The sequence below is a fragment of the Pseudomonas sp. SDO52101_S400 genome (genome assembly GCF_054071635.1).
This window is the reverse complement of sequence record NZ_JBSVWF010000013.1, coordinates 1-57,671: the sequence shown is the minus strand read 5'-3', so window position 1 is coordinate 57,671 and position 57,671 is coordinate 1. Positions and strand designations below refer to the sequence as shown.

General features: G+C 60.7%; 47 protein-coding genes and 1 pseudogene (1 of these 48 running past the window's edge). 12 read left to right on the top strand and 36 right to left on the bottom strand.

What is annotated here, in order from left to right:
* The 4 genes in view from ACW9HX_RS09030 to ACW9HX_RS09015 are tightly spaced (at most 38 nt apart) and all read right to left on the bottom strand, a layout consistent with a single transcriptional unit that may run on beyond the window.
* On the bottom strand, positions 1-576 hold the start of the coding sequence (locus ACW9HX_RS09030) for a Y-family DNA polymerase (protein WP_457380312.1). Its footprint begins 840 nt before the window's first position; 576 of the gene's 1,416 nt are visible here — the first part of the coding sequence; it begins with the start codon at positions 574-576; its stop codon lies off the left edge, out of view.
* Between the two features lie 7 nt (positions 577-583).
* The gene (gene imuA, locus ACW9HX_RS09025; RefSeq protein WP_007959433.1) at positions 584-1,201 is read right to left on the bottom strand and encodes a translesion DNA synthesis-associated protein ImuA; all 618 of its coding nucleotides are present in this window, start codon (positions 1,199-1,201) and stop codon (positions 584-586) included.
* Positions 1,201-1,818: a transcriptional repressor LexA gene (lexA, locus tag ACW9HX_RS09020; RefSeq protein ID WP_457380311.1), complete on the bottom strand. Its 618-nt coding sequence runs from the start codon at positions 1,816-1,818 to the stop codon at positions 1,201-1,203. The genes imuA and lexA overlap by 1 nt, the downstream gene beginning before the upstream one ends.
* Before the next feature lie 38 nt (positions 1,819-1,856).
* Complete coding sequence (locus ACW9HX_RS09015) at positions 1,857-2,774, bottom strand: LysR substrate-binding domain-containing protein (RefSeq protein ID WP_457380310.1); 918 nt, start codon at positions 2,772-2,774, stop codon at positions 1,857-1,859.
* 103 nt (positions 2,775-2,877) lie between these two features.
* Here ACW9HX_RS09015 and ACW9HX_RS09010 point away from each other — a divergent pair, with 103 nt between their 5' ends.
* Complete coding sequence (locus ACW9HX_RS09010) at positions 2,878-4,632, top strand: amidohydrolase (protein ID WP_457380309.1); 1,755 nt, start codon at positions 2,878-2,880, stop codon at positions 4,630-4,632.
* 54 nt (positions 4,633-4,686) lie between these two features.
* Here ACW9HX_RS09010 and ACW9HX_RS09005 read toward each other — a convergent pair whose 3' ends face one another.
* From ACW9HX_RS09005 to ACW9HX_RS08955, 11 genes are all read right to left on the bottom strand, one after another.
* Entirely contained in the window at positions 4,687-4,965 is a 279-nt protein-coding gene (locus ACW9HX_RS09005; protein ID WP_457380308.1) for a DUF971 domain-containing protein, read from the bottom strand.
* Positions 4,962-5,924, bottom strand: a complete 963-nt coding sequence (locus tag ACW9HX_RS09000) for a HEAT repeat domain-containing protein (protein WP_457380307.1) — start codon at positions 5,922-5,924, stop codon at positions 4,962-4,964. The genes ACW9HX_RS09005 and ACW9HX_RS09000 overlap by 4 nt, the downstream gene beginning before the upstream one ends.
* On the bottom strand, positions 5,921-6,769 hold the full coding sequence (locus tag ACW9HX_RS08995; RefSeq protein ID WP_457380306.1) for an ABC transporter ATP-binding protein: 849 nt from the start codon (positions 6,767-6,769) through the stop codon (positions 5,921-5,923). Before ACW9HX_RS08995 ends, ACW9HX_RS09000 begins: the two co-directional genes overlap by 4 nt.
* Complete coding sequence (locus tag ACW9HX_RS08990; RefSeq protein ID WP_457380305.1) at positions 6,769-7,551, bottom strand: ABC transporter permease; 783 nt, start codon at positions 7,549-7,551, stop codon at positions 6,769-6,771. Before ACW9HX_RS08990 ends, ACW9HX_RS08995 begins: the two co-directional genes overlap by 1 nt.
* Positions 7,552-7,775: 224 nt before the next feature.
* On the bottom strand, positions 7,776-9,179 hold the full coding sequence (locus tag ACW9HX_RS08985) for an ABC transporter substrate-binding protein (protein ID WP_457380304.1): 1,404 nt from the start codon (positions 9,177-9,179) through the stop codon (positions 7,776-7,778).
* Between the two features lie 233 nt (positions 9,180-9,412).
* Complete coding sequence (locus ACW9HX_RS08980; protein WP_003225615.1) at positions 9,413-9,658, bottom strand: 4Fe-4S dicluster domain-containing protein; 246 nt, start codon at positions 9,656-9,658, stop codon at positions 9,413-9,415.
* A gap of 25 nt (positions 9,659-9,683) precedes the next feature.
* Positions 9,684-11,414: a fumarate reductase/succinate dehydrogenase flavoprotein subunit gene (locus ACW9HX_RS08975; RefSeq protein WP_457380303.1), complete on the bottom strand. Its 1,731-nt coding sequence runs from the start codon at positions 11,412-11,414 to the stop codon at positions 9,684-9,686.
* Positions 11,411-12,163, bottom strand: coding sequence for a GntR family transcriptional regulator (locus tag ACW9HX_RS08970; RefSeq protein ID WP_248740667.1), 753 nt, complete (start codon positions 12,161-12,163; stop codon positions 11,411-11,413). The genes ACW9HX_RS08975 and ACW9HX_RS08970 overlap by 4 nt, the downstream gene beginning before the upstream one ends.
* Positions 12,164-12,384: 221 nt before the next feature.
* Positions 12,385-13,353: a Gfo/Idh/MocA family protein gene (locus ACW9HX_RS08965; RefSeq protein ID WP_457380302.1), complete on the bottom strand. Its 969-nt coding sequence runs from the start codon at positions 13,351-13,353 to the stop codon at positions 12,385-12,387.
* Between the two features lie 16 nt (positions 13,354-13,369).
* On the bottom strand, positions 13,370-14,257 hold the full coding sequence (locus tag ACW9HX_RS08960; protein WP_457380301.1) for a Dyp-type peroxidase: 888 nt from the start codon (positions 14,255-14,257) through the stop codon (positions 13,370-13,372).
* 292 nt (positions 14,258-14,549) lie between these two features.
* Positions 14,550-15,581, bottom strand: a complete 1,032-nt coding sequence (locus tag ACW9HX_RS08955) for an AraC family transcriptional regulator (protein WP_457380300.1) — start codon at positions 15,579-15,581, stop codon at positions 14,550-14,552.
* A gap of 211 nt (positions 15,582-15,792) precedes the next feature.
* On the opposite strand from ACW9HX_RS08955, the gene ACW9HX_RS08950 reads away from it, so the two are divergent.
* Complete coding sequence (locus ACW9HX_RS08950; protein ID WP_457380299.1) at positions 15,793-16,740, top strand: SphA family protein; 948 nt, start codon at positions 15,793-15,795, stop codon at positions 16,738-16,740.
* 253 nt (positions 16,741-16,993) lie between these two features.
* A complete protein-coding gene (relB, locus tag ACW9HX_RS08945; protein ID WP_457380298.1) occupies positions 16,994-17,188 on the top strand; it encodes a type II toxin-antitoxin system RelB family antitoxin in 195 nt (64 codons plus the stop codon).
* Positions 17,189-17,267: 79 nt separating this feature from the next.
* Here the strand turns inward: relB and ACW9HX_RS08940 are convergent, their stop codons facing one another.
* The 9 genes from ACW9HX_RS08940 to gspG form a co-directional block, all read right to left on the bottom strand.
* Positions 17,268-29,792 (bottom strand): filamentous haemagglutinin family protein, encoded by a 12,525-nt coding sequence (locus ACW9HX_RS08940; RefSeq protein ID WP_457380297.1) that lies wholly within the window; start codon positions 29,790-29,792, stop codon positions 17,268-17,270.
* Positions 29,793-29,991: 199 nt separating this feature from the next.
* Positions 29,992-31,095 (bottom strand): substrate-binding domain-containing protein, encoded by a 1,104-nt coding sequence (locus ACW9HX_RS08935; protein ID WP_457380296.1) that lies wholly within the window; start codon positions 31,093-31,095, stop codon positions 29,992-29,994.
* Between the two features lie 514 nt (positions 31,096-31,609).
* Complete coding sequence (gene gspF / locus ACW9HX_RS08930; RefSeq protein WP_114883555.1) at positions 31,610-32,821, bottom strand: type II secretion system inner membrane protein GspF; 1,212 nt, start codon at positions 32,819-32,821, stop codon at positions 31,610-31,612.
* On the bottom strand, positions 32,821-34,227 hold the full coding sequence (gspE, locus tag ACW9HX_RS08925) for a type II secretion system ATPase GspE (RefSeq protein ID WP_457380295.1): 1,407 nt from the start codon (positions 34,225-34,227) through the stop codon (positions 32,821-32,823). The genes gspF and gspE overlap by 1 nt, the downstream gene beginning before the upstream one ends.
* Positions 34,224-36,581 carry a type II secretion system secretin GspD gene (gene gspD / locus ACW9HX_RS08920; protein WP_457380294.1) on the bottom strand — a complete coding sequence of 786 codons (2,358 nt, stop codon included), beginning with the start codon at positions 36,579-36,581 and terminating at the stop codon, positions 34,224-34,226. The genes gspE and gspD overlap by 4 nt, the downstream gene beginning before the upstream one ends.
* Positions 36,578-37,123, bottom strand: coding sequence for a type II secretion system protein GspM (gene gspM, locus ACW9HX_RS08915; RefSeq protein ID WP_457380293.1), 546 nt, complete (start codon positions 37,121-37,123; stop codon positions 36,578-36,580). Before gspM ends, gspD begins: the two co-directional genes overlap by 4 nt.
* Complete coding sequence (gspL, locus tag ACW9HX_RS08910) at positions 37,116-38,261, bottom strand: type II secretion system protein GspL (protein WP_457380292.1); 1,146 nt, start codon at positions 38,259-38,261, stop codon at positions 37,116-37,118. The genes gspM and gspL overlap by 8 nt, the downstream gene beginning before the upstream one ends.
* On the bottom strand, positions 38,258-39,211 hold the full coding sequence (gene gspK / locus ACW9HX_RS08905; protein ID WP_457380291.1) for a type II secretion system minor pseudopilin GspK: 954 nt from the start codon (positions 39,209-39,211) through the stop codon (positions 38,258-38,260). Before gspK ends, gspL begins: the two co-directional genes overlap by 4 nt.
* 8 nt (positions 39,212-39,219) lie before the next feature.
* A complete protein-coding gene (gene gspG, locus ACW9HX_RS08900) occupies positions 39,220-39,678 on the bottom strand; it encodes a type II secretion system major pseudopilin GspG (protein WP_007959380.1) in 459 nt (152 codons plus the stop codon).
* Positions 39,679-39,824: 146 nt separating this feature from the next.
* Between gspG and gspI the strand changes: the two genes are divergently transcribed.
* A complete protein-coding gene (gene gspI / locus ACW9HX_RS08895) occupies positions 39,825-40,205 on the top strand; it encodes a type II secretion system minor pseudopilin GspI (RefSeq protein ID WP_457380290.1) in 381 nt (126 codons plus the stop codon).
* Positions 40,206-40,242: 37 nt separating this feature from the next.
* Here the strand turns inward: gspI and ACW9HX_RS08890 are convergent, their stop codons facing one another.
* The 3 genes from ACW9HX_RS08890 to ACW9HX_RS08880 all read right to left on the bottom strand — a co-directional run bounded on the left by ACW9HX_RS08890 (position 40,243) and on the right by ACW9HX_RS08880 (position 42,474).
* Positions 40,243-40,623 (bottom strand): hypothetical protein, encoded by a 381-nt coding sequence (locus tag ACW9HX_RS08890; protein WP_457380289.1) that lies wholly within the window; start codon positions 40,621-40,623, stop codon positions 40,243-40,245.
* A 125-nt stretch (positions 40,624-40,748) separates the two neighbouring features.
* The gene (locus ACW9HX_RS08885) at positions 40,749-41,138 is read right to left on the bottom strand and encodes a hypothetical protein (RefSeq protein WP_457380288.1); all 390 of its coding nucleotides are present in this window, start codon (positions 41,136-41,138) and stop codon (positions 40,749-40,751) included.
* Positions 41,131-42,474: a hypothetical protein gene (locus ACW9HX_RS08880; protein ID WP_457380287.1), complete on the bottom strand. Its 1,344-nt coding sequence runs from the start codon at positions 42,472-42,474 to the stop codon at positions 41,131-41,133. The genes ACW9HX_RS08885 and ACW9HX_RS08880 overlap by 8 nt, the downstream gene beginning before the upstream one ends.
* 262 nt (positions 42,475-42,736) lie before the next feature.
* On the opposite strand from ACW9HX_RS08880, the gene ACW9HX_RS08875 reads away from it, so the two are divergent.
* Both ACW9HX_RS08875 and ACW9HX_RS08870 read left to right on the top strand, forming a co-directional pair.
* The gene (locus ACW9HX_RS08875; protein WP_457380286.1) at positions 42,737-43,210 is read left to right on the top strand and encodes a hypothetical protein; all 474 of its coding nucleotides are present in this window, start codon (positions 42,737-42,739) and stop codon (positions 43,208-43,210) included.
* Entirely contained in the window at positions 43,207-43,617 is a 411-nt protein-coding gene (locus ACW9HX_RS08870; RefSeq protein ID WP_457380285.1) for a hypothetical protein, read from the top strand. Before ACW9HX_RS08875 ends, ACW9HX_RS08870 begins: the two co-directional genes overlap by 4 nt.
* 85 nt (positions 43,618-43,702) lie before the next feature.
* Here the strand turns inward: ACW9HX_RS08870 and ACW9HX_RS08865 are convergent, their stop codons facing one another.
* The 3 genes from ACW9HX_RS08865 to dgt all read right to left on the bottom strand — a co-directional run bounded on the left by ACW9HX_RS08865 (position 43,703) and on the right by dgt (position 46,617).
* Complete coding sequence (locus ACW9HX_RS08865) at positions 43,703-44,089, bottom strand: DUF6124 family protein (protein ID WP_166223025.1); 387 nt, start codon at positions 44,087-44,089, stop codon at positions 43,703-43,705.
* 483 nt (positions 44,090-44,572) lie between these two features.
* Entirely contained in the window at positions 44,573-45,001 is a 429-nt protein-coding gene (locus ACW9HX_RS08860; RefSeq protein ID WP_457380344.1) for a primase 1D-like protein, read from the bottom strand.
* 140 nt (positions 45,002-45,141) lie between these two features.
* The gene (gene dgt, locus ACW9HX_RS08855) at positions 45,142-46,617 is read right to left on the bottom strand and encodes a dGTPase (protein ID WP_457380284.1); all 1,476 of its coding nucleotides are present in this window, start codon (positions 46,615-46,617) and stop codon (positions 45,142-45,144) included.
* Positions 46,618-47,093: 476 nt separating this feature from the next.
* Here dgt and ACW9HX_RS08850 point away from each other — a divergent pair, with 476 nt between their 5' ends.
* Positions 47,094-48,899, top strand: coding sequence for a DEAD/DEAH box helicase (locus ACW9HX_RS08850; protein ID WP_457380283.1), 1,806 nt, complete (start codon positions 47,094-47,096; stop codon positions 48,897-48,899).
* A 572-nt stretch (positions 48,900-49,471) separates the two neighbouring features.
* Here the strand turns inward: ACW9HX_RS08850 and ACW9HX_RS08845 are convergent.
* On the bottom strand, positions 49,472-49,903 hold the full coding sequence (locus tag ACW9HX_RS08845; RefSeq protein WP_457380282.1) for a type II secretion system protein N: 432 nt from the start codon (positions 49,901-49,903) through the stop codon (positions 49,472-49,474).
* A gap of 132 nt (positions 49,904-50,035) precedes the next feature.
* On the opposite strand from ACW9HX_RS08845, the pseudogene ACW9HX_RS08840 reads away from it, so the two are divergent.
* Positions 50,036-50,212, top strand: a pseudogene (locus tag ACW9HX_RS08840) (prepilin-type N-terminal cleavage/methylation domain-containing protein); the annotation flags it as partial.
* A 128-nt stretch (positions 50,213-50,340) separates the two neighbouring features.
* Here the strand turns inward: ACW9HX_RS08840 and ACW9HX_RS08835 are convergent.
* Complete coding sequence (locus ACW9HX_RS08835; RefSeq protein ID WP_457380281.1) at positions 50,341-51,591, bottom strand: hypothetical protein; 1,251 nt, start codon at positions 51,589-51,591, stop codon at positions 50,341-50,343.
* 191 nt (positions 51,592-51,782) lie between these two features.
* On the opposite strand from ACW9HX_RS08835, the gene ACW9HX_RS08830 reads away from it, so the two are divergent.
* From ACW9HX_RS08830 to ACW9HX_RS08820, 3 genes are all read left to right on the top strand, one after another.
* Positions 51,783-52,838: a hypothetical protein gene (locus ACW9HX_RS08830; protein WP_457380280.1), complete on the top strand. Its 1,056-nt coding sequence runs from the start codon at positions 51,783-51,785 to the stop codon at positions 52,836-52,838.
* A gap of 173 nt (positions 52,839-53,011) precedes the next feature.
* Positions 53,012-53,464 (top strand): type II secretion system minor pseudopilin GspH, encoded by a 453-nt coding sequence (gene gspH, locus ACW9HX_RS08825; RefSeq protein ID WP_457380279.1) that lies wholly within the window; start codon positions 53,012-53,014, stop codon positions 53,462-53,464.
* On the top strand, positions 53,461-54,069 hold the full coding sequence (locus ACW9HX_RS08820; protein WP_025109826.1) for a prepilin-type N-terminal cleavage/methylation domain-containing protein: 609 nt from the start codon (positions 53,461-53,463) through the stop codon (positions 54,067-54,069). The genes gspH and ACW9HX_RS08820 overlap by 4 nt, the downstream gene beginning before the upstream one ends.
* Positions 54,070-54,228: 159 nt before the next feature.
* On the opposite strand, the gene ACW9HX_RS08815 is transcribed toward ACW9HX_RS08820, so the two are convergent.
* From ACW9HX_RS08815 to ACW9HX_RS08805, 3 genes are read right to left on the bottom strand one after another with little or no spacing between them, the layout of a single operon-like run.
* Positions 54,229-55,167, bottom strand: a complete 939-nt coding sequence (locus ACW9HX_RS08815) for a FecR family protein (RefSeq protein WP_457380343.1) — start codon at positions 55,165-55,167, stop codon at positions 54,229-54,231.
* A 33-nt stretch (positions 55,168-55,200) separates the two neighbouring features.
* Positions 55,201-55,752 carry an RNA polymerase sigma factor gene (locus ACW9HX_RS08810; RefSeq protein WP_011334580.1) on the bottom strand — a complete coding sequence of 184 codons (552 nt, stop codon included), beginning with the start codon at positions 55,750-55,752 and terminating at the stop codon, positions 55,201-55,203.
* Positions 55,749-56,495, bottom strand: coding sequence for an STN domain-containing protein (locus tag ACW9HX_RS08805; RefSeq protein ID WP_457380278.1), 747 nt, complete (start codon positions 56,493-56,495; stop codon positions 55,749-55,751). The genes ACW9HX_RS08810 and ACW9HX_RS08805 overlap by 4 nt, the downstream gene beginning before the upstream one ends.
* 123 nt (positions 56,496-56,618) lie before the next feature.
* On the opposite strand from ACW9HX_RS08805, the gene ACW9HX_RS08800 reads away from it, so the two are divergent.
* On the top strand, positions 56,619-56,933 hold the full coding sequence (locus ACW9HX_RS08800; RefSeq protein WP_457380277.1) for a hypothetical protein: 315 nt from the start codon (positions 56,619-56,621) through the stop codon (positions 56,931-56,933).
* Positions 56,934-57,066: 133 nt separating this feature from the next.
* On the opposite strand, the gene ACW9HX_RS08795 is transcribed toward ACW9HX_RS08800, so the two are convergent.
* Entirely contained in the window at positions 57,067-57,510 is a 444-nt protein-coding gene (locus ACW9HX_RS08795; RefSeq protein ID WP_457380276.1) for a carboxymuconolactone decarboxylase family protein, read from the bottom strand.
* Between the last annotated feature and the right edge of the window lie 161 nt (positions 57,511-57,671).

Sequence of the window (57,671 nt, the reverse complement as noted above, 5' to 3'; positions counted from 1 at the left end):
GCGCAGCCCCATGCGTGACAGCGCCGTGGCCACACCCGGATCAAGCCCCACACGGTCAACCGGCAGTTGCCCGAGGTGATGGCGCAGGGCTTCACCGTCGGGCACCACCAAGCCGTCATAAGCGTTGGCCAACACCCGCGCCGCCACCGGGTTGGGCGCGGCAACGATGCGGTGACGAAAGCCCAGCTCCGTCAGCTCGGTGCGCAATCGTGCCTCGAACTGCGCCCAGGAACCGAACAGCCCAAGGCTCGATTCGATCTCGAACACCACGGTACGTGGGTAATGCACGCTGACCTGCGCACTGAAGCGATAGGCCCAGGCGGCGAGAAACTGCTGCCAGTGCTCAACCTCGGCGGCGTCGTAATCGACGGTGACAAACCCTTTGCTCATGGCTTGCGCGGCGGTCATCGACTGCCCCGGCCGCAAGCCCAGTGCCCGCGCCGCCGGGTTGACCGCTTGCAGCACCCGGCGCTGGGCCGGGCCACTGAGCAGCGCCAAGGGTTGCTCGGGATCGGGGCGCTGACGCAGCACGGCGTCGAGGGCCAATTGCGGGAACAGAATGCAAACCCAGCGCATGGCGACCTCAATGCCCCACGGCGAAGGCAATCGGTGCGCTGCGCGCCAGTCCGCCCCGGCACTTGAGCACGCGCAACTGCGCCGGGCGGGCATCGATGGCAATGCGCAATGCAGCCGGCGACGGGTTGACCGCTTCGCTCAATGGCCGCCACGCGAACGCCAGGGTCTGGCCGGTTTCCGCCGCCACCTGCAAACGGCGCAAGGCACGGTCATCGGCCTTGTGCGGCCAGCACAGCACCGCGCCGCAACTGCCCGAACGCAGGCATTGTTCCGCCGCCCACAACGCATCGCGCTCACTGGCCTGGATCACCGACAACTGGCGCAGATCGACCCCGGCATTGGCCCACGCCTGCGGGTACGGCACGAACGGCGGCGCCACCAGCACAATGCGCTCGCCCGCCGCCGACAGCCGCGCCAGGGTCGGCCACACCAGTTGCAGTTCGCCGACACCGGGGCCGGCCAGGAGGATTTCGCTCAGCGCCGCTTCCGGCCAGCCGCCACTGGGCAAGGCTGCGTCCAGCGCCGCGTGCCCGGTGGGTTGCGGGCTGGCGGCCGGTGGCGCAGGCCGGCCCTTCCAGACCTGGCCGCCATTGAACAGCGTATCCAGCGCAACGACGGCACCCATCAGCCTTGCCTCACCAGACCGCAGAACACCCCTTCGATGGCCAGGTCCTGATCGGCCCGCACCACAATCGGCTGATACGCCGGGTTGCGCGGCAACAGGCGAACCTCATCGCCGATCCGCTCGAAGCGTTTGATGGTGACCTCACCGTCGAGCCGCGCCACCACGATCTGGCCGTTGAGCGCTTCAGGGTTGCGCCGCACGCCGACCAGATCTCCGTCGAGAATGCCGTCCTCGATCATCGAATCGCCTTGCACCCGCAACATGTAGTCGGGCGTGCGGGAGAACAGCGCGGGATCGAGCATCAGCCGATTGTGGATGTCGGCATCGGCGCCGATAGGCGCACCGGCGGCCACCCGGCCGAGTACCGGCACGTCGAGCAGTTCCGGTCGCGCCGGCTGCCCGAGCAAACGAATGCCCCGGGCCTGATGCGGATTGACCTCGATGAACCCGGCTTCGGTGAGCGCCAGCACATGCTTGCGCGCCACGCTGCGGGAGGCAAAACCAAAAGCCTCGCTGATTTCAGCGAGGCTTGGGGGCTGACCGTGTTCGGCGATGCGTTCGCGGATAAAGGTCAGGATGGCGGTACGGCGGGGAGTCAGAGTCGTCATGGAGTACATTTGTACTCTTGTGGGAATTTCCTGACAAGCACCGCCAGTCAGCTCAAACCACGCTCCGCCAGAAACCCTGCGATGTAGTCGATAAACGCCACAACCTTGGCCGTCGCCCGCCGATGGCTCGGGTACACCGCCAGAATGTGCGGGCCAAAACTGTCCGGATCGATCTCGTAGTCAGACATGACCCGCACCAGTCGTCCTTCGGCGATGTACGGCGCGGCGCTCCACAGCGGCGTGTGCAACAAGCCGCGCCCGGCCAAAGCGCTGGCCAGCAGCAGGTCGTAATTATCGCTGCGCAACAGCGGCGCCGTCGGTTGCGCCAGGCTCAGGCGCTGGCCGTCGCGTTCGGCCCACCAGAATTCGCGGCTGAGCAACGGATGCCGATACAACAGCCACTCATGCTGATCGAGGGTTTGCGGCGTGACCGGCAAGCCCTTGCGTGCCAGGTATTCAGGGCTGCCGCACAGCGCCAGACGATTGCTGCCGACCACCCGGGCAATCAGCCCCGGCAAATCGTCATGCCCCTCGCGCAACGCCAGGTCGTAGCCGCTTTCCAGCAGATTGACGAACTCGTCGCACAAATCCACTTGCAGGCTGATCTGCGGGTATTGCTGCAAAAAGCCGTCACACACCTGATCGAGAAACGCCCGCCCATAAGCCAGCGGCGCGGTGATTTTCAGGCTGCCGCGCAGGCCATGCTGCAACTGCTCGATTTCCTCGCTGGCCTCGTCCAGCCGCTGCAAAACCTGGCGTGCGGTTTCCAGATAGAGCCGGCCGATTTCGGTCAGCAGGATCCGCCGCGTGCTGCGCTCGAACAGCCGCGCGCCGAGTTCGGACTCCAGATGATTGACCGCTTTGGTCAGGGCCGACGGGGTCTTGCCCAGTTGCTCGGCGGCGCGGCTGAAACTGCCGAGCTGCGCGGTGACAACGAACATTTTCAGTGCACCCAGCTTGTCCATGCTTTTTCCATTCAGGCAAAAACGTTTTTCGTGAGGGAGGCGTTCTGTCGGGCCTTGGCAGCCACTAATCTGGCCATCAGACGCAATAACAAGGAAATGTTCAATGAAAAGATTCATCCCGCTGTTCACCAAAAATATCTTGATCGCCGCTGTGAGTTTTGCCTCGATGGAAGCCATGGCCGCCACCGATCTGGTGCTGATCAACGGCAAGATTTTCACCGCCGACCGCGCTCAACCGAAGGTTCAGGCGCTGGCCGTGGAGAACGGCAAGGTGCTGAAAGTCGGCACGGATGCGCAGATCAAAGCCTTGATCGAGCCCGGCACCCAAGTCATCGATCTCAAAGGCCAGACGCTGATGCCCGGCCTGATCGACAGCCATTCCCACGCGATTTTCGGCGGGCTGGAAATGGTCTCGGCGAACATGGAAGACGACGTGGTCAGTCTTGATGAACTGGAAAAACGCCTGCGCGACTGGCGCGACGACGGCAAGGCCCGGCATGGCGACGTACTGAGCGTGGCCGGCATGAGTTCGGCGTACTGGGCCAAAGCCGAGGCCTTGGGCAAAATCTTCAACCATGGCGAATGGGCCAACGTACCGGTGGTGTTCACCGGCAGCGATCACCACACTGCTTGGGCCAACAATGTGATGCTCAAGCGTGCGGGCATCGACGCCGCGCTGCTGAAAACCCTGCCGGACGCGGAAAAAGACACCATCGGCAAACTGGCCAGCGGTGAGCCGAACGGCTTTGTGGTCGACGCCGGCTGGGATCGGGTCGCCTCGAAAATGCCAGTGCCGAGCCCTGCCGACATGCTCAAGGCTGCGCAATCGGCGGTGCGTTTCAACAACAGCCTCGGCATCACCGCGTGGATGGACCCCGCCGCCAACGCCGCCCCGGGCGAGCCGGTGTTCGCGCTCAAACCCACCGAGAAAACCGTCGGCGTGCTGCCGGCCTACAAAGCCCTGTCGGAAAGCGGCGGCATGACCGCCCACGTTGCTGCGCTGCTGGTGGCCAACCCGAAAAGCGTCCCAGCCGATCTCGACACCCTCGACAAGGTGCGCCAACAGTTCCAGGGCATCCCCAACCTGACTTTGCCGGGTATCAAGATCTTCGCCGACGGCGTGATCGAATACCCGGCCCAGAGCGCGGCGATGATTGATCCGTACAGCAACTCTCGCAAACAGGGCGAACTGCTGATCAATCCGCAGCACTTCGGCGAACTGGTCAGCGCCATCGATCAGCGCGGCTGGCTGGTGCACATCCACGCCATCGGCGACCGCGCGGTGCGCGAATCACTGAACGGCATCGCCCAGGCGCGCAAGGATCGGCAGAGCGGCGTGACTCACTCGATCACCCACCTGCAAATGGTCAACCCGAAGGAGTTCGCCCGCTTCAAGCCGTTGAACGTGATTGCCTCGATGCAACTGCTGTGGGCCAGCGCCGACGATTACACCACCGACATGATCAAGCCTTACGTCAGCGCCCTCGCCTTTCGTTATCAATACCCGGCGCATTCACTGCTCAAGCAAGGCGCGACGATTGCCGGCGCCAGCGACTGGCCGGTGTCCTCGCCGAATCCGTTCAACGCCATGGCCCAGGCCATCACTCGGGTCGGACCGCTGGGCGTGCTCAACGCCGACGAACGCCTGGACCGCGAAACCATGTTCTACGCCTACACCGTCAACGCGGCGCGGACCATCGGTCTGGAGCAACAGATCGGCTCACTGAGCCCCGGCAAACAGGCCGATTTCATCGTGCTTGATCGTGATGTGTTCAGCGTCGATGACAAGGCGCTGCATGACACGAAGGTGCTGCAGACCTGGTTCGGTGGTCGTCAGGTCTACGCACCGACCCTCTAGCCGCACTGTTTCCCTTGTGGGAGCCAACCAGCTCCCACAGGGGACGCGGTGTTCTCAAGTATTGAGCTGCGCCAGGTACTGCCACGGGTAGATCCCGCGCTGATGACCATCGCTGAACACCAGTTGCAAGCCATAACCCTGGGGGTTGAGTTCGATCACACGAACGCGATCATCCACCAGCGGAACAGAGCCCCGCAGGCGAAACGCCCGGCACTGCGAACACGGGCACTGACGGCGCAGTTCGGCGTGGTCGAGCAACTGCTCGCGGCCATCCGGCCAGCTCAGCCGCAACCGGTGCTCACTTTGGGAATTGCCGACCGACAGCGGACTCATTGCAGCTGACTCAAGGCAATCCGCACGGCTTTGCGCACTTCCGGGTCGCCGTCATCTTGCGCGGCCTGCAACGCCGCCACGGCGCCGCGATCATTCAACTCGCCCAGCGCCAGCGCCGCTTCCTTGCGCAGGTTGCTGATGCGATGACCGAGAGTGTCGATCAGGGCCTCGAGTGCCGGCACATAACGCAAACGGCCGAGGCTGCGAGTGGCACGCAGGCGTACCTGCCAGTAGTCGTCGGCCAAGGCGTCGATCAGTGCCGGGCCTGCATCGGTATGGCCGACTTTTCCGAGAGTGGTCGCGGCTTCTTCGCGCACTTGCCAGGCGTCGTCCTGCAAGGCCTGACGCAAGGCTGGCAGCACATCGGCGCCACTCGCCAGGCCCAGGGCGCCGGTGGCGGCGCGGCGTACTTCGGTGTCCGGGTCATTGCTGGCCAAGCGTGCCAGCGCCGGCAAGGCATCCAACTGTTTGAGCCAGCCGAGCACGCCGACCGCTTCGCGACGCACACTCGCATCAGCATCGTTCAACGCCTGAATCGCGACAGGCGCGGCGCCGGGGAAACGCAACTCGCGCAAGGCCCGGAACGCGGCAATCCGCACGCTGGTTTCGACATGAGCAGTCCACGGCAGAATCACCCTCCCCGCCGCTTCGGTCTTGAGCAGGCTCAGGCTCTGCGCCGCAGCGGCTTGCACCGCTGGCGACGGATCAGTCAGCGCCTGACACAGCGCTTCAACCACCGGCGCGTCTTCCCAGGCTTCCAATAGACGCGCCGCTTCGGCACGCACTTCTTCGGCAGGGTCTTCAGCCAGTCGCTCGACCAGCCAGAGCAAGCCGTCCGGCTCTTCAAGGTCCGCCAGGTCGATCAGGGCAATCCGACGCACACCGGCATCGTCGGCGGTCAGCCGTGGTTGCAGGGCCAGAATTTCTTCGTTATCGGTCACAGCAAAAAATGAGGTCACAGGGCAAATCTCGGCAAGGCGTTTTCAGGAGGCAGGCCGAGCGGGTTGAGGCGCGGCAGCGGTCGGTCGTTGTCGTGGCGCAGCAGGTCGAGACAGTGGCGCTTGAGGCGCGAGAACTCGTGGCTGGTCACCAGTTCGGTGGTGCGTGGCCGGGGGAAATCCAGGCGCAGGTCTTCGATGATCCGCCCCGGTCGTGCGCTCATCACCAGCAAACGGTCAGCGAGAAACAGCGCTTCGTCGATGTCATGGGTGACGAACACCACGGTGGTGCGAATCCGCGTCCAGATGTCCAGCAGCAGTTCCTGCATGTTCAGTCGGGTCAGCGCGTCCAGTGCGCCGAAGGGTTCGTCCATCAGCAACAGCCGGGGGCGATTGACCAACACCCGGGCGATTTCAACCCGTTGCTGCATGCCGCCGGAAAGTTGATCCGGCCAGCGTTCGGCGAAACCTTCGAGGCCGACCAGTTTGAGGATTTCATCGGCGGCGCGATGGCGCTCGGCTTTGCCGATGCCGCGCATCTTCAGGCCGAAGGCAACGTTGTCGCGCACCGTGCGCCACGGGAACAAGGTGTGATGCTGGAACACCATGCCGCGCTGCGGTGACGGGCCGGACACTGCGGCGCCGTCGACTTTCAACTGCCCGCCATGGGGTTGCAGATGCCCGGCCAGCGCGCCGAGCAAGGTCGATTTGCCGCAACCGGACGGGCCGAGAATGCACACGAACTGGCCCGGCTCGATCTGGCAATCCAGCCCCTGTACCGCTTCGAACGCTTGCTGGCCTTCGCCGAGGACGATGGATAACTGGCGGATGTCGATCCGCCCTTCCGGGGTTTGCATCACGCTCATCAGGCTTTTCCTCGTGGTCGGTGCCAGGGCGTGAACAGCCCGCCCAGGCGTTTGATCAGCAGGCTGCTGCCCATGCCCAACACGCCGATCAGCAACATGCCGACCACGATGTCGGCGTAGTTCTGAATGGTGTAGGACTCCCAGGTGTAATAACCGATGCCGAATTGGCCGGAGATCATTTCGGCGGTTACCAGGCAGAACCACGACGTGCCCATGCCGATCGCGAGGCCGGTGATGATGCTGGGCGCGGCGCCCGGCAGGATCACTTCCAGCAGGATCGCCCGGCGTCCGGCCCCAAGGCTTCTGGCCGAGGCGATCAGGCGTGGGTCGACACCTTCGACGCCGTGCACGGTGTTGAGCAGGATCGGGAACAGCGCGCCGGTGAAGGTGATGAAGACCATCGACAGTTCGGAGGATGGGAACATCAGGATGGCCAGTGGAATCCAGGCGACGGCGGGGATTGGGCGCAGGACTTCCAGAGGTGGCAGCAGCAGGTCTTCGGCCCACTTGGAACGGCCGATGGCCAGGCCCAGGGCGATGCCGATCACCAGCGCGGCGAGGTAGCCGGCGAAGACTCGGCCGAGGCTGGCGGTCAGGTGCTGGATGAGCTTGCCGGAGTCGCCCAGGCCGAGGGCAGCTTCGATCACGGCCAACGGGGTTGGGACGTTGGCGAAGGTGACGAGGCCGAGGTTCCAGTGGTGGCTGGCGGCTAGTTGCCAGAAGAGAAGGCAGAGTAATAGAGAGGTTGCTCTTGGTATCCAGCGGAATTTGGGCGCTTTCATGAATTGTGTTTCCGATTCTTGAGCGGTGTGATGGCTGAGATCTACCCCCTCACCCCAGCCCTCTCCCCCAGGGGGGCGAGGGGGAAAGGGAGCCGATCTTCAAGCTTTTCAACATGTAAGTTCGACTTGGATTTGTCAGGTCGATGTATCCAGCCCAAACACTTCGGTCAGTCCCCTCTCCCTCCGGGAGAGGGCTAGGGTGAGGGAAAGCTTTTGATCTGCTGTTAGCGTGCAGCCACGGCCTGGGTCGTGGCATCGGTGAAGTCAAAGACCTTCCCGCCCTGCGCCACGGCAAACTCCTGCGCCTGCCCCTTCAACAAAAACGCACTCAACCGCCCCTTCGCATCACTGGCAAACCAAGCCTGCTCCGCCAGCAACTTGATCCCGCTGTCGCTCGCCTGCGCATACACCGCACGGATGCTCTTGCCTTCCGATTTCAGGCCGGCCAGTGCGGTAAACGCCTCTTCAGCCGAGGCATACCGCCGAACCTTGTCCTCACCCCGCACCCAGATTTCCGCGACATGGCTGAAATCGGTGATGGCTTTTCCAGTCACCGCATCGACAGACTTCAAAGGCGTCTGCGCGTAGTTGGCCAGTTGCGCGGTGTAATCCAGATTCGACGCCTTGAACGCCGCACGAATGTACTGATCGTCAATAAAGGTGTTCAGGTCGAGCCCGCGATCCGCCTTCTTCAACAACTTCAGCGTGTCGATGGCGGTGCCCACGGCCTGGCGGTATTCCGGTTTCCAGCTCAGGTCACGGGTCTGCACGCCCAGCGGGCCGTGGAACAGGTAATTGACCTCGGCATCGACGCCGGTGACTTTGGCGATCAGTTCGCTGTACTTCTCCGGTTCGGCGGCCAGCAGTTGATTGGCCTCGATGCTCGCCCGCAGGTAGGCGACGACGATTTCCGGATACTTCTTGGCGTAGGCCTGATCGACCAGCGCACCGTGGAAAGTCGGCGCATTGGCCTGGGCGCCGTCGTAGATCTTGCGAGCGAAGCCACGGCTCGGGAACAGTTCGGCGAAGGGTACGAAGTCGGCGTGGGCGTCGATCTTGCCCGCCTGCAACGCGGAACCTGCGACCTCCGGCGGCTGGGCGATGATGTTCACGTCCTTCAACGGATCCCAGCCCTGCTCCGCCACCGCGCGCAGCAACATGCCGTGGGCGGTGGAGGCGAACGGCACGGAAATGGTCTTGCCCTTGAGTTCGCTCAGCGACTGCACGCCCGACGCGCTCGGCACCACGATGCCGTTGCCGCTGCCCTTGATGCTGCCCGACAACACGCTGATGAACAGGCTGTGCTTGCCGGCGGTTTCAAACGCCACACCGTTGAACGCCCCGGGGAAATCGGCCATGGCGCCGAAGTCGAGTTTGCCGGCGACCATCTCGTTGGTCAGCGGTGCGCCGCTGGTGAAGTTCTTCCACTGCACGTCGTACTTGGCGTCTTTGTAGGCGCCGTCGTGAGGCAGGTATTTGTCGAGCAGGCCCAGCTCGCGAATCAACAGGCCGCCAGCGGCGCAGTTGATGGTGGAGTCCTGGGTGCCGATGGCAATGCGGATGGTTTCGGCCGAGGCCGACAGGGTGAATGAAGCCAGTACCAGACCGGCGATTGCTGCACGCAACATGGTTGAATCCCCTCGAATCATTTATAGGATGTTCGTCTCCGCCACGATCAGGGCGCGGTGGGAAACGAGGGGTGTTTGGTGAATCCAGCGTCCGGTGTTTCCGGATGGCTATCGGCTCGCTACAAATCCCCTGTGGGAGCGGGCTTGCTCGCGAAAGCGGTGTTTCAGTCAATAGTGATGCCAGCAATGCCGGCCTCTTCGGGAGCAAGCCCCCTGCCACAGTGGATTTGGGGTCACCGCAGGAGATACGGGATGTCCACTTTGACGGCACCAGTCGGGCAGTCCTTTTCGCAAGGCATGCAGTACCAGCATTCATCGAACGCCATGTAGGCCTTTTGGGTGGCCGGGTTGATCGCCAGCAGGTCCATCGGGCAGACGTCGACGCACACGGTGCAGCCCTTTTCGGCGATGCATTTGTCCTCGTCCACGGTGACGGGGGCATTGGAGCGGAAGAAGATTTCCTGAGCTTGATAAGCCATGGTTCGGACTCTCTCTAGTGATGCCTCAAGCGGCGAAAGCGCCGACCCGAAGGCGGTCGTAGGCCTGCATTTCCTCGGCATCGAGGGGGATGATGTAAGGCTCGACGGCTTTCTTGAAACTGGTCATGCGCCCGTCTTCGCCCTTCTTCAGGTGGCAGTGGCAGAACCATTCGCGGTCGTCCCGTTGCGGGTGATCGACGCGGTAGTGGTACAGGCCCCAGCGGCTTTCGGCGCGGAACAGCGAAGCGCGGGCAGCCATTTCGGCGCAGTCGCGGATCACGCTGGTTTCCATGGCGCGCATCAGTTCGTGGGCGTTGTTGGCCTTCATTTCGTTGAGGTCGCGTTCGATGTCGCTGAAGCGCTGCAGGCCGATTTCCATCTTCTTGGTCACTTTCGGCGGTTGCAGGTAGTCGTTGACGAAGCGCCGCAGCTTGTACTCGACCTGAGCCGGCGGCAGACCGTGTTCGCGATCCAGTGGTGCATAGACCCGGGCCTTTTCTTTCTCGATCTGCCCGGTATCCAGCGCGGAGAACTCACGCCCGGCGACATACTCCGCCGCGTTATGGCCGGCAAACCAGCCGTAAGTGAACGCGCCGAGCATATAGTTGTGCGGTACGGCGGCCATGTCGCCCGCCGAGTACAGACCTTTCACAGACGTCTCCGCCCGCTCGTTGACCCACACGCCGGACGCCGAGTGACCGCTGCAAAAACCGATTTCCGAGATGTGCATCTCGACCATCTGCGTGCGGTAGTCGGTGCCGCGATTGGCGTGGAACTGGCCACGGCTCGGGCGTTCGTTGCTGTGCAGGATTTCCTCGATGTTCTGGATGGTTTCCTCGGCCAGGTGATCGAGCTTGAGGAACACCGGGCCGTTGCCGCTTTCCAGTTCCTGGTGGAACTCCCACATCATCTGCCCGCTCCAGTAGTCGCACTCGATGAAGCGTTCGCCCTTGTTGTTGGCGGTGTAGCCACCCAGCGGACCGGTAACGTAGGCGCAGGCCGGGCCGTTGTAATCCTTGATCAACGGGTTGATCTGGAAGCACTCGAGGTTCGCCAGTTCAGCCCCGGCGTGATACGCCATCGCATAGCCGTCGCCAGCATTGGTCGGGTTTTCGTAGGTGCCCATCAGGTAACCCGAGGACGGCAAACCGAGTCGCCCGGCAGCGCCACAAGCGAGGATGACAGCCTTGGCCTTGATCACGTGGAAGTCAGCAGTGCGGCAGTCGAACCCCATCACACCGTTGACGGCGCCCTCCTCGTCGGTCAGCAAACGGGTGCAGACGAGACGATTGGTAATGCTCACCCGCGCCCGCTTCAACTGGCGATACAGGACTTTCTTGATGTCGTGCCCTTCCGGCATCGGCAGCACGTAGGCGCCCATGTGGTGGACTTTTTTCACGGCGTAATCACCGGTTTCGTCTTTCTCGAACTTCACGCCCCAGCGGTCGAGTTGCTCGATGGTTTCAAAGCTGTGCGTCGCGTAGGCGTACACCGCCGCCTGATTGACGATGCCGTCGTTGGCGATGGTGATTTCCTTGGTGTACTGCTCCGGCGTCGAGTGGCCGGGGATGATCGCGTTGTTCAGGCCGTCCATGCCCATGCTGATCGCGCCGCTGCGCTTGACGTTGGCCTTGTCCACCAGCAATACGCGCAGATCCTTGTTCTTTTCCTTGGCCTTGATCGCGGCCATCGGGCCGGCGGTGCCGCCGCCGATCACGACGATGTCGTATTCCTGTTCGAGTGTCGTTCGACTCATGCCTGCTCCCCTTTTTGCCGATCGATCCGCAGGCGGTACTGGAACGCATCGCCACGGTAGTAAAGGTGTTCGAAGTCCAGCGGCTGGCCGTTGGCATCGTGGGTCAGACGCTCGATGCGCATGATCGGCGAGCCTGCCTCGACGTTCAGCGCCTGGGTCAGGTCGCTGTCGGCCAGCACCGCGTCGATGGCCAGATCCGCATGGCCGAGGGCGATGCCGCAGTCGTTTTCGAGGATCAGGAAGATGTCGCGGGTCACCAGATCGGCCTTCTCCAGCCGTTCGCCGACGGCTTTGGGCAGGTAGGTGATTTCCAGCGAGATCGGCTCGCGGTTGATCAGGCGTACGCGTTTGATCTGGGCGACGATTTCGCCCTCGGCGACCTGCAAGCGCTCGGCGACCAGTTTGTCGGCGGCGATGAATTTGAAGCTGCGCAGGCGGTTGATCACCTCGTAGCCGCGGCCGGTCATGGACTCGGCGAGGCCTTGCAGGGTGCTGACGTTTTGAAAGGTCTTGGGTTTGGCGACGAAGGTGCCTTTGCCGTGGATCTTGAAGATCAACCCTTCTTTCTGCAGATCGCCCAGGGCCTGGCGCACGGTGATGCGGCTGACCTTGAACAGCGTGCCGAGCTCGCTTTCGGACGGCATCTGGCTGTCCTGCGGGTATTCGCCGTCGAGAATCCGGGCGCGCAGCACGTCGCGCAGTTGGGTGTGCAGCGGGACACTTGATAAGGAGAGAACGTTATCGGTCATCACGGGATCACTTGTCATAACGAGTTATGACGTGATCTTAGAGACGTTATGACAAGCTTGAGAAATACCGAATGAGCATAAGGTTAGACAGGTGGCGCAATTTCCCAGTGTGGGAGCGTTCTTTCTCGAGAATACTTCGTTCCAGTCACTATTTGAGCAACTAACACACCGTCTTCGCGAGCAAGCCCGCTCCCACATTGGTATTGAGTGCGACCAGGGAGTCAGTGACGCTTGAGGATCTGATCCATGACCCAATCGGTCTTCAGGGCCTCTGCCCCGGTCGCCGGATGCTGCGATTGGCCGCGAATCTGAGCGTTCATGCCCTGCACGTGATGCCACTGGATGTGTTCGTGATGAGGAATTTTCAATCGGACATCCTCATCGGCGTACAGCTCGACCGGATGCTCATCGAACACCGAGAAACCAATCCGCCCTTGGCTGCCGATGATCTCGACCCGATCCTCGCGCCGGTCCGCGACAAAGCTCCAGCAGCCCATGCCCAACGCGCCCGATGCGAATCGCCAACTGGCGCTGACTGCATCTTCCGCCGCGTACAACCCGGCCTGACGCGCCGTGAATCCGGCGACTTCAACGATGTCGCCGAGCAGGTACTGGAACAGATCAAAACCATGGCTGGCGAGATCCGCGAAGTACCCGCCCCCGGCCACCGCTGGATCGGTGCGCCAGTTGTCACTGCCGTCCAGATCCTTCGGTGATGGCGCCTTGGTCAGCGTCCAGCTCAAGTGCCGCACTTCGCCAATGCGGCCCTGCTCCAACCATTGCCGAACCTGCTGGAAACGCGGTAACGAACGACGGTAATAGGAGACGAACAGGTGCAAACCGGCATCGGCAAACACCTGCTGCATCTCGCGGCTTTGCCCGGCGTTGAGCGCCATGGGCTTTTCCACGCAGCAATGTTTGCCGGCGGCGGCGACTTTCAGGCTGTAGGCGTGATGGCTGTCGGGGGGCGTGGCGATGTACACCGCGTCCACCTCTGGGTCATTGATCAGCGCATCGACATCGGTGTAAGTCCGGGCGATTCCGTGGCGCGAGGCGTAATCGGTCACCGCTTCGAGGCGTCGCCCCATCACCGCCACCAGCGCCGAGCCGGGTGCCTTGTAGAAGGCCGGCCCGCTCTTGCGTTCGGCGACACTGCCACAACCGATCATGCCCCAACGCACCACGTTCATCGCTCTTCCTTGTGCCTTAGCCGATGCGCAGTGCGCGCAGGTCGAGGTGACCGTTTTGCAGCGGCGGGCACCAGTAGTAGCCGCCAGTGATCGGCCGGCTGATGCGGTACAGGCCGTCGGTGATGCCGTCTTCCAGACCGCTCATGCGGCGCAGTTGCGCTTCAAAGGCATCGAGGGAGAAACCGAAGGCCAGGAACATCAGGCCGGCGCGGTCGCCTTCGATCCACGGCATCGAACGACGCACGACGAAGGCTTCCGGGGCGAAGCTTTCCTGGGCGGTGCGTTTGACGTGGGCGGACACCGGGGCATCGTCGAGCTCTTCGTTGTCACTCAGGCGACGGCCCATGATGTTGTCCTTGTCCTCGGCGGACAACGCATGGAAACCCTTGAGGTCGTGCTGCCATTGCTGGATCGCGGCGAAGCTGCCGCCGACCAGACCTTCAGCGCCTTCACTTTGCAGTGCAGCGGCGATGGCGGCTTCGTCATGCGGGTTTTCGGTGCCGTCTTCATAACCGGTCAGGTCATGGCCGTCCTTGTGGCGGAAGGCTTCCTGCATCTGCACCAGACGCAGCGCCGGAGCCAGGGCGGCCTCAAGCGCAGTGCTGCGGTTGAGCAGCTCGCCACGGTCGACGCCGTGCAGCCAGACCCACAGGGCGTGCTGGGTCGACGGGTTTTCCACGCCGACGCCGGTCAATGCCGGGAAGCTGCGCAGGCCGTCAATGTTCACATTCAGGGCTTTGGCCAGGGATTCACCGAAGCCGACTACCGCCGACTTGCCGTCCACCAGATTCAGCAGGTTGTCGATCGCCTGCGGCAATGCTTCAACCGACTCGAGGGCGAAAAACAGGTGACGTGCTTGCGGCGGTACAGGGGTGGCGAGGATGCCCGGCTGGTAGTAACTCATGTCGACTCCTTGGAAAGAGCGCGGAGTTTAACTGTAGGCGGAGGGTTTGTGGGGGATTGAAATGGGTTGGATAGATTCAAAAGCCCCCTCACCCCAGCCCTCTCCCGGAGGGAGAGGGAGCCGATCCGGGAATATTGAAGATGGATTGCGACCTGAAAAAACGCCTGGGAATCCATAATCGACACAGAACTTTCAGGTCGATGTATCGCACAAGACAACTCGGTCGGCCCCCTCTCCCTCCGGGAGAGGGCTGGGGTGAGGGCGGCGTTTTGGTGAGGGCAGCGATTTCCGATCAAATCGAAGCACTGCGCCACGCACTCGGACTTTTCCCTGTCCAACGCTTGAACGCCCGACGAAAACTGCGCACATCGCTATAGCCGACTTCCTCGGTAATTCGCTCGATGGGCATGTCCGGATTGGCCAGCAGACTCATCGTGCGCGCCTGGCGCACCTGCTCCAGCAACGCTTCGAACGTCAGCGAGTGCTCAGTCAGTCGCCGACGCAAGGTGCGGCTGCTCATGTTCAGGTCGCCGGCGATTTTTTCGATGTGGCTGCCCCGGCTCAGGTCCCGGGCAATCGCCCGCTCCACGGCCTGGATCAGATCAAGCTTCTGATGCACCTGCGCCGCTTCCAGCTCCAGCAATTTGACCGCCTGACGCAGCGCCAGCGAATGATGATTGGGCAGGTTCACATCCAGCCATTGCACATCGATCAGCATACGGTTGTGCAGGCAACCGAAGCGTACGTCCGGCCCCAGCAGCCGCCGGTATTCATCGACGTAATCCGGTGCCGCATGGACGAACTCCACGGCAATCGGCTTGAACGTTTCGCCCGCCAACGCCCGACCATAAACCAGCAGGCTGGCAAAAAACTCTTCGACCGCAAACACCTGCACCTCGGCGAACGGCAAGCGGCATTCCACGTCCAGGTACACCTGCTCGCCCACGACATCGACACTGGAAACGACGATCCCGCCGGACGTGTGCTGATGACGAATCCCCAGTTCGAACGCGTCGCGCAGGTTCTTGCACAGCGACAGCACATGCCCAAGCAGACCGAGGGTGCCGAGCACGTTCTGCGCACCGACCCACAGGCCCAGCCCCTGATTGGGCAAGGCCTTGAGCGCGCGCTGGATCATGGCCACAGCCTGGCGATAGGAAATTCGCTGCGACGGGTCCTGCAGGTCTTCGAAGGTAAAACCGAGGCCACGGCACAGGCTTTCGGCTTCGATGCCCTTGTTGGCAGCGACTTCGGCCAGGGTCTGCAGGAGAAATGGCGACACCAGCGCCAGATCAAAGGTCGGGTCTTGGAGTTTTGCGTTCATGGGGGCTGACATTCCGGATCACGTTGAATTGTTATTTTTGTTACCGGTTATGTCGAAGGAAGTTAGCACAGGGTTGGCGGGCTGTCCGCAGAAGCCCCCTTCCGTGTCCGCCAATACCCTGCCCCGACGTGCGCCAAGGGCTTATTTCTATAGTGGCCGGGCGTCCTGCGCGCCGGCGGTGCGCCCAAACACAATAATAATGAGGACGGACATGACCCCGAACCGCGCGACATTCCCTGTGCGACTGGCGCTGAGCCTGCTCGGCTGCGCCGTGACCCTGCCGGCGCTGGCCACCGAAGCCGGTGTCGACAACATCGGCACCGGCACCGACGGCTTCTTCATGCTGCCGCTGGAGGTCGACAGCCTTCCCGAGAACATGGTCGCCTTCAACCTCTACTACAACCATTACAAAGCGACCAAGCTCAACATCAGCTCGTTCGGCGGCAAGGTGCCGAATGTCGAGATCGAATCCACTGCGGTCATCCCGCGCATCGACTACCTGAGCCCGGTGCGGGTGTTCGGTGGACGCCTGGCCGGTTACATCGCCCAGCCGTGGCTGAAACAGGAAGTGTCGGTGTTCGGTCTGAGCGACACCCGCGAAGGCATGGGCGATACCACCATCGCGCCGATCATCCTGTGGGACATGGGCAAGAACCTGACCCTCGGCGCCGCCCTGGAAATCACCGTGCCCACCGGTGAATACAGCGTCGATCGCCTGGCCAACACCAGCAACAACTTCTACACCTACAAACCGCTGTTCTCCTTCACCTGGCTGCCGACGGACAAGACTGAAGTCTCGATGAAGACCACCTACAGCTTCAACGAGAAGAACAAGGACACCGACTACAAGTCCGGGCAGATCTTCCATTTCGATTACTCGGCCAGCTACAAGATCACCGACGATCTGATGCTCGGCGTCAACGGCTACTACCTCAAGCAAACCACCGACGACAAACAGTTCGGTCACACCGTGCAGTTCGCCGGTCAGGACGTTGATGACGGCGTGCGCGGCAAGGTCTTCGCCATCGGCCCGGCGCTGCACTTCACCTTCCTCAAGTACGCCAGCGCGGAGATTCGCTGGGCCAAGGAATTCGACGTGGAGAACCGGCCGGAGGGGGAAATGTTGTGGGCGAAGGTGAGTATTCCGTATGCGTTCTGAGTGCATTTGTAGGAAAGCGCGCGCGGATTTGTAGGCTGAAAACCTGAAAAACCGAGGGGAGGAATACGCCTACAGCGGTGGTCGAGATTGCCGGACAACGGTGGGAAACGTCCGGCAGATTTAAAGGGGGCGCTTGCAGATACTGGGTCCCGCAACTTCATGGTTCTTCAAGGACTCATGGGGTGCATCGTCTGCCAGTGACGACAATGGGTCATTCCCCCTTAAACTGCCGAGATTGATCACGGAGATCACTATGAGCATATTGCTTTCCCCGTTTTACTCTGACTTCGAATCCGAAGAAGAGGCAGAGAGCTACGATCGCTGGTTTCGTGCCAAGGTGCAGGAGGCACTCGATGACCCCAGCCCTGGCATTCCCCATGATGAAGCTATGGCAATGCTCGACCAGATGCTGGAAGAGATGCGCAGGAAGCGCCGCGCTGCAGCTTGAATGGATCAACTGGCTGACATCTTCAACATAAAAAAAGGGCGGCCAAATGGCCGCCCGAAGCGTACTACACGAGAGTCCTTTACAACGTCAGCTGCCCCCGTTCCTCCTCCGTCAGCTGCTGTTTCGCCTGTTCATCCAGCGCCCCGGCGCCCAACACCTGCACCGGGCTGTTGGGGTTGTAGCCCGGCGTCGGTGCACGGCTGGCGCCATCGCGGGTCGGGGCCAGTTGTTCGTTGCCGAAGCTGAGTACCTGCACGGTGAACACCGAAGCCTGGTTCTGGCGCGACGCGGCTTGCTGCTGACGGGCGACGTCTTCCGCCGCCTGAGTCGCCGACGAAGCAGCCGAGCTGGCCGAGGTGATGGCCCCGGTGTTGACCGCCGAGACCACCGGCACACCGGTCGCCTTGCCCTGCACCGAGATGTTGGCGGCGTTGACCACCGTCAGCGCGGCGATGTTGACGTTGCCCGAGACGCGAATCCCCGCCTCCCCCGCATCGATGGTGCCCAGCGGCGCGATCAGGTCGATGTCCCCCGGGGCCACTTCGGCAATCGGGTTGAGCGTGGCGATACCGGCGCCGGTGCTCGGCACCGATGGCGACAGGGTCACGTTGCCCCAGGTGTCGTACACGCGCTTCGGCGGGGTGTAGACCACGGTGGTTTTCGAACCGCGACCGGCGTTGATATCGCCCTCGGCGGACCAGCCGAGAATCGAGCCACCAAACGTGGTCATGATCCGGCTCTGCCCCAACAGAATGCTGCCCTCAGAGTAGAGCTGAATATTGCCCGAGCCCTGGGTGATGATCCCCGCCGTCGAGGGCGGCGCCGCGCCTTCGATGCCGAACACCTGACCACCGCCCGGCGTAAGCATCTGGATGTCGCCACCGAACAGGGTTTTCACCCCTGCTCCGCCGTACATCGTGATGTCGCCGTCATAACGGACCGGATTGCCGGCCACATCGGTGGTCGGGAACAGCGAAGCAATGGCGTTACGACCGCGCAGGTAACTGCCTTTGCGTGGGCCATCGGCATCGTTGTATTCCAGGCCACCGGCACGCAGTTCGGCGAAGTACACCTGGCGGGCGAAGATCGCCTGCTCGGCACTCGGTAGCGCTGAGAAGAACGCTTGTGCCTGTTCTGCGTTGCCGCTGAAGCCGTAGCCGAGGGTCAGCCAGCTCTGCAGTTCGTCCAGGTAGGCCTTGGCCACCTTGCCCGGTTGTGAGTTGAGCGAGATGTCCGGATCGGCCACATTGCGTGGATCCAGGTAACGGGCAATGAATCGCGCGTAATCGGGGCCTTGCGCGCCGACACCGGCCTGCAGGACGACACTTGCACCACTGCGCGCGTCTCCTGCCACGATCGATCCAAGGCTGGTGATGCTCGCCCGGTCCTCCATCAGGATATTGCGCCCGGCGTTGATCTCCAGTGTGCCGGGGCCCGCAATGTCGAAGCTGCTGTAGAGAATGTCGCGCCCGGCTGACACCCGCGACAGATCCCGTGGATCGCGGTGAGCAAACAGATTGCCAGTCGAGTAAATGTTTTCCCGGTTTCGGCCCAACTCATCGGTTGGCGCAGATGCAGGCTGACCCAGATAGGTGCCTGACGCCACGATGTCTCGCCCCGCCATCATCCACACCGGCCCCGCTGCTTCATACCAGGTGCGCCCAGAATTCGCGAAGGTCAGGGTCTCGCCACTGCGCACACCGACCAGATCGCCGGTCAGCGCATAGAACCGTGCCGGAGCCTGCACACCACTCAGACCTGAATAGCTCTCGGCACCGAACACAAACAACGGATAGCGCGAGTTTCTATCGGGTGTCACGCCATCGCTGCTGCGATTGCTCATGATCGGCGAACCGCCCGCGTTGCTGGCAAAACCGCTGAAAAACGGCCTGAACGGGGTGGAGATTGCCAACGGGCTGGCGCCTGACTGGTTGATCGCGTAACCCCCGGCGTAAATTGAATCCCCGGCCAACAGTTCGAGTTGCCCTGCGTTAGAGGGTGCCAACAGCAATGAGTAAGACGTCGCCGGCGTTTCATTGCCGACGCCGTAGGCAATCGAGGATCCGGCATAAATCGAGCCTTGGCCGGCCACCGCACGCAAGATCGACGGATACACGAAACGGCCATCGGTCGGCGAACTGTTGAGCCCGCTGACCGGACGTTCTGCCGAGGTTTCCGCCAGTTGGGTGCTCGGCGTCAGATTGCCGCCGGCCGAAAACAGGTCGATGGCGGTTCGTTCGGTCCACAGCGAAAAACCGCTCAGGCCGCCACCGGCATGGACAACGCCGTCAGTGCCGGTGAATGGCGTGGAGTTCTGCAAAGGTACACGTCCGGGGTCCGCCGCACCGCCCAATACCAGATCGCCACGGGTATTGAGGCGCATGCCCGAGTCACCGGGAATCAGCACCAGGCCACCGGATGCATTGCCGGTGGTCGAGGTGAACGGATTGAAGGCGCGGGTTTCGCGCACGTCATGGAACAGGTTCGACGCGCCATATTGCAGGTTGACTCCACCCAGCGCACCCGCCGTCAGCTGCGCCGCACCGCGCAGGTTGATCAGGGCGCCCTGCAGGTCATGCCGTGGCGAAGCCGTTCCGGATACACCTGCCCGGGCCTGGAGCGACGGGTTGAGTGTGCCGCCGATGCGGATGTCCATGTCGCCGCCGCCGGTCAGTTGCAGACTGCCGTCATCGCCGACCCGCCCCGTGCTGCCGACCGCCACGATCAAGCCCTGACTGCGGGGATTGAGATTGTCCTGACCATCGCCGATCGGCCTCAACATGCCGCCATCGGCACCGGCACGCAGGTTGATATTACCGCCGCCCAACGTACCGAATCCGGTGAACCCCACCAGATAAGGCCCGGTATTGTTCTGGACATCCGGCAATAGCTGATTGGCGTAACTGCCGAAATTGATCCACCACGCGGTCGGCACATCGCCATTGCCACTGCCCTGGCGCCACAGCCAGTTACCCACCGCCACGCTCGGCACCTGTTCGCGATACGCCGCGCTGACGGAGTACTTGCGACGACCCAGCACGTCACCGGACACCGAGCCACCGGCATTGATGGTCAGGTTGCCGCCCAACTGCGGATACCAGGCCTGATAGAGGCTATCCGTACCACCGTTGACCCATTTTTCGTTGTCGGCACCGGCACTCCCGAGCACCGAACCATTGTCAGACAGGCGTCCGCGTGGCTGGTCGTAGCGCGCATCGACACCGCTTGACTGGGTGCCGGCGGTGTACACACCAAAAGGCGAATCCATGCTCAGGTTGCCGCCCGCCAGCAGATCCAGATCACCGGTACCGGTGCGCAATACGCTGAACATTTGCGAATGGGTCTGCGCCGAGACGCCAGACTTGTTCTCCTGGCACAGCGACGGATCGAACCCGCAATAACCTGCCACTTCATCGTCGCTCATCGGCGTACCGGCCGGGATGCCCAGCCAGTTGTCCGGCGCCCACGTCCAGCGTGCAATCGGCGCGCAGGCCGTTTCGTCGATGCCGCAAATCGCCAGGTACTCGTCCGATACGGGTTCGTAAGGCGTGAATCCATAGATATTGTCCGGGCTCCACACCATTTTGGGTGGCGCCTCGGTGACCTTCATCCCGTAATGGGTATCGGCCAGACGCAGATTGCCCTCGGTGGTCAGCGGCTTCAGTGCGCGGTTGTCCGCCGCCGAGAGATCGCCCCCGGCCACCACGCGCATCGACCACGAAGCACTGCCCGACGGCAACATGCTCGCTATGGCCCAGTTGCGGCCCTGCTGTGTGCCGGACACGGCACGAAGGTCGATGAACACGGTGCCGTCGGCCAACACCACGTTGGTCATTGACGGAATCAGCGAGCCTCGCAACAGCGCCAGCGAACCGCTGAGTTTTACACCGAAGGTACGATTATCCACATCGACCGCTCCCGGCAGCGGTACACCTTTAGGCCAGCGCATCGCTTGCAGGGATGCACTTTTGTTCAGCCGGATACCGGCGCCCAGTCGACTGCCTGCCGGCAAGGTCAGGCTGTCAGTCAGCAATGTTCCGGCGGCGTACAACAGGTTGCCTCCCGCGTCGTGCAGCGCGCCGGCCAGTACCGTTCCGGCGCTGAAAGTGTACGGTGCGGCCAGCGTGCCCTGGGTCGGTAACAACGTGCCGGCGGCCAGGGTCGCGGCCTGGATCGGCAAGTCATAGTTCAAGACAGCGCCCACCGGGAACTGGGTGCCTTCGGCCAACGAAACACCCGCCCCCGGCACGATCAGATCCCCACCAAATGGCTGCACGCCCGGCAACAGCTTCCAGCCGGCATCGTCCACTGTCTCGGGTGGCGGGGCAAAACCGTCGTTGATGCTGCCGTAGATATCCAGGTTGCCCCCGGCACGAATCACCAGGCTGCCGGACTCGCCGGAACCGTAGACCGTCGTCTTCTGCGTGTGCGGATTGAGGCTGGCGTAACGATAGCCGGACAAGTCCAGATCGCCCTGTACCACCAGGTCGCCATCGGCGGTCTTGCTGGCGATTTCGACGCCGGGACGCAAGTGAAAAACGTCCACATAGCTGGCGCTGTTCAGACCGGCCAGTTTGCGCTGCAGCAAGTCGCTGTTGCCCAGTGCCGCATTGATGAACGTCGTGCTGTCGGCATGAATACGGTTCAGGTAAGCCTGATCGATCACCTGATAAGGACGTCCGCTCGCCGCCGGATCACTGCCATCAACGGCGTCGGTGTAGCGGCGCGTGGCGTTGAGCGAAATGCTGCGCGCGCCCTCGATGTCCAGCGCACCGCTGGCATCGATGGCAACGTCGTTGCCGCCAAGGCGCGGGGCATTCAGCTCCAGCGTGCCACGGGGCAAGCCATCACGTCGTCCCGGCAGATTGCCGGGCGGCGTATCGGTGCCATGGCGCAGGTCGATCCGCGCACCGGAGGCCAGGGCCAACGTGCCGTCACCGGACGTCAGCTCGACCATGGCGCGGTTCGGCGCATCGATGATCTTGCCGTAGCTGTCAACCCGCAGCACACGACCATGGGCGTCGAGCACCGCGTTGCCGTTCAGAGTCAGGCCGTTTTTGCCGGCCAGGCGAATACTGCCCACCCGCTCGCCGCTGGCGTCGATCAGGCCCGCCACGGTCAGGCTGCCGTTGTCCACCGAGACATTGATTTCTCCAGCCTTTAGCCCATCGCCAATCAGCAGGTTGCCTTGCTTGAGCTGGAAGCTGCGGCTGCCGAACACCTGGCCTTCGTTCAGGCGCTGGTTGAGCGAAGCAAAGGCCTGGTTCAGATCGCCGCCCAATTGTTGCGCCCGGATGTCTACGCCAGCCGCCTTGTAGGGCACCCACGTGCCGCCGGCATCGTAATAACCACTACTGGCACCGAGGATCTGCCCTTGCAGATCGACAACACCCGCTCCTGCCCCGAGCGCCACGGCGCTGAGGTTGCCGGCCTGATTGTTGCGCGCTGACAGGTCGATCCGCGAACCGGCGGCCTGGCGGATATTGCCATTGCTGCTGTACAGCGCGATGTCGCCACCCCAGCTGTACTTGTTGATGTCATTGAATGGCAGCGTGCGTCCGGCCACATCCAGTTGCGCACCGCCGGCAAGGTTCACATCGCCCTCGGCCTTGACCACCAGTTTGCCGCTGGCCAGGGCGATGTGGCTGTCGAGCAGCACATCGCGCGCCTCAAGCGTCAGCTCTGCGCCCAACGCATCGGCTACCCCCGAGGCGCCGGCACCGCTCAGCATCAGGCTGCCGCCAGCCTTGAGCCGGTTGACCGACGCGGCTTCGCCGGTGAGCAACGGCGTGCGCAGATTCAGATTGCCGCCACTGTAGGCGTAACCTTTGAGCGGATCGTAAGCGCCCTGCTCCTGATACACCGCCAGGCTGCCTTTGTGGTTGGCAGTGATGCGTTCGCTGGCTGACAGGTTGACGTCGGCAAAGCCGAGCACCAGCCGATCGTTCTGGTCCAGGCCACTGGGTTGCGGGTTGGGGCCGTAACCGAACTCGATGCGTTGCGCCTGGATGTCCAGCGTCCCGCGTCCCGTACCGGCCCCGCCACTGATCACAGTGCCGGGATCCTGGGTCGCGCCGTTCCAGATCAGATTGGCGGTGCGGATGCGCGCCACGTCGCCGGTGTCGCCCAGACCATAGATCGCGGGCGTGGCGAGGACCAGATTCTGCAGTTTGCTCTGGCCGGTCTGCGGGTCCAGTGTGTCGAGGGTGACGCTGCCAAAGAAGTTGAAGGCATCGCGCGTTGTCAGGCTCAGGGTTTCCAGCGCCGGCGCCCCGAATTGAGTGTCCCCGCGCAACAGTCGGTCGAGGACATTCTGGTTCAGCGTCAGACCGGCCGGGACTCGAATGCCCGCCGCCGCCAACGCCTGCGCACTGCCGGCGTTGACCGCACCGACCGCCAGCGCCAAATGGCGGGTGCCGAAGCGGACCGCCTCGTCCAGCTCGAACTGTTTGTCAGTGGCGGCGGTGATACTGCCGTTGGAATAGAGCAGCGCCGGGTTGTTGCACACGGTCGTTGAACATGTGCCGATCCGCAAGCTACCGGCACCGGTGGTGTCCGTCCCCACATCAGGCGCCAGCACGTTGGTCCAACCGTTGGAGACCAACAGCAGACTGGCCGCACCCGGCTGATAGATGAAACCGGCCGAGGAATCATAGGCTACGTCGCCACGCCCCAGAGTGTTGATCCCGGCACCGGCTTCGATAGTGATGCCGCCAGCCGGCGAAGCCGTGCGCAGCAATACTTCCGGAGCCGACAGGATGGCGCCGTCACGCAGCGTGATCGCGGAAGTGTCACCGGTGAACGTGATCATGTTGCCTGCGGCGCTGTAGTCCACTATCGGCAGTGAGCCGACGGTCAGGCGTCCGGCGTTCAGGTTATTGAGGGCATCGGCATACAGAGAAACGCCCTTGAAGCCTGGCGTAGGTGAACGTCCTGCACCGAGAATCTCGAAACTCTGGGCTGCATTACCCCCACGAACGACCGCCGTGCCCGGCACCCCGCCAGCGTCGGCGTTGAACAGCGCCTGCCCTTTGAAGTCCAGCGCCGTCGCGTGGTCGCCACCGTTCACCAGACGCAGGTTCAGGGTCTTGCCGTCCATCGGTGCCAATGCCCGTGGCAATCCACGCCGCGCCGCATCGCTTTTGATGAACTGAGTGAAACCGGTCTCGTTGTACTGGGAATAGCGGCGCAGTACATCTGCCGGAGTCAGAATCACCTGACTGGCCAGGCTGTCGTGCAAACCGGTGTTGGCAATCGACAACTGCCCCGAGCTGCTCCACGATCCGTTGCGCATTTTCAGTGCCGGCCCCATTGCGGCAGGCGTGGCCTGCCCGTTGACCTCGACCCTGAATGCGCCGGGCAGCAAGGCGAACGTTGATGGCAGCAGCGTGTACGTTCCCGCCGCCAGACCCGGCACGCCAGCCCCTACGGTAATCTGCTGGCCGATTCGCGGGTCCACTGCCCCCGCTTCGGCGAGCATCGGCGCGTAAGCACTCTGATTGCCGGGGACGATGGCATACACCGGATTGCTGCCCAGTCCCGGCAGGCTGAAGGTGCCATCGCTGGCATTGCGCACCAGCGGATTGAAACGCGCGTCCGTCGAGCCTCCCCGCCCGGACACGAAACCGGCACCGCGCAAATCGCCACCGCCCGACAGGTCGATCAATGCGCCGTTCTGCACATCAACGTATTGCGAGGTCAATGTCACACCGGTTTCAAGCGTGGTGCCGAAACTGCCGGTGATCCCCCGCAACACCACCGACTTGCCGTTGTAGCGATAGTCGATGCCGTCGGTGGTGCCGCCGTAAGGCATCACCAGGCCGGCGCCGCTGACGGACGTCACACTGCCCGGCAACAACTGCACTTCACGGGTTTTGATCACCAGATCGTCACCCAGCGTGATCAACCCCAGCGGTGCCCGAATGACACCGCCCTGCTCGATCCGGCCGGCCGCCAGCATCAGGTTGCCGAACACCGAATACGGCAGCGCTTGCGGCGCCGGCGCCAGGCTTTCGATACGCAGCGTGCGCAGCGGAATCACATCCGGTTGCACGCTCTGGTAGCCCACTCGCACTTCGGCGGTGGCACCGCTGGCGGGATAGATCTGCGCGGCGCCGAGGCTCAGATCGCCGGGCGTCCACAACTCGGTTTTACCGGCATTGCTGGTCGGCGCCAGGAAGCGTAAATCGCCACGGCTGGCGAGCGACACCTGATCGAAGCTCCGCCGACTGACCTGCACGGCCGATGCGTCGCTTTGCAGGATCGAGCCCGAAGTGCCGAACGACAGGCTGTTGCCAACGTCCAGCAGGTTCGCCGTGGCGGTGAATTGCCCGGCGGAAAGGTGGGTGGTCGGGGTGTTCATGACCTGGGGACGGATGTACCCGTTGGAGATGAAATAACTGCCGATGCCTGACAGACGCAGGTAAGGCGCCGCCAGATCGACCCGGGCGTTGTCTTTTGACGCTACAGCCAGAGACAGTGAGCCGGCATACAGGCTCAGGCTCTGGTTCATGTGCAGCGCGACGTCCCCCTCGAACGACAGCAAGCCATTGCTCAACAGGTTGAGGTTGTCGAAGCCGCCGGCCATCAACTGATCGGCGCTCAGACGGGCCCGGCCATAACGCAAGCTTTCTGCGGTATCTCCCGGCTGCAGGTCAACCGGCAGCAGCGCATTGCCCGGGCCTTGGCCGATGATCATTTCACGGGCTGCTCGCACGCCGTTGCTGGCGTGGTCACGGCTGTACAACGGTGTATCCAGAGCGATGTCCAGACGCCCGCCCGCCGCACCGGCGCCACCGGCGGCGGCATTCAGGCGGCCGTCGATGAACAGGCCGTTGTAGGAACTCAAGGCAATGCGCCCACCATCGGTGGCAATTCGGGTCGGCCCCTGGCCGGCAACATTCAGTACACCCTCGGCACCGGATGCCTCCAGGCGTGCGCCGTTGCGCACGATCACATACGCATCGGCGGAGGTCGCCGTGCCGCGTTTTGTGTCGATTTCCCCGCCGATGATGATGCTGCCGCCCTTGCCGACCTGACCGTACACACGCCCCAGTGCATCGACGGCCGTGTCGACACGGCCGGCCACGTCTAGTACCGCGTGTTCGCCGATCCAGATCGAACGGTTATGGACGTTGCTGTCCGCCTCCTGCGAGGCGGTGGCGACATCGTTGAAGCCGAACTGCTGCTGACGAATATCGACCGTGCCGCCCCACGCATTCAGTTCGCCATCGACGGTGATTTGCCCGGCACCGCGCAGGTTGATGCGCTGGCCTGGATCGACACTGATCCGTGAGCCCTGGCTGAGTGTCAGCGCACTGTTGGCAGGGTCTATCAGGCTGATCAGGCTGGCCCCGGCCTGCAACGTCAGGCTCGCGCCGCTGCGTTGGGTCAGCAGGCCCTTGGTCGGGTTTTCCTGGTACAGCGTCGGGGTCCAGAGCTGCAGCGCGGATTGTGGATCGGCGCCACTGGCCTGACCGCTTACCGCATCACCGAAGCGATAAACCGGCATCGCCACCTCGATGGCCGTACCGTCGGCGACTTCCAGCCCGCTCACACCAATGATGTTGTAAGCGGAGAAACCCTTGGCGAACAGATCCGGCGCCAGTTGCAGCGTGTTGTCGGCCAGCGCTTTGTCGGATACGCCGATCCGTACTTTGTTGGCCTGCACCGTCAGCGTACCGCCGCCGGTCACACCGTAACCGCGCACGTCGCTGTCGAGCGTCAGGTGCGATGTGCCCGGCGCGGAAATCGCGCTGGACTCCACGTTCAGGTCACCGCCCTTGCCGCCGCGGGTCTTGCCGTTGGCCAGCAGTGCGCCGCCGGACGAAACGTCCAGTACGCTGCCGGCTGCGAGGTCGATGTCCGCGCTGCTGCGGATCGAAATCGAGCCACCGTTCAGGTACGCGAGGCTGGCGGTGTCGTCCGGGGCGGTGCGCAAGTTGCTCCACAGACCTCGGGTATCGAGGTGCACACCTTCGGCCACGCTCACCTTGGCCGTTTTGCCGGCTGAAGGCTTGAGCTGAGTGTCGGCCAGCGTATTGGTGAACTGATTGAGCACGTTGCCCAGGCGCAGGCTGCCACCACGTGCGGTCAGGCTGGCGTTGACCTGCACATCCGGTGCGTACAGCGTGATATCGCCACCGGCATCGACCGTCACCCCGTCGTTGACCGTGATCCCCTGCGTGGCTGACACCTTCAACGTCCCGAGACGAAAGCCATTGAGCTGATCGGCATCGAGGAACAGCTTGCCGGTACGTTCTTCGGACACCGCGCCCGTCAAATCCAGATCGTTGCCGCCCATTGATCGATCGCCACCGATCTGCACTTGATCCAGCACGGGGTTGAGGGCGTATTGCAACCCACCGGTCGCCGCCGCCCAGGTCGGGGTGTAGGTGCCGATCAGCAGCTGAGCGCGCCGGGCCCGCGCGGTCTGGCTCTGCTCGTATCCGTCGAGTACGGCACGCGGGGCTTGAGTCTGGCGCTCGCCCTGAAACACATCGCCGCTCAACTGTCCGTTGAGCACCGCGCTGCGTGTGGCGATCACCAACTGCCCGGCATCGCGACCCACGGTGTAGCCGGACTCGAAGCGCTCGCGCGGGGCGATCAGCGGGTTATAGAAAAAACTCGTCTGCCCCCAACGTTCGCTGTGATCTTCATAACCCTTGTACAAACCGCTGTAGAGCAAATCTCCCGGCGCCCTGGATACTTCGTACAAACGCCCGTCCGCCCCGCGCAGCCAGCTCTGGCGAATGAACCCGCTCTGCACATCGAGGGTGCCACCGGACAGGTTGATCAGCGACCCCTTCTCGGTAACCACGTCGTTGCCGCTGAACGTCACGTTGCCACCCTGAGCCATCCATTCGCCGATGCTGTGGCCTTGAGTGCCGAGGTAACCGCCGACTTCCAGCAAGCCACCGGCGGTGTACCAGCGATCACTGGCGTAGCCGTTGGTGCCGGCGGGCACATACACCAACTCACGCACATCGACCCACACGTCGTTGCTGTTGAGAGCGCCTTTCTCGCGGTTGGCCGAGGCGTCGCGCTGCTCATTGCCCTGAACGTTGATCTTGATGCTGTTGGATTCCATCGCCACTTTCACGCCGATGGCGCCGGACACATCGATCAGCGCACCGTCGCGCACCAGGCTACGGCGTTGCGCGGCCACCGCCACCTGACCGCCCGTGGCAAGGGTGATCGAACCGTTCTGGAACTCGACGCTGCCGCCGCTCTGAATGTCGATCCGTGACTGGTCGCTGCGGATCCGGTTGTTCGCATCGACTCCGGCCAACGCCGCCCGATGCTGGCTGTCGAGCGCAGTCAAATCACTGCTGTCGAGCATGATTGCCGTGGCACTGCCCTGCCCCAGCGTGACGCTGCCGGCGGTGTCGGTGGCGGGGTTGAGTAAATGAATCGTGCCGCGAGTGGCGACCGAGGTACTGGCGAGCAGCACACCGCTCTGCACCACCTCGTGGCCGGTCAACGTGATGTCGCCGGTGGCGGCTTGTATCAGGCCATTGTTGGTGACTTTTCCGGCCGCGCTGTCGGCCTTGAAGCCCGGCGTCACTTCGTTGCCGAACGTGGTCGAGTAAACGTTGCCCTGGGTGCCGGAACCTTTGCGAATGTAGAAGCGATCGCCCGCGCCGAGTACGGTCTGCCCCTTGGCGGTGCTGATACTGCCGTCGTTCTGCACTTCGTTGCCGAGCAGCAAGGCGTAACCGCCGGCGTCGGTGGAGACCGCTGGCTTGTGGGTGACGATGGACGCGCCCCGCTCCACCAGCACTTTGCCTGCGGCGTCGGTGAAGGTCGGCTGGCTGCCCGTGCTGTCGAAGTACAGCCCGCGGTCACGGAACTGGATGTCGGTGATGTTGGCCGCCGCCGCGACCAGGTTACGCACGTTGACCTGACTGCTGCCGCTGAAGACGATGCCGTTGCGGTTGATCAGCATCACCGTGCCCGCGCCCTTGATCTGGCCCTGGATCTGGCTGGGGCGCGCATTCGGGTCGTTGACCCGGTTGAGCACCGCCCAGTTCGATTGCTGGGCGAATTCCACCGTGGTGTTGCGGCCGACGTTGAAGGTTTCCCAATTGAGAATCGCTTTGTCGGCGGTCTGCCCGATTGTCACCGTGGTCTTGCCGTCGGCTTGCGTCTGCTGCGGGCCGGTCGCGTTCTGCCAGCCTTGCGTGAGGCCGTTGTCGACCTTCAATCCACCCTCGCCTAGGCCGTCCGGTACAAACTGAACGCTGCCCAATGCAGCCGCCCGCCCGGCGGCTTGCGCAGCCTGTTGGGCGGCAATCGCCGCGACGGTGTTGTTGAGTGTCTGCAACGAGCGTTGCAATTGTTGGCTGGCTTTCTGCTGTTGCGCCAGCGGCGGGGTCATCCCCGGCAACCCGGCCCCCCCCGGTCGCGCGGCGGCGGTCTGTTGCGCAGCGCCCTTGGCGGCGAACCAGCCGGAACTGAACGCCGTCGCGGCCTCGGCGCTGCCCGCCACCAGACACAACGCCACGGCCTGCGCCAGCGGCTTGAGCAGCCACAGTGCCGGATCGACGGCTTCACGCTTGAACAACGGGACACGGGCATTGCGACGGGATGGGCGAGCGAGCATCACTACGAAATCCTTTTTGATTGCCAAACTAGGCTGCGGGCCGGCAACTGCCTGCGGTTACGACATAGGCGGTTGGCGAGGGGCGCGACCGAACGGATGTCACACAAACTTCATGTTCGGGGAGTAATTGGCGGCGATTACCGGGCAAAAAAAATGGCGACAACCCGAAGGTTGCCGCCATGCGTTACGACAGCAGGTGTTACTGAGGACGGCCGACGGTGTTGCAGGCGTTGGCGTTGTTGATGTCCAGGTTGTTGCCCGAGGAGTTGGTGATGAAGTTGGCGGTCACAGCATTTTTCCAGCCGGTAGGAACCGGGATGAAACCGTGGGCACTGGTCGCGGTGTTGTTGCCTGGGTTGCTGTAGTGAGTGGTCAGGAAGGCTTTGACATCAGCGGCCACGGCTGCGTCCTTGTAGCACTGGCCGAAGATGAAGTTGGTGTAAGCCACGATTGGATAACCGGAGGTTGGATTGGCAACGACCGGTACCCATTGCGATGGGTCCGAAGGGGTGGTTGGCAGTGGCGCCGAACCCAGAGCCAGGGTCACGTTGAGGCTGGTTGGCTGAACACTGTTGATGCGCGCAACCACAGCGTTGCTGGCAGCGTTCACACCGTCCGGACCGACATAACCGATCGAACCATCGACCGCGTTGACGGTAGTGGCGACGTCAGAGGTGTTGGCAACGCCGACCCAGTTCGATGGCAGCGCGGAACCGGCTGGCAGACGAGCGTTGGTGAAGGTGGAGTTGACGGCGAACTTGGTCGGGCAGACCGAAGCCAGGTGACGGCTGAGGATTTCAGTCGTGCCGCTGGAAACGTTGCGGTAAACCACGCGGATCGGGGTGCTGTCGGTGGTACCCAACAGGGCGCCCCAAGTGGTGACGTTGCCGGACAGCGCATCACACAGCTGTGTGCTGGTCAGGTTCAGAGCGGTCTGACCGGCCTTTTTGTAAGGAATGGCAACCGAAGTAGCCACCGAAGGCAGTTGGATCAGCGGGCCGTACGAACCGCTGTAGGTGGTGTTGTAGGTGCTGATTTCCGAAGCGCTGAGGATCGAGTCGCTACCGGCGAAATGCACAGTACCGGTGGTTTTGAACAGGGCGGCATTGTTGGTCAGGAACGCGGATTTACCAACACCGCTGCCGGTGACTTCGTAGCTGAAGTTGGCTGGCAGGATGCTGTTGGCAGAACCTTTGTACAGAGCGGCAGGCAGTGAAGCGCCACCACCGGTTACGGCCATGGCCTGGGCGGAGGCCAATGCGGCGACAGTCAGTGAGGCTGCGATCAGAGTGCGCTTGAACATGAAGAATCTCCTTTTCAACGTTGGTTGTGAACACAGGTTTTCAGGGGACTTGCATGACACTGGGAAGACTCACCGCCGACCTTCGCAAGCGGGGTCCGTGGTTAAGTCGCACTGAGAAATTCGCAGTTTCCGGTGACAGATAAAGGAAAAAACCTCGGGAGGTGCGAGGTGATTTTCGAGGGAATTTCTCGGGTGTTCCGGGGGTTGGCCGGAGTGTCTACGGCAAGCTTTTCGAGGGAATGGGCCACAGCCCTTGAAGGGCCGTTGCAGATGACAGAAAGGAGAACCCGAGGATGGCTGGATCGAGGCTCGGGTGCTGGAGAATCCTTTGCAAAAATGCTGAATTATTTATTGCTCTGACTGGCCCTATCGCTGGCAAGTCGAATCGTCGCACCGCAGCTCCCACAGATTTTTGTGTTGGGAAGAAAATTGCATTAACAACACCGACCACTGTGGGAGCGGGCTTGCCCGCGAAGAGGCCGGAACAGGCAACCTCCAGACATCAGGCATAGCACTACTGCACCAACTGGTTGATCTCGATGATCGGCAACAGCACCGCCATCACAATCACCAACACCACCCCGCCCATCACCACAATCATCAGCGGTTCAAGCAGCGCAGTCATACCCATCGCCCGGCGCTCGATATCGCGGGACAGGGTTTGTGCGGCGCGTTCGAGCATCGGCGGCAGCGCACCGGTTTTCTCGCCGCTGGCGATCAGGTGAATCAGCACCGGCGGGAACACGTTCTCCACTTTCAGCGCTGCCGCCAGGTTGACGCCCTCTCGCACCTTGGCAGTGGCCTCATTGACGCTCAGACTCAAGCGATCATTCGACAAGGTCTGCCGTGCCGCCTCCAGCGCCCGCAACAACGGCACCCCGGCGCCGCCGAGAATCGCCAGCGTCGAGGCGAACCGTGCGGTGTTCAGCCCCAGCACAAACCGCCCGATCAGCGGCAACTTCAACACCCGATGATGCCAACTCAAACGCGCCGCCGGGTTGCGCAAATACAGGCGCCAGCTCCAGAACGCGCCGGCCATGACGCCTGCGCACAACCAGCCCCAGGCACGGATGAAATCACTGGCATTGAGCATCGCCAGCGTCAGCCCCGGCAGATCCTGCCGCGCCTGGGAAAACGCGCTCACCACCTGCGGCACCACGTAACTCAACAGGAAAATCACGATGCCGATCGACACCAGCCCGACCACGCCCGGATAGATGAACGCGGTGAGAATCTTGCCGCGCAGGTTGTTGCGTTCCTCGATGTAATCCGCCAGCCGCTCCATCACCTGCGCCAGATCCCCGGACTCCTCGCCCGCCGCAATCAGCGCCCGGTAAATCTCCGGAAAATCCCGTGGCCGCGCCGCCAGCGCTTCGGCCAGGCGCATGCCGCTGCGCACGTCGGCACGAACGGCGCTGAGGGTGTGGGCGATGTGCTTTTTTTCCGCCTGTTCGACCGTGGCGCTCAGCGCGGCCTCCAGCGGCAGACTGGCGCCGAGCAGGCTCGACAGTTGCCGGGTGGCCCACGCCAGGTCGTTGTCCGACAGCCGTGCACTGAACAATCCACCGCCGCCATGCTGGGAGACGTTGCTTTCCTTCTCCACCGACAACGCCGTCAAGCCACGACCGCGCAGCACGCCGAACGCGGCGCCTTGACTGTCCGCCTCCAGATGCCCGGACTCGATCTTGCCGCTGGCATCGGCGGCTTCAAAACGATAGCGATTCATCAGGCGTCCCGTGTCACACGAAGGATTTCTTCCGGCGCCGTGGCACCGCTGCGAATCCAGCGCTCGCCGTCCTCGCGCAGGCTGAACATCCCGGCCTTGCTCGCGGCCGCACGCAACGCCTGCTCCCCTGCCCCTTGGTGAATCAGGGTGCGGATGTCGTCGTCGATGCAGAACAACTCATGAATGCCGGTACGACCGCTGTAACCGGTGTGATTGCACGCCGCACAACCGACCGGGCGCCAGGTGCTGGGGGTGGCCGGGTCTTCCTGTTTGCACTGGTTGCACAGCCGCCGCACCAGCCGCTGCGCCAACACCCCAAGCATCGACGAGGCCAGCAGAAACGGTTCGACGCCCATGTCGACCAGGCGGTTGACCGCCGACACCGCATCGTTGGTGTGCAACGTCGCGAGCACCAGGTGACCGGTCAGCGAAGCCTGCACCGCGATCTGCGCAGTTTCCAAATCGCGGATCTCGCCGATCATGATGATGTCCGGGTCCTGCCGCAAAATGGCGCGTAGCGCGAGGGCGAATGTCATGTCGATCTTGGCGTTGACCTGAATCTGGCTGATGCCCGGCAAGTCGTATTCCACCGGGTCTTCTACGGTGAGGATGTTGCTGGTGCTCGCATCGAGCCGCGCCAGTGCCGCATAGAGACTTGTCGTTTTGCCGCTACCGGTGGGGCCGGTGACCAACACGATGCCGTGGGGCTGGCGTATCAGGTGATCGAGTTTGGCCAGCACCTGCGCGTCCATGCCCAACGTTTCGAGATGCAAACGCCCGGCCTGCTTGTCCAGCAAGCGCATCACCACCCGCTCGCCATGGCCGGTGGGCACGGTGGAAACACGAATGTCGATGGGCCGCCCCGCTACGCGCAACGCAATGCGCCCGTCCTGCGGCAAGCGTTTTTCGGCGATATCGAGCTGCGCCATGATCTTGATCCGCGACACCAACGCACCGTGCAACGCCTTGCGCGGTGAGACCACGTCGCGCAGGGTGCCATCGACCCGGTAGCGCACCACCGAATGGGTCTCGAACGGTTCGATGTGAATGTCGCTGGCCTCGTCCCGCGCCGCCTGGGTGAGCAAGGCGTTGATCATGCGGATTACCGGCGCGCCGTCCTGGGTGTCGAGCAGGTCGGTGATTTCCGGCATGTCCTGCATCAGGCGGTCGAGGTCGACTTCGTTTTCCGCTGCGCCCACCACCGCCGCCGCGCTGCCGGTGTCGGCGTAGGCCGTGGCGAGCAAGCCGTCGAGTTCGTCATCGCGCACCCGCTCAAGCCTGGCCGCGCCGAACTGCCGGCGCACCTCGCTGATCGACCAGCCCGGCGTCGACGGGCACACCGTCAGCACGCCGTCGCGCAGCAGAATCCGCTGCGCCTTGGCCCAGGCGTAAGGCAATGCGCTCATTGCAGCGGCACCGCTTTGATGGTCGCGCGCGGGCCGGTGCCCGGCAGCGTCGCCGGCACGCCTTGCGCTGCGGTCGGCAATTGCGGCGCCTGCATGTCCGGCATCGCCCAGCTGCGTTCCGGTTGCAGACCGCCCTGAGCACGGCGCATGAAGTCGTAACGGTTAAGCGTGATGCTGCGCCCCGCCGCGCTGTCGCGAATGATGTACGGGCGCAGGAACACCATCAGGTTGGTCTTGGTGATCGAGCGGCGTTCGTTGCGAAACAGCGCGCCCAGCCCCGGAATGTTCGAGAGCCAAGGCACCGCGTCATTGCTCTGGCTGTAGCCGTCCTGCAGCAGACCGCCGAGCACCATGATTTGCCCGTCGTCGAGCAGGATGCTGGTGTCGATCGCACGTTTGCTGGTGACGATCCCCGCCGAGGTCGAAGCAGCCGAAGCACGTTCGTCGATGCTGCTGACTTCCTGATAGATGTCGAGCTTCACCGTACCGCCCTCGGAAATCTGTGGCCGCACGTTGAGCTTCAAACCGACCTCTTCGCGGGTCACGGTCTGGAACGGGTTGTTGCTGGTGCCCCCGCCGCCGGTGACATAGCTGCCGCTGACAAACGGGATGGTCTGGCCGACAAAAATGCTCGCGGCTTCGTTGTCCAGGGTCAGCAGGTTCGGCGTCGACAGCACGTTGGTGCCGCCCTTGCTCTTCAGGGCCCGGGCCAGCACTTTCAGGTCGAGAATCTTGCCGATGCCGGGGATATCGACGGTGCCGTTGACGTAGCCGAGGTTCAAGCCTTTGGGCAACACGTCGACACTGGTCTTGCCGTTGACGTTGATCCCCGAACCACCGAGGTTGGCGCCGCCGATCACGCCATTGCCAGCCAGATTGCCGGTCTGCCATTGCACACCGAATTCGCTGGCATCGTCCTCGCCGACTTCGACGATCAGGCTCTCGATCACAACTTGGGCGCGGCGCTGGTCGAGCAGGTCGATGACTTCGCGCAGGTTGCGGTACAGCGGTTCCGGCGCGGAAATCAGCAAGGTGTTGGTCGTGGCGTCGGCCTGAATGGTCACACCGCCGGCGCTGAAGGCGACGTTCTGTTCGCTGCTTTGCGCATTGCTGCTGCCGCTGTTGGTGCTGCTGCCCTGAGCGTAACTGCCGCCGGTGCTGCCGCTGTTGGTGGTCGAAGTGCTGCCGTTGGTTTGCGTGCCGCTCTGGCCGTTCTGCCCACCGCTCGAGTTGGTGGAGCTGCCCATGGCGCTGAGCACCGAACGCGCACTGTCGCTGGTGCCGCTGTCGCTCTCGCCGGTGAGCAAGCCGCGCAGTGCCTGGGCCAGTTTGCCGGCCTGAGCGTTACGCAGATAAACCACGTGCAGGTTGCTCGGGTTGCTCTGGGCGTTGTCAAGTTTGTAGATCAGGTTGCGCGCCAGCTCCGTGCGTTCGGGGCTGCCGGCGCGGATGATGATGGTGTTGGAGCGCGGGTCGCCGATCACCGCGATTTTCTGCGTCGGGTCATTGCCCGGTGCGTCGAGCAGGTCGGCGACCATCGGCGCGATGTCGGCGGCGATGCCGTTCTGGATCTGCACCACGTCGGTGTCGATGGCGCTCGGGGTGTCGATGCCCTGAATCAGTTGCGCGACCCGCGTGAGGTTCTCGGCGTAGTCGGTGACGACGATGGTGTTGTTGCCCGGATAGGCGTTGATCGGGTTGTTCGGCGACACGATCGGGCGCAGCACCGGGATCAGGTTCACCGCGTTCTCGTATTGCAGGCGGAACGTGCGGGTGAGCATGCCGTTGCCGGCCGGTTTGTCGGCGCTGTAGATCGGCCCGCCGAGCAACTTGGCATCGGCCTCCGGCACCACCTGCGCCACGCCGCCGACGTCCACCACGCTGAAACCCTGCATGCGCAGCGCCGCCAGCAACATGTCGTAAGCCTGATGCGCCGGTACCTGGCCCTCGGAGACCAGCGTCAGGTTGCCCTTGACCCGAGGGTCGACCAGAAACTGCTGACCAGTGGAGCGCGACAACGCTCGCACCACCGCTTGAATATCGGCATCGACGAAATTCAGCGTCACCGGTTGATCGCCCAACGGATTGGCCGGCAACGTCGTGCCCCGAACCGAACCGCCACTGCGGGCGCGTTCGGTGATGTTGTGCAATTGCTTCGGCGCAGGTCTGACCTGAGCCTGCGCCCGCTCGCGGTCGAGCACCGCGTCGCCACTGCGCTGGGTGTTGGCCAGCGGCCGGCCGAGTTCGCTGTCCACCAGCAGCGGCGGTTGATTCGGTGGCGTGGTGTTGCTGCACGCGCTCAATGCCATCAACAGCATCGGCAACGCCATGCGTTTGGATCCTGACCCCTTCATGAAGCTTCCTTAGCGCCCAGCGCCTGATCCATGCGTACGGTGCCCGACAGAGTGCCGGCCGTGTCATCGGTCGCGGCGTCGTCTGCGCGTTGCAGACGGGCCTCGACTACTTGCAGTGAAAAATTCCGGGGTTGGCTCAGCAGCCAGTCGAGCACGGCGTCGGCCGGTGCGGCGTCGAAGGTCAACTGCCAGCCAGCGGACGCGGCCGCCAATTGGTAATGGCCGCCCAGTCCGCTGGCCTGCAAGGTCTGTTGCAGCGACTGCTCCAGGTTTTGCCCGTCGGGGCGCACGCTGACGTCGCGCAACAGCACTTCCAGCGCTTCGGCCTGGGCGCGCAGTTTTGGCGTTTCGACTTGCGAGGCGGCGATCTTCTTCAGCGGCGGCTGAATCAACGCCACCCACACAAACAGCCCCAGCAACAGCGCCGCCATGCCGCCGACCATGCGTTTTTCCCGCACGGCCAACGGCTGCCAACGGGCCTGCAACTGAGCATTGAAGCGCTGCCAACCGGCGCGGTATTTCGCAAGCGATGGGCTATTCATCTTCGGCTCCGCTGCTGTCGTCGTTGTCGGTGGTGGCGGTCGCCTCGCCGGCCGGGCGCAAGACCCAGCCGTCGTCATTCGGGCTGATGCTGATGCCGGCCTGGGCCAACGTGCCTTGCCAATCCTTGTCGTTGCCCGAACGCCGCGCCTCGGGCAGCAGACTCAATTGCAACGCGCCGTCGACAAACTCCAGCCGCTGCACCGTACCGGCCATCGACGGCATGCCGCTGCCGGCCTGCGACACCAGCCGCGTGAAATCCTGCCCCGGCGCATCCACCGCGCCTTGCTGGCGCGCAGAGATTTGCTGGCGGGCCTGTTGCAGCGGATTGAGGATCACCGGCAACTCGGGGAACGCCTGCTTCACCCGTTGCGCCATCTGCGCCTTGAGCTGCTGGCCCTGCCCGGCCTCGCGGGCGGCGTACAGGTTCAAACCGATCACCCACACCGCCATTGCCAGCGCACAACAACCGAGCGCCCTGCCCCAACCGCGATGCTCTGCGCCCGGTTGCTGGAGGCCGCCATGCAGGCCCCAGTTCGGCAACGGGCCGGAGCAGCGTTGCGTGTCGGCCAATGTCGATTGCACCGCCTCAGGCGCGCCGTCACCGATCCAGTGCGCCGGCAGACCGGTTTCCAGCAGCCACGCTTCGTCGATCATCGGCTGCACCTGCGCCGCATTCGGGCCGTGGCGCAGCAACAGATGATCGTCGTGCAGGCAGCCGACACCGCCAGCCATCACCGGCAAGCTGTAGACCGCCGGGTACAGGCCTTTTAGGTTCAAGCCGAATTGCCCGAGGTGCTGCAAATCCTTGCGTGCTACCCAGGCAATCTGCACCTGGCCGCTTTCATTGCGAGCACTGTGGGCGATGTGCATCTCGGCGCTGTCGCCGAGCATCAAGGCCTGCGCCGCACATTGCACAGCGGCAGCGGTTTTGTTCGCGGGCAACGGCGGCAGATCGATACTCGCCAACAGGCTGTCCGACGGGTGCAGAAAGCAAACCAACGGTTGCTTCGGCAGCGCGCCGAGCCGCGCGCGTTCCTGGCGCACGACCTGCCCCTGACGATCCAGCCAAGCACAATCCACTTCACTGTCGAGACTCAGCTCCGCCAGCGGCGGCAAACTCACGCGCAACGGGCTCATACGCCCACCCGCGACCAGATCACTTGTGGCAAACGATCCTGACTGCGATGCAACAACGCATCGAGGCTGACCCGCCGCTGATCCCGCCGCGCCTGCCCGCGCAGCCGGAACCAGTCACTGGTGATGCCGACCTTGACGCTGGTGATCTCCAGTTGCGGCAGTCGCAGCCGATTGACGAAATCCCCGCGATTGATAAACCAGCGCCCGGCGTCACGCTCATTGATCAACGCCTGCGCCCGCTCCAGCGACAACCCCGGCACATACGCCGCCAGCACCGGCGCCGTGGCCGTGTTGCCATTGAGCCAGGTGGTCGCCGGAATCACCGTCAGGTACGGCGCCAGTTTCGCCAACAGCGCATCGTTGACCCCGTCGACACTGCGCAAATCGTCAAGCGTGCGCAGCATCGGCAAGGTCGGCGATTGCGGTTTGCGCGAAGCGGACGGCGACGTCGCGCGCCCACTGTCGAAGGTGTTTTTCGCCACAGGCTTGTCCACCACTTGGGCATTCAACAGGTGCGGATAAGAGCCGATCACCCGCTGACTGATGCGTCGGCTCAAACCGCTGCTGACACCAATCAACTCGCACAAGCGCTCGAACGCCTGCACCTGCGCGTCATCGATCCGCTCGTTGGCCACCAGATTGCGCAGGTTGAACTTGCCCTGCTCGTCCTCCAGCCGCCCTTCGAAACCCTGGGTGTTCAAGCGCTGTGCCCAGGGTTGATCGAGTCGGGTCAGCGGATCGCGCTGCCGCGCGTCCCACAATAATTGCCGGCTGATCTCCAACCCGCCGTGCAACACCCAACGGCCCTGCACGCGCAGTTGTTCGGCTTCCAGCGCCCGGGTCGCAACGCTCTGGCGAGTCAGCATGCCGGCGGCAATCACTGCGACCACCGCCGCAATCAGCAGCGCACTGATGATCGCCATCCCCTGCTGGTTCGATTGGCTGTTCATGGCCGGCCTTACAACTGCCAGGAACCGATGTCGGCATTCACACCGTCGCCGTCAGGCTGGCCGTCGGCGCCGAGGGAAAAGATGTCGATCTCGCCGTTGGCACCGGGATTGAGGTACTGATAAGGGCGACCCCACGGGTCATTCGGCAGGCGCTCCAGGTACGAACGCCAGTTGGTGTTCTTCGCATCGGCCGGCCGCTCCACCAGCACCTTCAGGCCCTGACTCTGACTCGGATAAGTGCCGTGATCGAGGCGATACAGCTTCAGCGCCTGCATCAACCCGCCAATGTCCTGCTTCGCCGCCGTGGCCCGCGCCTGATCCGGCCGGTCGAGCACCTTGGGCACCACCATCGCCGCCAGAATCCCGAGAATCACCACCACCACCATGATCTCGATCAGCGTGAAACCCTGCTGCCCACGGGGCATCCGGCTCGGTCGATTGGGCTGTTTGAACTGCGCGATATCCATCTCGTCATTCCCTGGCTTGATTCGATTCGACGCGCAGTGTTGCAAGAAGATATGTCAGGGATGTTGAAAATCCTCGGGTGTTTTCGTCGTCAAGCCGTCAAGCACGGGCGTTAGCGTCAAGGGCTGCCCGACTGCCCGAGCCCCCGATGCGCACCCCCTCCCCCCAAGCCGGATTCACCCTGATTGAAGTGCTCGTCGCGCTGGCGATCATCGCCGTCGCCATGTCCGCCGCTGTTCGTGTGGCGGGGTTGATGACGCAGAGCAGCGGGGTTTTGCGGGATCGCTCGATTGCGATGATTGCGGCGCAGAGTCGGATGGCTGAACTTCGGTTGGAAGGTAAATTGCCGATGGGGGTCAAGGCGGTTGAGTGTGATCAAGGGAGGTTGTTGTTGCGGTGTGAGCAGGTGATTGGGGGGGCGGAGAATGGGCGGTTGCTCAAGGTTGGGGTGCAAGTTTTTGATCGCAGCCAAGAAGCGCCGGCGCTTGCGCGGCTGGAGACGTTGCTTAGCCGCCCCGAAAATCCATAGCCCGCCCAAAGCGTCGGACCATTAAAGACACCTGTTCCTACAAAAAACCTCTGTATTTCCCATAATGCCAAAGCACCGCCGTCCCGCCGCACACAAAATAGCCGACATGAAATGGACGCGTCGCCCAGAACCTGAGTCCTCTGGGAAGGCGTTCAACGGCGTCGATCAGCAACGGTTCCTGCCGTTGGATACTTTTGGATGTAATCAACCTGCTGACAGCGGCCATTCGATGAGTTCTCCAGTGAAAACCCCCACCTGAAGAACGCCAGTCCGTGGTCAGGTAAAGCCACTCGTCAAAGTGGTTTTCCAGAGCGTCGAGTTTTGTATAAACGGCGTAGAAAATCATTGCGCAGTTGATGATGCCCAGCAGGATCAGCGCTCCAAAGGCCCAGGCAAATGCTGATTGGGTGATTTCCATTATTCGGAATACTCGTAGATTTTTTGTCCTGAAAACTCACCACAGTCAGTCATCTTTTTTCTGTCTCAATGGCACGCTACCGACTCGCGATAGCCCTTTTATAGAGGACCGCCTCTCAACGGCGCTTACTCGAACAGCCCTAGATATTCCGCCCAACCATACAAGGCCAGAATTCCCAGCAGAGAAAATGCATTCAATCGATATGGAATTTCCACCCACCGCCGCAAATTCAGCGGAAGGCTGCGGACATCTTCGAGGGCGCTCGGATTATCCAGCAACAGGCGCGAAGGACGTTTACGAAGCAAAGCAGCGATCAGATTGAGCCTGTACCTGCGCGCCCAAAAACCGGCACTTCCTTTCTGCGGGCAATTCTGGAGCAGATAACAATTTTCAAGGTGCGACTCGATTTCGGAAAGCTTGAAATACCCGACATAAATCATCACCAGAACGTTGGAAATGATCAGCACCAATAACCCAATGCCAGTGGCGGCGAACAGAAGTTTGATTTCAATCATTTGAGGTAGCTTCGTAAACGATCTCACCGAGGACATCGCCAATCTTAGATCCCGTATTACCTGCTACAGAAGCTGTCGCGCCGCTGATGACGAGGACGCAAATAACGCCACCGATGCCTCGTGTTTTTAGTGCAACACCTGCGCAATACTCCATTGTGAGCGGTGCGGTATATGTGGTTGCCGCGACAGTTGTTCCAACGTTACCTGCCAGTTTGCTGCCTTCGATGAATTTAACCTTCTGGCATTCTTGATCAGTGCCGGTACGGCACACTTCGTTGATTCGTAGAGTTGCCGCCCCTGTTGCTAAACCAATTCCGACGTAACCTCCGATCTGCATGAACTTTGCCGCCCGCGCAACGCCAACGATGTTGGACGCATATCCCGGCAACTGAGTGGGGCCTCCCGCTTTATCCCAACGGTGAATGGTTCTTCGAGTCGACAAACCCAGTGCTCTCTTGAGCTTGGGGTGATCGGCAATTCCGGTTCCCTTGCGTACCAGCGATCCAAGGCCACTATCAAGCTTCGTCAAGATACGTTTGCGCTGTGCAAAAAAATCCGGCGAGCGAAGATGCCCGTACTGCCGATAGTGCTGCTGGTGCAGTTGTTCCATATCCTGCAAAGCTTTTTTCAGCCCATCCAGATGCTGCCCGATCATATAAGAGGCAATCCCAAGTGACCCCGCCGACACCTCCAGAAACGGCTCAATGACTTCGTGATGCTCAACCATGAACGAAGCCTCTTCATCCGAGAGATCTTTCAACGCCTCGTTCACCTTCTCCGCAGCGGCCATCATCTGTGCTTCTTCGCGCCGGCACATGTAGTTGCGTGAGTCGCTGAACAAGACCATTTGCCCAGGTTTGACTTGCTCGCCCAGATGTCGATTGAGTGAACGGAATTCGCGACGCAGTGAGTCGCCGGGCCTGACTTCGTATAACTCCCGTTCAAGCGCTTCGAACGTCATGGGTTTCTGAACGATGTGAAAACCCGATTCAGTGGGTTGCGGCAAGGTGTAGGCGTGTTCCTCCACCAGGTGTTGTGCGGGAGGTGGCTCGGGTTTGGGGTTGAAGGCGTTCCAGGAGGCACCGCCGTTGTCTGTAGCCGTGCGTGGTTTCACCAGAGCCCACTCACCGTTACGCACAGCATCGATGAGTTTTCGCTCATTCGCGCCTTGCATGTAGTTCGAACGATGCAGGCCCATGGCGTTTAACAGATCGTCGAATCCGGGCAGCTCGTCCGGGCGATTCAATGCCTGTCGGAAGTCTTCCATGGCTTGGTAGGAATCGAGGATCTGGTCGCGCTGACCATGTAGATCGCTTCGCGGGATGAGTCTGGTCACGTCCGTGCCCCGTTCTGAAAACGGGGGACTTTGGCGAACGGACTTAGGTTTGAATGCAGGATGGATCGGTGTTCGTTGTAGGGGAAATCCGGATTTCTAAACAAAGGGGACCGATATATTTTCTGGAAATAGATCAGCCCTTCTTTTTCCCCTGCCTTTCTAGTCTCCAGTGGTTGAATTACCGGTAGTTGCCAGGACGGCTATGCTTTCTCGGCCGAAAACTCGTCAGCCGATGCAGTTATAGGAAGCAATGGAGTGCGGGATGAAAATCATCGCTTTTGTAGCTATCTATCTCGCCGGTGGGGTTGCCCTGTTTCCCCTCCTCGACCTCTTTCGTCCGGTAGGCATTTCTCTCGACCAATTCTATTCGGAGTTTTACCTCAGCTCCGGTGTTGACGTGGCGCAACGCCTAAGCCTGAGCTTCATCTACGCAAGCGCGTTTCATCTGGTGTGGTCTGCCTTGTTTTCTGAATCTGCAAAAAGCTGGGTGTACACGACCAACATCATAGACATTTGCTATCTAGCCTTACGGTGTCTGAGTTCTTTTTGCATCAGCCTGATGACTCTGGGACTGGTTGGAAAAAGCGCACAAAAAGTGCCCTTTACAGAATTTCATCAATATTTTCATTTTCTGGTTATCTGCATGCTCGCGGGCGCTTGGGCGTGGGAGCTCAAGCACTTTCTGATAGGCGTCATTTATTACGCCGCAAGAAAAATCACGAGAACGGCTAAATGAAGGCCACGATCCTCCTCATCGCCATTTGTTGCACTGGGCCAAGCGTCGCGTTCGCTGATGGCTCGCAAGCGGCAAACGACAAATACGGGCCAGCAGGCATCGCCGTCGGTGAGCCCTTGTTGGCGGCCAGGTCCAAATTGATCAAACAAGGATGGAAGCCAACCCGGATGCACACCCGCGATGGCTATGAATACAGTGGCGTCGAGCGGGAGCTGGCTGCTCGCAACTTCCTGGAACTCGATACCTGCTCATTTGATAGCTCGCGCTGCATCCTGTTCTATTCAAAGAAAGGCGCCTGCTTGCGCGTTGACACCATGGGCGAGCGACTCAAAGACATGGCGGTAACGCGATGGGCCGATGAATGTCCGGGGGCGCCTTCAGAGCCAGCTCGCGGAGACGCGGGTTAAGAAACAAAGGGGACTGAATGAAATAATTCAGTCCCCTTTCCTTGAGAGCGGGCTTGCTCGCGAAGGCGCCAGAATTAACACCCGTTTAATCAGCAGGTGATCCCGAAGTCTGCCTCACCGGCAATTGCAAATTATCCAACGCCCGATTCACCGCCAACTCCCCGAGCATGATCAACTGCGCAATGCCAACCAACGCCCGACGCTGCGAAGCCGGCACCAGACTGGCTATGTTCTGGGCAATGGTTTGGGCCGAAGCGAGTGTTTCACTGGCATCAATCAGCAGTTCTTCGTTTTTGTTGTCCGCAGTCACGGCATACATCCCGCGGGTTCTACGTGGGGGCGGCGTGGAGCCGGGCGGACAGAGGTAATGGTCGAGCGCGCGGTCGGCGGCTTCGTGGAGTTTTCTGGAATCGATGGATTCGTAGGGGGAAACCGATTCGGTTTCGGGCGGGTTGGGTGTTGGTTTGATCATGGTGAAGCTCCATTTTTATACCTGGTGGAACCACCAACACCTGTCGCTAAACAAGTAAGGGTGGCAGCTGTACGCGGGTTAGCGAACCGAGAGGTATAAGACCCGGCAGACCCGAAGGTCTCCCACGCACAGCCACCATATTGTCATCGCAAATGTCTGCGACAAACTGGAGCGTCGTTGAACTTATACCTGGTCAGGTCGCTAAACCCGGTCGCTGGGTTGCCAGCGACACGTAGACGATAAAGACCAGGTACAAAGCGCACAAGCCGGCGGATTCTGGCGTAGCTGTAGGCAAAGGCGCAAGGATGTGTAGCCTGGGAGAGTGTTTTAAAATGTCTCTTTAAACAATTGTGTTTATCGAGGCATCATTGCGTCACACCCCACAAAATAGACCCGTCCCCTTATCCATGCTGGCTAGGGAAGAGCTCCGTAAATGCTAACCGAAAACCTTACTAGGAGTTTACAGACATATGCGAATCTTATTCAGGACAACTTCCGAGGAAAATCCAAGTACTGCTGCGTATTTTTGCTCCATCTAAGCGCGGAATATCCAGAAATAAGTCTATGACCAATCCATCGTGGGTCTACCGTGTGAGGTCGTCCTATCTGATTAACCAACAATAGCTCCCCCATAAATGAACACCAAGTCCTTTCATTGATTAACGTCCTACCATACCCGTGATAAGAACGACCACTTTTGTACCATGTAAAATCAAAAAATTTTTGGCCGATGATTGGTTTCAATTTATGAAGCTGCGCGACTGAACCAGTCGACATATCGATCATGGGAATATGGAGAATATCACCGCCCATCATCAACAGCCTGGAATGTACTGCGACCTCCATCTCTCTTGGACATTGTCGAAAAATATCTTCAATAAGACCGACATCTAAAAATTCCGAGGGCGTCATCAAAAAAACTTGGCGATCATCAAACACAGATCGAGCAACATACGTGTAATAACTAAGCTCCACTGACTTGATCACCGAGTGGTTAGCGGCAATGACTGACCTTACATGCCAATAGGGATGATCTTCTACCCTTAACAACTCTAGATCCTCATGCCGGAAAGATTTTGATATGACGTAGTTGCGAAATCATCAGTCATTCCAGAAATAAAATCAGTTATAAGATGAGCACGCAAAACCCATTCATCCGCAAGAGTATATCCAGGAACACTCTGAATCCTTTCAAGCTGCTCCTTATAAACTTGAATGTAGTTTTTAGGAAATAACGTAAGCAACTTATTTTCAATTATAATGGATCGCACCTTACTGTCTTTAGTCTTGTATTCCAACGCAGCATGAAAGCGCGCAGTCCCTGCGACTAGAAGACAGGAAAAATGATCAAGCAGCCCATATATTGCTCTATAACCAGCCAACTCTATTCTCTGAACACTTTCGTGACAGTAAACTTTTTTGCGGCAATAGCCCTTGAGAGCGTCCAAGATTTTTCCAGCCGGCGATTCGGCAGGAATTAATGAGGGTAGCTGGCCACTGAGAATGCGGTCGTGAAACTCCATGTATTGATTTGCAGCAAACTCCACGAGAAGCCTGTTTAATGACGTTCTGAAATCAGTGAATGTGAATTTCCTTCCATCGCTTCTTTCACCTGCAGCTGCGCAACGTAATATCTCATCTATCCGGTCCGATTCTTGACCTTCTACCCCTTCATCAAGCCAATCATTGCGAATTTCGTCAAAAGCTATTGATTTAACTAAAAGCCCCTTCTCTATGGAATCCTCCAAATCGCTAATACAGTAAGCAATATCATCAGCGGCTTCCATTATGTATGCCAAAGGAAAACGCTGCGGCGAATTGTAATTTAGCTCACTCCAAACATCTAAAACAATCTGTTCCTCAGTGGAAAAATACCCACACTTTTTGGTGAACGGAGAGTCAATTGGCCTGTAACTATGCTTATTTCCTCGGACGTATTTAAGGTAGGCTGCGATCGTTGTTTTAGTTAGATTCAAACCAAATTGATCAGTATTCCTTTGAAGCTTTGTAACCACGCGAATGCCTTGGGGATTTCCATCAAACTCTAAAAAGTCCGCAATTGCCGCTGCCGTTTGGGTCTCATTGACATATAAGCCGTTATCCTTGTTTGCTTCTTCAAACAACAACTTTCCATTTTCTCTGAACCACTCGGATATCGCAGACTCGCCGAAGTGCCCAAAAGGAGGATTGCCAATGTCATGCATCAAGCAAGCTGTTTCAACAAACACAGTTAAAGCTGCACACTCATCCCTTGAAGCCAGATTTGCCTCTAAGAGTTTTAGAGATATCTGATCCGCTATATATCGACCTGTCTGCGCAACCTCAATAGAGTGAGTAAGTCTACTCCTGACCGCCGCATTTGGCTCCATGGAAAACACTTGTGCTTTTTGCTGTAAACGCCGGAAGGCCGGACAAAATAGAAGTCGGCCTCTATCACTTTCTGCTTCGAGCAGAAGAGTATTCCGATCGACGACCTCTGATGGTCTGAACCGCATTGAAGACAGTAGTGTTCCATATATAGAGCTCATTGTTTTCCTTAACCTGCGATGTTAGCGTAAATTATGTGAACCAGTTTATTGCGTTGACTGAGGAAAAAGCGATAGCCCCGCGCAATAAATTTAGCCGGCCGCGCACCGTCCCTCGGCTGCGCGACAGACAGGGCAGATCTATTTTTGGAAAACTAATCCGCCCCTCCTATCCGGAAATCTCTCCTAAATAGATCCATTTCCTCATTGAACCAGCTGACTTGCGTGCGTTGAGCTACATTCACATCCGGTGGCAGCTTTTGGCCAAAAGCGGACATCACATACCGCAATGTACGCGTCGATGTTCAAAGCTCTGCAACCAGGCCAGAACGTGAAGGCTGTCACGCCCTGTGTCGGGCAGCAGTGAGCGACCGAGTCTGTGGCTTCTGGATCTGAAAAGCGCCACTTGGGGCGGTATTTTCTATGATCAGCTCGGCCGTTGTGACATAGCCTCTCCCCCCCTAACGGAAGGACTCTTGATGACAAACCCATTCCAGAACCGCGAGCCACACATCGAGAACAACGAACGTATCCGCACGCCCCAGAAGGGTGTTTTCCTCGCCCTGAACGAGGTTTTCGTGGCGGGTGGCGAAGAGCGTGAGTTCGCTGTCATTCTGCCTGTCGGATGTGGCAAGTCCGGGAGCATCACGATATCGCCCTTTGCCTTCCGCTCGCGGCGGACGCTGGTGGTCGCGCCAGGCGTGGCCATCGCTCAGCAGTTGGCCAGTGATTTCGATCCGTCCAATCCCAATATGTTCTACCAGAAGTGCGCGGTGCTAGCCGGCGCGCCCTATCCTGAACCTGTCGAAATCCGAGGGACTACGACCAACCGGGCAGACTTGGACGACGCGCACGTCGTCATTACCAATATTCAGCAGCTCCAAGGCGGCGACTCAAACCGCTGGCTACGTCAACTGCCGGCCGACTATTTCGACCTGATTCTGGTCGACGAGGGTCACCACGGCGTAGCCGAGAGCTGGCAGGCCCTCAAGGCTCAGTTCCCCGAAGCGCAGATCGTCAACTTCAGCGCGACGCCGATGCGCGCCGATGGGCAGCTCATGGAGGGGCGCGTCATCTACACGTACCCTATCTTCGAAGCGATCCGCGAAGGCTACGTCAAACGCCTTAAGGCCGTGCAACTGAACCCGCGCACGCTCCGTTACGTGCGCCGCGAAGACGGTCAAGAGATCGAGGTAGGGCTGGCCGAGGTACGCAGGCTGGGCGAGGAAGACGCCGACTTCCGGCGCAGCATCGTAACTTCTACCGAAACGCTGAACACCATCGTGGATGCGTCTATCCGTGAGCTACTCCGGCTGCGCGAGGAAACTGGCGAGGTCCGACTGAAGATTATCGCCTCGGCTCTCAACTACGAGCACTGCCGGGAAGTCGTCGAAGCCTACGTCGCACGGGGCCTGCGCGCGAGCTACGTGCATTCGCGAGAGAACGCGCCGGCGAACCAGAGAGTGATGCAGCGACTGGAAAGCCACGAGCTCGACGTGATCGTCCAGGTGCGTAAGCTCGGCGAAGGGTTCGACCACCCATACCTGTCCGTGGCCGCCGTGTTCAGCATCTTCAGCAACCTGTCCCCGTTCGTTCAGTTCGTCGGCCGCATCATGCGCGTCATTCGGCAAAACGCTCCCGGCCATGTCCTCAACCAAGGCGTCGTCGTGTTCCATGCCGGCGCGAACATCGCCAGACGCTGGGCTGACTTCCAGGAGTTCAGCGAAGCCGACCGCGACTATTTCGACCAGTTGCTGCCGGTGGAGGAAGTCGATCCAGATCATGCTCCCGTCGAGAGACAGGTGGAGCCGGTTCCCCACGACTTGGACGGCGTTGAGGTGCGCAGCCAATCCGATGTCCACGTCGAGGAAATTCCACTTCTGCTGGACGATGAGGCACTAGCAGCCCTTCGCGTGCTGCAGGAGCGCGGCTATACCACGAACGACGTTACGGCTGCTTACCAGACCCTGCAGCCACTGCCGACAACTCGTGTACGCGAGCGGCAGGCGATGCGTGACGGGCTTCCGATTCGAGTTCGAACGGCAGCTGGACGGATTCTCGGCGAACGGGACATCAACCCGAATGGTCGCGAGCTCGACACGCGTCGTCTCGGTAGGACGAACTTGATTGTGATGATTGCTGCCATCAACAATCAGGTAAATACCTTTGTCGGTATGGGAACGGGGCAACGGCACGAGTTCTCGCGAGAGATGCACGAGCGGATTGACCAAGGATTTGACGGCATCCTCGCGACAGCCGTAACGGAGGTGTTCGGTGGCAATTAAGTCGCTCGTTACCCATGTCGAAATAGACACCGCTGGCAGGGCCCATAACTGTCAAGCCAGTGCCAAGCACCGTATCGAGAAGGGCGATGTGCGCCTGAAGGTCAAAAACGGCCGGAGCTGGGATCACTACTGCTTGGAGTGTGCGAAGAAAATAATTGGGCGGGACATAGAGAAGCTCAAGGCGATCCAAGACATGCCACCTCCTGCGTAGTCACTATCGAAAGTGACCAGCAGGAATCGGGGTGATATATGGCCCATGACGACTACGAGAATAGACGCTATCGGCATTGCGTTGTTCCGATCCGGGGGGGGTATTAATCTTATGTGTGTCAGGTAAGCCTCGAGTTTTCAACCACCTTGCGCCGGACGCTCTTGATCGTACCGCCCCGAAAGTGGGCAGATTTTTAGAGGGATCACAGCCTGCTATTCGGCGATAGTGAACATTCTCGACCACCCTGCATCAGCTCAGTAGCGACTACAAGCACTCATTTGCTCCTGAGCTCCCTGCTTCTGGAGGCACTTACACTGACATTCACCCAAGCTGCAAAAATAACGAATTCGAGCCTACAAAATCATTGCCTAGTAAGGTCTGGCAACACCACCCCCTCCCCCAACCGCTCCACCTCCAACCGCACCCTCTCCCCCCCCTGCTCAATCACCACCCCATCCCCCTCCACCGCCACCAACTTCACCCCAGGACTCACCCGCTCCCCCTGCAAAAAACTCTTCGGCGGTCCGTCGTTGAGGCTGAGTATCGCCACCGCCCCACGACTCCCTGCCATCACGCCGCTGACCTTGATCTCCACCGGCGCCGTGCGGTTGGAAAACCATTGCAAAGCCGGATTGTCGCTACGCGCCGCGAGCAGTTGCGGGGTGGCCGCCGGGGTGTGGGATTCGGCGGTGGTCAGGAGCAGGGATGACCAGGTGGCGATGCCGACCAGGGCGGCCAGCAGTGCGGCGGCCTGGATGATTTGGGGGGGTGAAAAGCGTGCGGTGAATCTCATGGGCTGAATCTCCTTTTAGTCCCGGTGACCAGACTACGCGGCAATTCTCACGGTTTTATTTCACACGCCTTACATGTTGGCCGTGCAGGATGGTTTTTTGGGACGGGCTGGACGCAAGGGAGTGCGCATTCGATGAACCGGTGCAGGCAGCAGGGTTTTACGCTGATCGAGTTGATGGTGGTGCTGGTGATCATCGGTATCGCCAGTGCGGCGATCAGTCTGAGTATCAAGCCCGATCCGTTGCAGTTGCTGCGCAAGGATGCCGAGCGCGTGGCGCAGTTGCTGCAAATTGCCCAGGCTGAGGCTCGGCCGGTAGCTGAGTGATGCAAGGGGTTTCCGCTCAGTCGGCGCAGCGACACAGGCAAAAAATAGAGGAACTGGTTTATTTTCAATAAATGAACCAGTTCCAATTTTTATCCACTACCCAGAGGAAAACTTCAACGGGGGGTGAGTCCATCCAACGTTGTTTTAAGCGTGGAGTCCGTAGCTTTCTTTGACACTTTCCGCAGTACCTCACGATCCTCCTTGCTAAGTGGTATTTCTTCCTTACCTTTCAGCAGAGCAGTTGATACTCCAAGCTGATAGCGGTAACTGGCCTCCGGCATAACATTGATGATTTCAGATTTCCTGCTGCTGTCTTGTTGAAGTAAATCCGAGAGACGAAGCCGGGCGTCGCGCCGCGTAAACGTATCTTGCGACTCAATATCAGCCAAAGCTCTTTCAAGCAAAGCCGCACGGTTTTGGGCCGGGAGTGAGGCGGGTATAGCGCGCACATTTGATGATGAAAGCGCAACATCTTTATGAAGCTCAGTTGGTGATACTGGAGGGTAAATTTTGGCGACAGTTTGTTTGTCCAGCTCTGAAAGCTTCAGGGGAGATGGCACGACGCATGGGCCATTTGGGTTTTTCATGATCTGAGGGGGGAGCGAATACATCATTATTGAGTGGCTGTCTTTAGGGCCGGCCACGAAATCGGGATCGCTGAGGGCTATGAAGCCGAGATTTCGTTTAACTTCCTCCTCACTCCATTCGTTTGGAGGCTTTCCGTAATAGTCGTAGACGTTACCAGGGCCGGTCCATTTGATTTCGTTCTGACAATTAAGATTCGGATTTTGATGTTCGTGCAACAATCCCAACGCGTGCCCAAACTCATGGAGAATAACTGCTTTGTCTTGCGCGGAGGCTGCAGCCATCACCCCGTCCGGTGAAATTTTTCTTTCGGAATACTTGAAATTGAAACGCTGCAAATTCATGGACGGCGCAACAGGTTCTGCGATATTCACACTGTCTTTACCTACCAATGACCAGAATCCCTGCTGGCCGAAATGTACCTTCACTTCATAGAAGCCTCCATTGTCTAGACAGTTGAAGCCTGAAGGAGAAGGACCAAAGTTGAGCTTCACGCCGGAATACTGGTTCCATTCACTAGCAACGTCTTTGATAAGTCGAGCAATGGTTTTATTCCCATCAAACATGCACACACGCAACACCCGGCCGGCCTCCCAGCGTCTATCACCCGCGTATACGGAGCTTTGCGCCGTTTCAGGTGAGCTCGATTCTGGTGGCATTACCGAGTAAAGATAATAAATCGGTAAATTTTCGATGAAAGTTGCGTCTTGCTCTTCCGCGTGCGTAACCCCCACCACCAGCGGGAGGGCTATCACTAACAGCTTTTTTTTGGGGCTCATGAGAAATGAACTCGTTAAAAGTTGGAGGGGACAGCTACGACAGGTTCGACGTAGGGTAGCGCCAGCAGCGCAGCGACGACGAAATACTCACTAGTGTAGACAGTATTTTTTTCCGCCAAAAAAAAATTATGGAATGCAATTTTCCGTTCTCCAACTAGCATTGTCGTTACTTCATCCCATGAGAGCCCCCAATGAAAAATTTAATGCTTGTTTTCCCAAGCTTCGCCTTGAGTTCCTGCGTGCTTTTCGATCCTTACGTACATACAACCAGCAGCAATATCGAAAATGCAAAATCGACTAAGCAGATTTCATATGAGTTGCGTAAGACATTGGAGAACTCAGCCTCAAGCCAATCCTGGTATTCCAAAGGCAGCAGCACCGTTCTGGCATCTCTACTGGGACTTGGGGCATATAAAGGCTTAACGGGGGGTGGGAGCCACCAAATTGCGGCATTGGCAACAGGGGCAGGTGTTACATATGGTTTACATGAGGTGCTCTATACGCCTACCAGAGAGCAGATTTACTTGGGCTCTGTCGATACTTTGCTGTGTCTGGATCGTATTTATGACGGTTTCGACTCAAGTGTTGGCCAACTGTTGGCTGCCAAGTACTTCAAAAATCCACGCTGGTCCGAATATGCCCCGCGCTACTATCAATATCTCTCTGTGGTCCAAGGTTACGAGGCAGAGTACCGCCATCGAGTCTTACAAGTACCGGCTGATGTCAATCAGCGGCTGTCTGCCCAACAACTCACCCCCGGTCAGAGTTTTGCCCTGATCACCAATGCACTCTCCATCAACAAACCGCCTGTACCGAAGCCTGCTGCAGCTATGTTCCCTGAAGGTGAGGCCGGCGTCGAAAACGATCCGGCGCTTCTTTTTCCTGACGTTGAAGATTGGGTGCGCAAAGCGGCTCAACGTGCCAGTGATTTTACCGATGAGCAATGCAAGGCTGGCGGAGCGCTGGCTCCATCTATCGTTCGGTCAGACAATGGGACGGTACAGACAATTGCGTTATCGAAGTCAGTGCAGTACCCATTACAGAATACGAGTGGAATTCTCTCAACCTCAGTCACTCCCCAGGCCAACAGCGACAAGGATGCGGTTGAAAGCAAAATCATTGCCGACAAAGGTGCTTTTTGGCTCGAAATTGATGGAAAGGCGGCCACAACCAAGCCTGTCTGGGTTTCGATTATCGATCATGGTCGTAGCGGTGCTAGTGAAGGGGTTTGGGTTGAGGTGAAGTAAGTTGCTGGATGAAAAGTACGAGGTTCAGGAGCGACTGAACATTGTTGAATCTCCTTTTAGTCCCGGTAACCAGACTACGCGGCAATTCTCACGGTTTTATTTCACACGCCTTACATGTTGGCCGTGCAGGATGGTTTTTTGGGACGGGCTGGACGCAAGGGAGTGCGCATTCGATGAACCGGTGCAGGCAGCAGGGTTTTACGCTGATCGAGTTGATGGTGGTGCTGGTGATCATCGGTATCGCCAGTGCGGCGATCAGTCTGAGTATCAAGCCCGATCCGTTGCAGTTGCTGCGCAAGGACGCCGAGCGCGTGGCGCAGTTGCTGCAGATTGCTCAGACTGAGGCCCGTGCCGATGGCCGGCCGATTGCGTGGTTGAGCGATGGCAAGGGGTTTCGGTTCAGTCGGCGCAGTGACAGTGGCAAGGGTTTTGATCATTTCGATCGGGACCCGCAGTTGCGGCCGCGTCCTTGGCAGAGTTCGAAGCTGGAGGTGCGGGTGGAGCCAAAGCAGAAGGTGGTGCTCAACGCGGAGTGGATCAATCCGCCGCTGCAGTTGACGCTGTCTGACGGGCTCAATCGGTTGAGTGTGCTGCGCGATGCTTCGGGCCGGATTAGCGTGCAATGAACAGACAACAAGGTTTTACGCTGATCGAGGTGATGGTCGCGATTCTGTTGATGGCGGTGGTCAGTCTGATTGCCTGGAAGGGGTTGGACAGTGTCACCCGCGCCGACAGCCATTTGCAGGCCAGTGGTGAGCAGAGTGACAGCCTGTTGCGGGCGTTGAATCAGATGCAGCGGGATGTGGAGATGCGCGCCGGGATCGAGTTGACGGAGCCTAAGAAGGTCGGCACGGAGGATGAACCGGCGACGGCCCCGCCTGCCGTTACGGTGCGCAGCAGTGACAGCAAGGGGTTTCGGCTGGACATCATTCGGAGCGCGGCGGATCAGCCGGGGGCTTTGCAGCGGGTGCGCTGGTGGCTCAAGGGGGACACGCTGTATCGCGCGGTGGCGCCGGCGCGCAGTCGGTATCCGTTGCCGGCGCCGACTGCTGGGGTGGCGGTTTTGGGTGAGGTGAGTGATTTGCAGGTGCGGGTTTGGGAGATGGATAAGGGGTGGCGGCAGTTGAGCGGGAATCGGCGGGAGGATCCGTTGGGGTTGGAGGTGCGGCTGACTCGGGAGACGGCACAGGGGGTGGAGAAGTATCGGCAGGTTATGGGGCCGTTGGAGTAAGCCCTGTCACCTCAATACCTTTGTGGGAGCGGCGGTGCGACGATTCGACTTGCTCGCGAAAGCGGTGGATCAGCTGCGAATGTATTGACTGACACGACGCCTTCGCGAGCAAGCCCGCTCCCACAGGGGTTTTGGGGTGGTTTTGAATACTGTGTTGGGTTAGCTGAGGACGACTACGCCGCCCGGCAGCTCGGTGCATTTGACGCCGTAGGCATCGCGGATCAGCGCGCCTACGCCGGCCAGTTGGTCGAGGGAGAAACGTGCCTGAACCCGTCGTTGGCCGAGTTCTCGGTTGAGCAACAGCAACATGCCTGGGCGGTAGCGGTTGATCTCGTCGATCATCTGGCTGAGGCTCGTGCCGTTGAACACCAGCACTTGCTGACGCCAGTTGGTTACCGCCGCTGTGTCGACGCTTTGCACCGAGCCGACCTGTTGCGCGTCATAGGTCAATTGCTGGCCCGGTTCCAGGCGCAGGCTGCGGCCTTCAACTTCCACTTCTACTGCGCCATCGAGGCACGTCACGCACACCTGCTGATCGAGGTTACGCAGGTTGAACCGCGCCCTGCTCGCCCGCAGCCAACCGCCACCGGCCTGCATCGCCATCGGCAGCCGTGCGGTCTGCACTTCGACTTCGCCGCTGACCAGTTCAAAGCCTTGCACGCCCTCATCCACCGAACGCTGGTTGATGCGGGTCTGAGTGTTCAATTCCAGGCTCAAGCCATCCGCCGGTTCGACCCGGCGTTGCTGGCCGACTTCGGTGATGTAATCAGCCCCGAGCCCGGAGAACCCGCCCGGAATCGTGCCACGCACCAAGAGGAACGCCGCTGACGCAGCAATTGCGCCGCCGAGAAAGGCCCGGCGTCCAAACCGTCGTGGCGCTTGCGTCGCTTCGGCCGCCGGTTGCAGCAGGTGCCACAACGCCTTGCACTCTTCGAAGGCGCGGGCGTGTTCGGGGCTTTGGGCGCACCACTGGCGCAGCGCTCGGGCGTCGGCGACCGTGGCGCGGCCGGAGGTCAGCAGGATCAGCCAGTCGCGGGCTTCGCTTTGCAGACGCTCGGCAGGCGTGGGCTCGGCAGGTGTCAGACGGAAGATGTTCAAACGCACAGGTACTCGACGGGTTGATCGGGAGCTTCATTCACTAGACGGTTTTCCGGCCCCGCGACCGAACCGCTGAAACACTTTTCTTTCCAGTTTGGCCGCACAGTGTCCGAGGGCCGCCTTGATTTCCTTCTCGACCATGCGCGTGGAAATGCCGAAACGCTGGGAGATTTCCAGGTGCGGCGCTTCTTCCAGGCGTGCGGCGATGAAGATCCGGCGGCGCCGGGCCGGCAGCTCGTAGAGGGCGCTGAGCAGGGACTGGATTTCCTTTTGGCCGCCGACCACGCGCATCGGGTCCAGCGCTTCGTCGCTGACTTGCAGCAGTTCTTCGACTTCGCTGCCGGTGAGCAATCGCGCATCGGCCTGGCGGCGGTCGGCGGCGATGTTCAGGGCCATGCGATAGAGGTAGGCGTTGGGCCGCAGCAGGTTCGGCGGCGCTTCCATGCGATCGACCCGCAGGTAGGTTTCGTGCAGCACGTCGTTGGCCAGGTCCTCCGAGCCGAGACGGCGTCGCAGGCGCACCCGAAAGTCCTCGTAGGACGTCAGGAACAGCTGGACCATCGAACTTTGTCCGGCGTCTTTCATCCCCCGGAAACTCCTTCCCATTGTGTGCATTCCATGCGCTTTCCTGACGATTCGGGTAACAACAGCAACGTGACTGGCTGGCGCAATGCGCCGGGTGTGGGCCGGTCGATCTTGAGCGTGTGAAAACTGTCTACCAGCGCTGCATCGCGCCGAACATCGCCGGTCGAAGTGACCAACCGGTTGTGCTGCACCACGCCGTCGCGGCCGATCCACAGTTGCAACACCGCGCGAAAACTGCCGGGCCGGGTCAACGGCGAGCGGCACAGGTTGCGTTCAATCGCGACCTGCACCGCCGTGGCGTAACTGCGGTTGACCGCTGCGCTGGCGGGGGTCGGTTTCTCCGCCGGCATCGGCACGTCCTCGACTTGCGCCACCTGCAAGGTGAACGCGTCGTCGCGACTGTACTTGGCCATCAACCCGCTGCCACCGAGCATCCGCCGCAACGCTTCGGCGGCGGTGAATTCGCCATCCACCGCCAAGGAACGTCGACCGCGACTCAACTGACTGTCGACCAGCACCGCCATGCCGGTGGCGCGACTGAACTGATCGAGGGCGCGGGCCAGTTCCTGGGCCGGAATGTGCAGCGTCATGCGCATCGATGCCGGCACCGGGTCGGCGCTGGCACGGCTCAGAAACAAGCCAAGCAGCAGCCCCAGACAGAGCTGGCGCACGAGCGCTGAGCGCACAACATCCTCCCTGGCACGGCCTCGCTGCACGGCTGATGTATCCCTGAAAACCGTCATCCTGAGGGCTGTTTATGAATCTGGTGTGACGGCCACTGCAAAAAAACCATCACGGGATCGGCGCCGCCGTTGCACTAGACTCTTGAGCTAGAGCGGCCCCTTCGGGCCGGCCAGGAGGCACACATGAAATCAGTCTGGAAAGTCGTCTTCGGCGGGATGTTGCTGACGATGTTGGGCGGCGCACACGCGGAGCAGCCGCTGGGCTGTGTCGAAGTGACGGTGGGTGGCTACAAGGCGCCGAATTACGACTGCCTGAGCCAGCAGATGGGCAACAACCCCGACGGCGCGGCGGCTGCGCAGAAGAATCAGGAAGCGATGAATGTGCCGGTCAACAAGCGCCCGCCGAATCAGGTGGGACTGGCGACGCCGGCGGCTACCAGTACGCGGATGGGCAACACGTTTGGCACGTCGGTGAAACCGCAGCGGCCGCCGAACTGACTGACCGACTGTGGGAGCGAGCCTGCTCCGGGCGGCGATCCGACGATAGCGTCTTGTCAGTCAACATTGATCGCACAGACAAACCGCCATCGCTGGCAAGCCAGCTCCCACAGTTTTTTGTGTTTGGCATTGATCAATGGTCTGCGGGAATCTGGCGGAAGCTCACCGCCAGGCGATTCCAGCTGTTGATGGTGCTGACGGCCATGGTCAGGTCCACCAGTTCAGTCTCGTTGAACTGTTCCCGTGCCTGCTGGTAAACATCGTCAGGCACCCGGCTATCCGCCAGCAACGTCACCGCCTCGGCCCAGGCCAACGCCGCCCGCTCGCGCAGGTTGAAGAAGCCGCTGTCGCGCCAGACCGCAATGGCGTACAGCCGCCGATCCGTCTCCCCTGCCCGCCGTGCCTCCACCGAATGCATGTCGGTGCAGAACGCGCAGCCATTGAGTTGCGAGGCGCGGATCTTGATCAGGTGCAGCAGCGGCGGCTCGATGCTCAGGCTGCTGGTCAGCGCTTCCAGGGCAATCATCGCTTTCATGGCTTTGGGTGAAGCGCTGTAGTAATCCAGACGCGGGGACATGGGCGGGTCTCGGGCAGCAGAAGAGTGATTTCACGGTAAGCGCTGGTTCGGCAACGTTACAGCCCCAATTGCACGGAAAACCGGCAGACCACTGAACCCGAGCCGAACACGATACCTGTGGGAGCGGGCTTGCTCGCGAAGGCGGTATGTCAGGCAACTAA

Coding starts and splice junctions, on each gene's coding strand:
- imuA (WP_007959433.1), bottom strand. CDS start 1,201: ATGGGTGCCGTCGTTGCGCTGGATACGCTGTTCAATGGCGGCCAGGTC.
- lexA (WP_457380311.1), bottom strand. CDS start 1,818: ATGTACTCCATGACGACTCTGACTCCCCGCCGTACCGCCATCCTGACC.
- ACW9HX_RS09015 (WP_457380310.1), bottom strand. CDS start 2,774: ATGGACAAGCTGGGTGCACTGAAAATGTTCGTTGTCACCGCGCAGCTC.
- ACW9HX_RS09010 (WP_457380309.1), top strand. CDS start 2,878: ATGAAAAGATTCATCCCGCTGTTCACCAAAAATATCTTGATCGCCGCT.
- ACW9HX_RS09005 (WP_457380308.1), bottom strand. CDS start 4,965: ATGAGTCCGCTGTCGGTCGGCAATTCCCAAAGTGAGCACCGGTTGCGG.
- ACW9HX_RS08995 (WP_457380306.1), bottom strand. CDS start 6,769: ATGAGCGTGATGCAAACCCCGGAAGGGCGGATCGACATCCGCCAGTTA.
- ACW9HX_RS08990 (WP_457380305.1), bottom strand. CDS start 7,551: ATGAAAGCGCCCAAATTCCGCTGGATACCAAGAGCAACCTCTCTATTA.
- ACW9HX_RS08985 (WP_457380304.1), bottom strand. CDS start 9,179: ATGTTGCGTGCAGCAATCGCCGGTCTGGTACTGGCTTCATTCACCCTG.
- ACW9HX_RS08980 (WP_003225615.1), bottom strand. CDS start 9,658: ATGGCTTATCAAGCTCAGGAAATCTTCTTCCGCTCCAATGCCCCCGTC.
- ACW9HX_RS08975 (WP_457380303.1), bottom strand. CDS start 11,414: ATGAGTCGAACGACACTCGAACAGGAATACGACATCGTCGTGATCGGC.
- ACW9HX_RS08970 (WP_248740667.1), bottom strand. CDS start 12,163: ATGACCGATAACGTTCTCTCCTTATCAAGTGTCCCGCTGCACACCCAA.
- ACW9HX_RS08965 (WP_457380302.1), bottom strand. CDS start 13,353: ATGAACGTGGTGCGTTGGGGCATGATCGGTTGTGGCAGTGTCGCCGAA.
- ACW9HX_RS08960 (WP_457380301.1), bottom strand. CDS start 14,257: ATGAGTTACTACCAGCCGGGCATCCTCGCCACCCCTGTACCGCCGCAA.
- ACW9HX_RS08955 (WP_457380300.1), bottom strand. CDS start 15,581: ATGAACGCAAAACTCCAAGACCCGACCTTTGATCTGGCGCTGGTGTCG.
- ACW9HX_RS08950 (WP_457380299.1), top strand. CDS start 15,793: ATGACCCCGAACCGCGCGACATTCCCTGTGCGACTGGCGCTGAGCCTG.
- relB (WP_457380298.1), top strand. CDS start 16,994: ATGAGCATATTGCTTTCCCCGTTTTACTCTGACTTCGAATCCGAAGAA.
- ACW9HX_RS08940 (WP_457380297.1), bottom strand. CDS start 29,792: ATGCTCGCTCGCCCATCCCGTCGCAATGCCCGTGTCCCGTTGTTCAAG.
- ACW9HX_RS08935 (WP_457380296.1), bottom strand. CDS start 31,095: ATGTTCAAGCGCACTCTGATCGCAGCCTCACTGACTGTCGCCGCATTG.
- gspF (WP_114883555.1), bottom strand. CDS start 32,821: ATGAATCGCTATCGTTTTGAAGCCGCCGATGCCAGCGGCAAGATCGAG.
- gspE (WP_457380295.1), bottom strand. CDS start 34,227: ATGAGCGCATTGCCTTACGCCTGGGCCAAGGCGCAGCGGATTCTGCTG.
- gspD (WP_457380294.1), bottom strand. CDS start 36,581: ATGAAGGGGTCAGGATCCAAACGCATGGCGTTGCCGATGCTGTTGATG.
- gspM (WP_457380293.1), bottom strand. CDS start 37,123: ATGAATAGCCCATCGCTTGCGAAATACCGCGCCGGTTGGCAGCGCTTC.
- gspL (WP_457380292.1), bottom strand. CDS start 38,261: ATGAGCCCGTTGCGCGTGAGTTTGCCGCCGCTGGCGGAGCTGAGTCTC.
- gspK (WP_457380291.1), bottom strand. CDS start 39,211: ATGAACAGCCAATCGAACCAGCAGGGGATGGCGATCATCAGTGCGCTG.
- gspG (WP_007959380.1), bottom strand. CDS start 39,678: ATGGATATCGCGCAGTTCAAACAGCCCAATCGACCGAGCCGGATGCCC.
- gspI (WP_457380290.1), top strand. CDS start 39,825: ATGCGCACCCCCTCCCCCCAAGCCGGATTCACCCTGATTGAAGTGCTC.
- ACW9HX_RS08890 (WP_457380289.1), bottom strand. CDS start 40,623: ATGGAAATCACCCAATCAGCATTTGCCTGGGCCTTTGGAGCGCTGATC.
- ACW9HX_RS08885 (WP_457380288.1), bottom strand. CDS start 41,138: ATGATTGAAATCAAACTTCTGTTCGCCGCCACTGGCATTGGGTTATTG.
- ACW9HX_RS08875 (WP_457380286.1), top strand. CDS start 42,737: ATGAAAATCATCGCTTTTGTAGCTATCTATCTCGCCGGTGGGGTTGCC.
- ACW9HX_RS08870 (WP_457380285.1), top strand. CDS start 43,207: ATGAAGGCCACGATCCTCCTCATCGCCATTTGTTGCACTGGGCCAAGC.
- ACW9HX_RS08865 (WP_166223025.1), bottom strand. CDS start 44,089: ATGATCAAACCAACACCCAACCCGCCCGAAACCGAATCGGTTTCCCCC.
- ACW9HX_RS08860 (WP_457380344.1), bottom strand. CDS start 45,001: ATGACGCCCTCGGAATTTTTAGATGTCGGTCTTATTGAAGATATTTTT.
- dgt (WP_457380284.1), bottom strand. CDS start 46,617: ATGAGCTCTATATATGGAACACTACTGTCTTCAATGCGGTTCAGACCA.
- ACW9HX_RS08850 (WP_457380283.1), top strand. CDS start 47,094: ATGACAAACCCATTCCAGAACCGCGAGCCACACATCGAGAACAACGAA.
- ACW9HX_RS08845 (WP_457380282.1), bottom strand. CDS start 49,903: ATGAGATTCACCGCACGCTTTTCACCCCCCCAAATCATCCAGGCCGCC.
- ACW9HX_RS08835 (WP_457380281.1), bottom strand. CDS start 51,591: ATGAGCCCCAAAAAAAAGCTGTTAGTGATAGCCCTCCCGCTGGTGGTG.
- ACW9HX_RS08830 (WP_457380280.1), top strand. CDS start 51,783: ATGAAAAATTTAATGCTTGTTTTCCCAAGCTTCGCCTTGAGTTCCTGC.
- gspH (WP_457380279.1), top strand. CDS start 53,012: ATGAACCGGTGCAGGCAGCAGGGTTTTACGCTGATCGAGTTGATGGTG.
- ACW9HX_RS08820 (WP_025109826.1), top strand. CDS start 53,461: ATGAACAGACAACAAGGTTTTACGCTGATCGAGGTGATGGTCGCGATT.
- ACW9HX_RS08810 (WP_011334580.1), bottom strand. CDS start 55,752: ATGAAAGACGCCGGACAAAGTTCGATGGTCCAGCTGTTCCTGACGTCC.
- ACW9HX_RS08805 (WP_457380278.1), bottom strand. CDS start 56,495: ATGACGGTTTTCAGGGATACATCAGCCGTGCAGCGAGGCCGTGCCAGG.
- ACW9HX_RS08800 (WP_457380277.1), top strand. CDS start 56,619: ATGAAATCAGTCTGGAAAGTCGTCTTCGGCGGGATGTTGCTGACGATG.
- ACW9HX_RS08795 (WP_457380276.1), bottom strand. CDS start 57,510: ATGTCCCCGCGTCTGGATTACTACAGCGCTTCACCCAAAGCCATGAAA.